This is a genomic window from Paenibacillus sp. MAH-35, from assembly GCF_058135425.1.
The window spans coordinates 57,672-110,625 of the sequence record NZ_JBYUPU010000022.1 but is presented as its reverse complement, the minus strand read 5'-3'; the positions used below and the strand labels follow the sequence as shown (position 1 = coordinate 110,625).

At 54.6% G+C, this 52,954-nt stretch carries 48 protein-coding genes, 2 pseudogenes and 1 riboswitch (1 of these 51 running past the window's edge); of the genes and pseudogenes, 10 read left to right on the top strand and 40 right to left on the bottom strand.

Annotated features, from left to right (window positions below):
* Positions 1-673 precede the first annotated feature (673 nt).
* The gene (locus tag AC3Y2E_RS21750; protein WP_379214052.1) at positions 674-2,104 is read left to right on the top strand and encodes an extracellular solute-binding protein; all 1,431 of its coding nucleotides are present in this window, start codon (positions 674-676) and stop codon (positions 2,102-2,104) included.
* A 77-nt stretch (positions 2,105-2,181) separates the two neighbouring features.
* Here AC3Y2E_RS21750 and AC3Y2E_RS21745 read toward each other — a convergent pair whose 3' ends face one another.
* The 6 genes from AC3Y2E_RS21745 to AC3Y2E_RS21720 all read right to left on the bottom strand — a co-directional run bounded on the left by AC3Y2E_RS21745 (position 2,182) and on the right by AC3Y2E_RS21720 (position 10,817).
* Positions 2,182-4,623 carry a carbohydrate binding domain-containing protein gene (locus tag AC3Y2E_RS21745; RefSeq protein WP_379214049.1) on the bottom strand — a complete coding sequence of 814 codons (2,442 nt, stop codon included), beginning with the start codon at positions 4,621-4,623 and terminating at the stop codon, positions 2,182-2,184.
* A gap of 815 nt (positions 4,624-5,438) precedes the next feature.
* Positions 5,439-6,734, bottom strand: coding sequence for a group II intron reverse transcriptase/maturase (gene ltrA / locus AC3Y2E_RS21740; RefSeq protein ID WP_379214047.1), 1,296 nt, complete (start codon positions 6,732-6,734; stop codon positions 5,439-5,441).
* Positions 6,735-7,649: 915 nt separating this feature from the next.
* Positions 7,650-8,342: a 3'-5' exonuclease gene (locus AC3Y2E_RS21735; RefSeq protein ID WP_379214045.1), complete on the bottom strand. Its 693-nt coding sequence runs from the start codon at positions 8,340-8,342 to the stop codon at positions 7,650-7,652.
* Positions 8,339-9,130 (bottom strand): endonuclease/exonuclease/phosphatase family protein, encoded by a 792-nt coding sequence (locus tag AC3Y2E_RS21730; protein ID WP_379214043.1) that lies wholly within the window; start codon positions 9,128-9,130, stop codon positions 8,339-8,341. Before AC3Y2E_RS21730 ends, AC3Y2E_RS21735 begins: the two co-directional genes overlap by 4 nt.
* A 55-nt stretch (positions 9,131-9,185) precedes the next feature.
* Positions 9,186-9,926 (bottom strand): AAA family ATPase, encoded by a 741-nt coding sequence (locus tag AC3Y2E_RS21725; protein ID WP_379214041.1) that lies wholly within the window; start codon positions 9,924-9,926, stop codon positions 9,186-9,188.
* Positions 9,927-9,998: 72 nt separating this feature from the next.
* Positions 9,999-10,817, bottom strand: coding sequence for a hypothetical protein (locus tag AC3Y2E_RS21720; RefSeq protein WP_379214038.1), 819 nt, complete (start codon positions 10,815-10,817; stop codon positions 9,999-10,001).
* A 262-nt stretch (positions 10,818-11,079) separates the two neighbouring features.
* Between AC3Y2E_RS21720 and gluQRS the strand changes: the two genes are divergently transcribed.
* Positions 11,080-12,051: a tRNA glutamyl-Q(34) synthetase GluQRS gene (gluQRS, locus tag AC3Y2E_RS21715; RefSeq protein WP_379214036.1), complete on the top strand. Its 972-nt coding sequence runs from the start codon at positions 11,080-11,082 to the stop codon at positions 12,049-12,051.
* Between the two features lie 229 nt (positions 12,052-12,280).
* Here the strand turns inward: gluQRS and AC3Y2E_RS21710 are convergent, their stop codons facing one another.
* The 8 genes from AC3Y2E_RS21710 to AC3Y2E_RS21675 all read right to left on the bottom strand — a co-directional run bounded on the left by AC3Y2E_RS21710 (position 12,281) and on the right by AC3Y2E_RS21675 (position 20,801).
* Complete coding sequence (locus AC3Y2E_RS21710) at positions 12,281-13,819, bottom strand: N-acyl-D-amino-acid deacylase family protein (protein WP_379214034.1); 1,539 nt, start codon at positions 13,817-13,819, stop codon at positions 12,281-12,283.
* Positions 13,820-13,928: 109 nt separating this feature from the next.
* Positions 13,929-14,630, bottom strand: a complete 702-nt coding sequence (locus AC3Y2E_RS21705; RefSeq protein ID WP_379214032.1) for an HAD family hydrolase — start codon at positions 14,628-14,630, stop codon at positions 13,929-13,931.
* A 155-nt stretch (positions 14,631-14,785) separates the two neighbouring features.
* Complete coding sequence (gene nagA / locus AC3Y2E_RS21700) at positions 14,786-15,955, bottom strand: N-acetylglucosamine-6-phosphate deacetylase (RefSeq protein WP_379214030.1); 1,170 nt, start codon at positions 15,953-15,955, stop codon at positions 14,786-14,788.
* A gap of 2 nt (positions 15,956-15,957) precedes the next feature.
* A complete protein-coding gene (locus AC3Y2E_RS21695; RefSeq protein WP_379214027.1) occupies positions 15,958-16,737 on the bottom strand; it encodes a DeoR/GlpR family DNA-binding transcription regulator in 780 nt (259 codons plus the stop codon).
* Between the two features lie 62 nt (positions 16,738-16,799).
* Entirely contained in the window at positions 16,800-18,101 is a 1,302-nt protein-coding gene (locus AC3Y2E_RS21690; protein ID WP_379214025.1) for a carbohydrate kinase family protein, read from the bottom strand.
* Positions 18,001-19,188: a Gfo/Idh/MocA family protein gene (locus AC3Y2E_RS21685; RefSeq protein ID WP_379214023.1), complete on the bottom strand. Its 1,188-nt coding sequence runs from the start codon at positions 19,186-19,188 to the stop codon at positions 18,001-18,003. Before AC3Y2E_RS21685 ends, AC3Y2E_RS21690 begins: the two co-directional genes overlap by 101 nt.
* A 429-nt stretch (positions 19,189-19,617) precedes the next feature.
* Positions 19,618-20,391, bottom strand: coding sequence for a glutamate racemase (gene murI, locus AC3Y2E_RS21680; protein WP_332073770.1), 774 nt, complete (start codon positions 20,389-20,391; stop codon positions 19,618-19,620).
* A 35-nt stretch (positions 20,392-20,426) separates the two neighbouring features.
* Entirely contained in the window at positions 20,427-20,801 is a 375-nt protein-coding gene (locus AC3Y2E_RS21675; RefSeq protein ID WP_379214021.1) for a hypothetical protein, read from the bottom strand.
* A 350-nt stretch (positions 20,802-21,151) separates the two neighbouring features.
* Here AC3Y2E_RS21675 and AC3Y2E_RS21670 point away from each other — a divergent pair, with 350 nt between their 5' ends.
* Positions 21,152-21,745, top strand: coding sequence for a hypothetical protein (locus tag AC3Y2E_RS21670; RefSeq protein WP_332073768.1), 594 nt, complete (start codon positions 21,152-21,154; stop codon positions 21,743-21,745).
* 212 nt (positions 21,746-21,957) lie between these two features.
* Here the strand turns inward: AC3Y2E_RS21670 and hrpB are convergent, their stop codons facing one another.
* On the bottom strand, positions 21,958-24,486 hold the full coding sequence (hrpB, locus tag AC3Y2E_RS21665; RefSeq protein ID WP_379214018.1) for an ATP-dependent helicase HrpB: 2,529 nt from the start codon (positions 24,484-24,486) through the stop codon (positions 21,958-21,960).
* A 187-nt stretch (positions 24,487-24,673) separates the two neighbouring features.
* Entirely contained in the window at positions 24,674-25,477 is an 804-nt protein-coding gene (locus AC3Y2E_RS21660) for a phosphotransferase family protein (RefSeq protein WP_379214016.1), read from the bottom strand.
* A 339-nt stretch (positions 25,478-25,816) separates the two neighbouring features.
* On the opposite strand from AC3Y2E_RS21660, the gene AC3Y2E_RS21655 reads away from it, so the two are divergent.
* Together AC3Y2E_RS21655 and AC3Y2E_RS21650 are read left to right on the top strand one after the other, a co-directional pair.
* Positions 25,817-26,179, top strand: a complete 363-nt coding sequence (locus AC3Y2E_RS21655) for a VOC family protein (protein ID WP_190932384.1) — start codon at positions 25,817-25,819, stop codon at positions 26,177-26,179.
* Positions 26,176-26,736 (top strand): winged helix-turn-helix transcriptional regulator, encoded by a 561-nt coding sequence (locus tag AC3Y2E_RS21650; protein WP_332073764.1) that lies wholly within the window; start codon positions 26,176-26,178, stop codon positions 26,734-26,736. The genes AC3Y2E_RS21655 and AC3Y2E_RS21650 overlap by 4 nt, the downstream gene beginning before the upstream one ends.
* Positions 26,737-26,809: 73 nt before the next feature.
* Here the strand turns inward: AC3Y2E_RS21650 and AC3Y2E_RS21645 are convergent, their stop codons facing one another.
* On the bottom strand, positions 26,810-28,075 hold the full coding sequence (locus tag AC3Y2E_RS21645) for an MFS transporter (protein WP_379214012.1): 1,266 nt from the start codon (positions 28,073-28,075) through the stop codon (positions 26,810-26,812).
* A 295-nt stretch (positions 28,076-28,370) separates the two neighbouring features.
* Positions 28,371-29,270: pseudogene (locus AC3Y2E_RS21640) on the bottom strand (alpha/beta fold hydrolase).
* Positions 29,271-29,423: 153 nt separating this feature from the next.
* Between AC3Y2E_RS21640 and AC3Y2E_RS21635 the strand changes: the two are divergent.
* Positions 29,424-30,149: a MerR family DNA-binding transcriptional regulator gene (locus tag AC3Y2E_RS21635; protein WP_379214010.1), complete on the top strand. Its 726-nt coding sequence runs from the start codon at positions 29,424-29,426 to the stop codon at positions 30,147-30,149.
* Positions 30,150-30,154: 5 nt separating this feature from the next.
* Here AC3Y2E_RS21635 and AC3Y2E_RS21630 read toward each other — a convergent pair whose 3' ends face one another.
* The 10 genes from AC3Y2E_RS21630 to AC3Y2E_RS21585 all read right to left on the bottom strand — a co-directional run bounded on the left by AC3Y2E_RS21630 (position 30,155) and on the right by AC3Y2E_RS21585 (position 40,000).
* Entirely contained in the window at positions 30,155-30,670 is a 516-nt protein-coding gene (locus tag AC3Y2E_RS21630; RefSeq protein ID WP_379214007.1) for a GNAT family N-acetyltransferase, read from the bottom strand.
* Between the two features lie 69 nt (positions 30,671-30,739).
* Positions 30,740-31,336, bottom strand: a complete 597-nt coding sequence (locus AC3Y2E_RS21625) for a class I SAM-dependent methyltransferase (protein ID WP_379214005.1) — start codon at positions 31,334-31,336, stop codon at positions 30,740-30,742.
* A gap of 194 nt (positions 31,337-31,530) precedes the next feature.
* Positions 31,531-31,770: a GrpB family protein gene (locus AC3Y2E_RS21620; RefSeq protein ID WP_379214003.1), complete on the bottom strand. Its 240-nt coding sequence runs from the start codon at positions 31,768-31,770 to the stop codon at positions 31,531-31,533.
* Positions 31,771-31,801: 31 nt separating this feature from the next.
* Positions 31,802-32,290, bottom strand: a complete 489-nt coding sequence (locus AC3Y2E_RS21615) for a GNAT family N-acetyltransferase (protein WP_379214001.1) — start codon at positions 32,288-32,290, stop codon at positions 31,802-31,804.
* A 1,110-nt stretch (positions 32,291-33,400) separates the two neighbouring features.
* Positions 33,401-34,612 carry an aminotransferase-like domain-containing protein gene (locus tag AC3Y2E_RS21610; RefSeq protein ID WP_379213999.1) on the bottom strand — a complete coding sequence of 404 codons (1,212 nt, stop codon included), beginning with the start codon at positions 34,610-34,612 and terminating at the stop codon, positions 33,401-33,403.
* Positions 34,613-34,844: 232 nt separating this feature from the next.
* The gene (pdxR, locus tag AC3Y2E_RS21605; protein WP_379213997.1) at positions 34,845-36,380 is read right to left on the bottom strand and encodes a MocR-like pyridoxine biosynthesis transcription factor PdxR; all 1,536 of its coding nucleotides are present in this window, start codon (positions 36,378-36,380) and stop codon (positions 34,845-34,847) included.
* Positions 36,381-36,702: 322 nt separating this feature from the next.
* A complete protein-coding gene (locus AC3Y2E_RS21600; protein ID WP_379213995.1) occupies positions 36,703-37,011 on the bottom strand; it encodes a hypothetical protein in 309 nt (102 codons plus the stop codon).
* Between the two features lie 118 nt (positions 37,012-37,129).
* Positions 37,130-38,044, bottom strand: coding sequence for a sugar phosphate isomerase/epimerase family protein (locus tag AC3Y2E_RS21595; RefSeq protein ID WP_379214062.1), 915 nt, complete (start codon positions 38,042-38,044; stop codon positions 37,130-37,132).
* 153 nt (positions 38,045-38,197) lie between these two features.
* Positions 38,198-39,412, bottom strand: coding sequence for a DegT/DnrJ/EryC1/StrS family aminotransferase (locus AC3Y2E_RS21590; RefSeq protein ID WP_379213993.1), 1,215 nt, complete (start codon positions 39,410-39,412; stop codon positions 38,198-38,200).
* Positions 39,413-39,718: 306 nt separating this feature from the next.
* Positions 39,719-40,000 (bottom strand): alpha/beta-type small acid-soluble spore protein, encoded by a 282-nt coding sequence (locus tag AC3Y2E_RS21585; protein WP_332073752.1) that lies wholly within the window; start codon positions 39,998-40,000, stop codon positions 39,719-39,721.
* Positions 40,001-40,171: 171 nt separating this feature from the next.
* Between AC3Y2E_RS21585 and AC3Y2E_RS21580 the strand changes: the two genes are divergently transcribed.
* The 3 genes from AC3Y2E_RS21580 to AC3Y2E_RS21570 all read left to right on the top strand — a co-directional run bounded on the left by AC3Y2E_RS21580 (position 40,172) and on the right by AC3Y2E_RS21570 (position 41,830).
* Positions 40,172-40,603: a CBS domain-containing protein gene (locus tag AC3Y2E_RS21580; RefSeq protein ID WP_379213991.1), complete on the top strand. Its 432-nt coding sequence runs from the start codon at positions 40,172-40,174 to the stop codon at positions 40,601-40,603.
* Between the two features lie 274 nt (positions 40,604-40,877).
* Positions 40,878-41,474, top strand: a complete 597-nt coding sequence (locus AC3Y2E_RS21575; protein WP_379213989.1) for a TetR/AcrR family transcriptional regulator — start codon at positions 40,878-40,880, stop codon at positions 41,472-41,474.
* Positions 41,471-41,830 carry a DoxX family protein gene (locus tag AC3Y2E_RS21570; RefSeq protein ID WP_379213987.1) on the top strand — a complete coding sequence of 120 codons (360 nt, stop codon included), beginning with the start codon at positions 41,471-41,473 and terminating at the stop codon, positions 41,828-41,830. The genes AC3Y2E_RS21575 and AC3Y2E_RS21570 overlap by 4 nt, the downstream gene beginning before the upstream one ends.
* 61 nt (positions 41,831-41,891) lie before the next feature.
* On the opposite strand, the gene AC3Y2E_RS21565 is transcribed toward AC3Y2E_RS21570, so the two are convergent.
* The 11 genes and pseudogenes from AC3Y2E_RS21565 to AC3Y2E_RS21515 all read right to left on the bottom strand — a co-directional run bounded on the left by AC3Y2E_RS21565 (position 41,892) and on the right by AC3Y2E_RS21515 (position 52,540).
* Positions 41,892-42,494 (bottom strand): YdcF family protein, encoded by a 603-nt coding sequence (locus AC3Y2E_RS21565; RefSeq protein ID WP_379213985.1) that lies wholly within the window; start codon positions 42,492-42,494, stop codon positions 41,892-41,894.
* Positions 42,495-42,523: 29 nt separating this feature from the next.
* Entirely contained in the window at positions 42,524-43,045 is a 522-nt protein-coding gene (locus AC3Y2E_RS21560; protein ID WP_379213983.1) for a hypothetical protein, read from the bottom strand.
* Positions 43,046-43,101: 56 nt separating this feature from the next.
* On the bottom strand, positions 43,102-43,953 hold the full coding sequence (locus tag AC3Y2E_RS21555; RefSeq protein ID WP_379213981.1) for an alpha/beta fold hydrolase: 852 nt from the start codon (positions 43,951-43,953) through the stop codon (positions 43,102-43,104).
* A complete protein-coding gene (locus AC3Y2E_RS21550; RefSeq protein WP_379213978.1) occupies positions 43,947-45,170 on the bottom strand; it encodes a histidine phosphatase family protein in 1,224 nt (407 codons plus the stop codon). Before AC3Y2E_RS21550 ends, AC3Y2E_RS21555 begins: the two co-directional genes overlap by 7 nt.
* 128 nt (positions 45,171-45,298) lie before the next feature.
* The gene (gene nrdF / locus AC3Y2E_RS21545; RefSeq protein WP_379213976.1) at positions 45,299-46,267 is read right to left on the bottom strand and encodes a class 1b ribonucleoside-diphosphate reductase subunit beta; all 969 of its coding nucleotides are present in this window, start codon (positions 46,265-46,267) and stop codon (positions 45,299-45,301) included.
* Between the two features lie 37 nt (positions 46,268-46,304).
* Positions 46,305-48,388: pseudogene (gene nrdE, locus AC3Y2E_RS21540) on the bottom strand (class 1b ribonucleoside-diphosphate reductase subunit alpha).
* Positions 48,375-48,734 carry a class Ib ribonucleoside-diphosphate reductase assembly flavoprotein NrdI gene (nrdI, locus tag AC3Y2E_RS21535; protein ID WP_379213974.1) on the bottom strand — a complete coding sequence of 120 codons (360 nt, stop codon included), beginning with the start codon at positions 48,732-48,734 and terminating at the stop codon, positions 48,375-48,377. The pseudogene nrdE and the gene nrdI overlap by 14 nt, the downstream one beginning before the upstream one ends.
* 207 nt (positions 48,735-48,941) lie before the next feature.
* A riboswitch (cobalamin riboswitch) is annotated at positions 48,942-49,140 on the bottom strand.
* 290 nt (positions 49,141-49,430) lie between these two features.
* Positions 49,431-49,928 carry a cysteine dioxygenase gene (locus tag AC3Y2E_RS21530; protein WP_379213972.1) on the bottom strand — a complete coding sequence of 166 codons (498 nt, stop codon included), beginning with the start codon at positions 49,926-49,928 and terminating at the stop codon, positions 49,431-49,433.
* Between the two features lie 175 nt (positions 49,929-50,103).
* Positions 50,104-50,892 carry an SDR family oxidoreductase gene (locus AC3Y2E_RS21525; RefSeq protein ID WP_379213970.1) on the bottom strand — a complete coding sequence of 263 codons (789 nt, stop codon included), beginning with the start codon at positions 50,890-50,892 and terminating at the stop codon, positions 50,104-50,106.
* A gap of 41 nt (positions 50,893-50,933) precedes the next feature.
* Positions 50,934-51,665 carry a phosphonate ABC transporter ATP-binding protein gene (locus AC3Y2E_RS21520; protein WP_379213967.1) on the bottom strand — a complete coding sequence of 244 codons (732 nt, stop codon included), beginning with the start codon at positions 51,663-51,665 and terminating at the stop codon, positions 50,934-50,936.
* A 191-nt stretch (positions 51,666-51,856) separates the two neighbouring features.
* Positions 51,857-52,540 (bottom strand): metal-dependent hydrolase, encoded by a 684-nt coding sequence (locus AC3Y2E_RS21515; protein WP_379213965.1) that lies wholly within the window; start codon positions 52,538-52,540, stop codon positions 51,857-51,859.
* Positions 52,541-52,637: 97 nt separating this feature from the next.
* Here AC3Y2E_RS21515 and AC3Y2E_RS21510 point away from each other — a divergent pair, with 97 nt between their 5' ends.
* Positions 52,638-52,766 (top strand): DUF6254 family protein, encoded by a 129-nt coding sequence (locus AC3Y2E_RS21510; protein ID WP_332073743.1) that lies wholly within the window; start codon positions 52,638-52,640, stop codon positions 52,764-52,766.
* Between the two features lie 92 nt (positions 52,767-52,858).
* Here the strand turns inward: AC3Y2E_RS21510 and AC3Y2E_RS21505 are convergent, their stop codons facing one another.
* Positions 52,859-52,954, bottom strand: the 3' portion of a protein-coding gene (locus AC3Y2E_RS21505; protein WP_332073742.1) for a hypothetical protein. The gene runs 42 nt beyond the window's last position; the window shows 96 of its 138 coding nt (coding positions 43-138); the start codon falls outside the window, past its right edge; it ends in the stop codon at positions 52,859-52,861.

Below are 52,954 nucleotides of genomic sequence, written 5' to 3'. Positions count from 1 at the left end.
TGCGATGGACCAACCCTACGGCTTCTCTTACACGGTAGCCGTGTGGGCTTGCTGGATATTGAATTTGAGCTTGGCGGAAGCGGTCATTCGAAGAAAATCGCTAGCCGGTTAGTATGCGAGCTGGTTTTCACCCGTACCACCGCGACGCGCAAGAACCGTTGACTCTAACAGAGAACCCGCCATTTCTGAAACAAGGAAATGGCGGGTTCTCTGTTAGACTACTGCGGAATGCCGATGAACACGTTCGTGTCACGAGGTCGTTCCGGTCAAGTCCGTGCCGTCCGGCACGGTGCACGATCCATCCTTCTTCGAGACGAGCGCTGCGTCGTTCTGTCCTTTGTTCGAAAGCACCTTCGCTGCAGAGCCGGCCAGCGATGTATCGGACTGGCACAGCAGAAACGTGTTGTCGTTAATATAAATCTGTTCTTTGCAGATGCGTTCTGATTACAGATTCCGGCCTGGTTGGCAGCAGTTCGAACGTGCCGCAACGGGAGCGGGATTTTATCATCCACGGCAATAGCGGAAGGGTCGCGCCCCAATTCTCACCCCGATTATGGAAATACAAGGTTCCTTCTCAAAAATCTCCGCAGAGTCTTCCGCGTTTGCGGCCGGTTGATATCTTCTCGCGGTCCAAGGTGGTATACTGGGTAAAAAAGCTTGGGAGCGAAGCAACTTGCTGAAAAAACGAAACGAATTCGAGGAACGCATAGGCCGGCTGCGGAGCGACTTGTGGGCGGAAATTCGGGAGGACCGCCTTGCTCCAGGCGACTTCCTGCTGTCCGAACGGATGCTCAGTCAGAAGTACAACTTAAGCCATATTTCGGTTCGGAAGGTGTTAGCCGAGCTCGAGGAAGCGGGCCTCGTTGAGAAAATGCCGGGAAAAGGCACGAAAGTAAAAGCCCGTTTGCCCGAAAAGGTTCAGAAGACGCTGCGTGCAGCCAGTTACGGCGATTCGCACGAAAATCCGATCATCAGGAGCCTACTGAAATCATATACGGAGCTACATCCGGAAGTTGCAATCGACTTTACAGCTATACCGGCTGGTGCCTATTTGGACACCGTTTTCGACGCACTGGAGAAAAACTGTTCCTCCTTCGATGTGCTGTTTTTGTCCGATCTGCACTTTCGGACGCTTGTGGAGCGGGGATTGGAGGGATCGCTCCAGTCTTGGGAGTCGTCGAAGGAGGAGCTCTTCGACCACTTATATCCGCAAACGTTACGCATGTTCCGAAACACGGAACAGAAAGCGATTCCTTTTGCGTTTTCCCCGGTAGTGTATTGCTACAATAAGAAGCTGGTGTGCGAAGACGAGCTGAACGCGCTGTCGACTTGGCCGGGCCTATTGGAGGTGGCCAAACGCCATACGATCAAAGACGAGGCCGGCAACATACAGCAATACGGCTTCGGTTTCTCAATTTCGAACCACCGTTGGCCATTGTATCTGCTTCAGAACGAAGGCGGCTTCGTGTCCGGGGACGGACGGCGTTCCCGACTTTCGGACCCGAAGACTGTGGAGGCGTTCCAATTTTGTCTCGACTTGATGTACGAGGTCCAAGCGTCTCCGATTTTTGTGCAGGGCAGTACCCGATTTGCGGAAAGCTTGTTTCTTAAAGAGAAGGTCGCTTTTTTGCTGACGACCTACTACTTTATGAACGAATTTGCGTCCAGCGAACTGGTGTGGGATATCGTACCCGTCATCCCTTCCGGCGTTCAAGCCGCCACGCTTATGATCGGCACAGGAATCGCCGTCCCTTCCGACTCCGAGCACAAGGAGGAAGCCGCGAGACTGATCCGCTACTTGACGAGTAAACCCGCGCAAGAAACGTTGAAGCTCCGCGGGAACACCATTCCCGCGAACCGCGATGCAGCCGAGGACCAGTCGCTGCTTCAATCTTCTGTGCATCCGTCAAGGTATCCGTTATTCGAGAAGTTGCTACCCTACGTCCATTCCCTCTTGGAGCTGGAGATGAGCCCCAGCGAGATGGGAAGACTGCAAGAGGAGCTTTTTCTGATGTGGATGAATATGGAGAAGCCGCACGATGCTTGCAGGCGCATCGAGCGGGACTGGCTGATTGAAGCGAAAGGACTGACGGTGCAGGACTAAACTTCGTGTTAAGAAACATACAACCGCCGCCTCCCGAAATAATCGCGCGGGAACCGGTGGTTGTTGTTCATTCGACATCAGTTGACGTATCGCTTCAAATTCGTGCCGGTAATGTAATACAAATTGCCGAAATCGTCCTCCGTCAATCGAGCTGCTCCCGTGCTTAAAATGGTGACGACATTTTTAGACGAGTCGATCCGGAACAAGTATTTGTTCTTGATAGTACCGAATACGATGCCGGACTTCGTCAGTAGCAGCTTTGCGTCCCGCCATACATGCCCGGAGCCGTAGTTGACATCCGAAAACTTTTGTTGGAAGTACTCGAAGGTGTTCGTAGCCGGATTAAAGACGAACAAATACCCTTCCGCCATCCCCCAAAGCTTGTTGTCAGGTCCGACGATCAAGGAGGAGATTGCATCCAACCCGCTAACAGGCAGGTTGTAAGACACCGTCGTCTCGGATGCGACATCATACACGAAAAACTTGGCAGCTATTTCCGTCGGAGTGGAGCCCAAACCTCCCCATATAGAGGTTCCGCCGTATACTTTCCCGTTCAAGTAAGAAAGCGCAGTCACGCTCTGATTGTTGATTATGTTTTTCTTTACGGTCTTGGCGCCTGTAGTCAGATCGTAAACGATCAGCGCCCCTTGAAGCTGGCCGTAGTTGGCTACGGAACCAACGAATATTTTATTCCCGCCAGCTGTCAGAGCGACCGGACGGCTTTGCTGATCGTCTTTCGAATCCAACAGTTTAACCGGATTGCCTAAGCTTGTGTTCCAGGGGACTAACGGATCGTATTCGTACAATCTGGCGTCAGGATAAACCGCGAAATACATTTTTCCGTTCAGACTCAACATATTTTCCGTTTGCATGACCCCATCGTACTGAACGTCCAGATCGTCCCGCAGGGGTGAATAGACGCCGGTTCCCCCTGTGAGATACCCACTGCTATAAATTTTGCTGTCGGGTCCCGTGCCGATCTCTTCCAGCGTGACTGGGGTTTCGGGCGTATTGAGACTAATCTTTTTTAAATTTCCATTATGGATATTGTATTTGAACATTTGCGTCTGCCCAGAAACCGTTCCGATGCCGATCAAGGTAGAGCCAGGCCAATTAGTCTGATCCGACAAGACAGCAAACCCGAGTCGCACCGGCGTGAGGTTCGTGCTTTTATTCAGCGACGCATACGTTTTGGCGGCCAAATCGTAGACATGGATCACCCCGGCGCTTGTGTAATAAATTTTGCCGTTCAGCTCCGGGGAAATGCCCAAAGTTCCGACGTTAGGCACGACGGCGTCGACGGCAAGCGTCGCCTTATCGAGGACAAGCATTTGATTGCTCGGGGTCAACCTTGCGAATATTTTGCCTCCCTCGACATTTACGTTGTTTACGAACTCCTCGTTTGCATAAGCCGCCGGCAATATATCCGTCTTAGTACCGGTAGCGTTGTCGAATTTCACTAGATGCGCATGCGATCCGATACCGAGATAAGTTACATCGTCGACTTCGTCGTAATCCAAACCTTGAAGATACTCCTCGTTCCCCCAGATCGGCTTGCTGCCAAGCTGCATAAAGCCTCCCCCCGTCGTACCGGGGTAATACCGAAAAAAGCCCGCATCCGGAAAGGTTCCACCGTACACCCGGCCTCCGATGCCTGCGGTCAAGCTGCGGATATGCGAGGCACCGGCGAAAGGTGGCCCGATTTCGACTGCCGCCGAAGCTCCGGGCGAGTAAGAGTAAAGTTTTCCTCCGTAAAACGTGCCTGCGTATATTTTCCCATCGGTCGCCGTCGCTGCCGCCCATCCGCCAGACGCTCCCTGCAGTGCATAGGATGCGATTACCGTTTCCGCATTCATATCGATTTTGGCCAGCTTCGCATCCATGACCCCGTTCGCGCCGTCCATCACGGCATAGAGATGATGCGCATCGGCGCCAATTCCGAACGTCGCCGCATGAGCCACCGAATTCGTTACTTGTTCACCGAGATCGCTGAATTCCGGGGATACGAATACATCGTCCCAATATACAGTACCGGTATTTCCCTCGTTGGAATACAGCAGTGCGCTAACATAAGCGGTATTGGCGGGAGCGGTCGCTTTTACTTTGATCGTCGTCCAGTCGTTTTGAGGGCTGCTTTTGCCTACGAATGCAGAGGACAGCACCGCTTTGGAGCTGTTGTGGAAACGAATATATAAGTTTGCGCTTCCGCTTTTCACATAAACTCTGGCCATGGCGGCATAGTTTTGACCGGCGGTCGCCGCCAAGTAGCCGCTCTGAATACCAACCTGCTGGGTGCTGCTGGCATCCGTCAGTTTCGCGCTCTTCGTTCCCGTATAAGAATGGTCGGTACTTGCCGTAATACCCGTCGTTCCATATACCTGCGTCCAGCCGTTCAAATCGTTCTCGAAGCTGTAGTTCGTCACCAGTAGGTCGGCAGCCGAGGTCCGAGTGCCGGGAATCATCACAGCCAGCAGAGCGAGGATCAACGCCATGGCTTTCCAACTTGCACGTACTCTCATCTTGTCATCACCTTCCGATAAGGAATAAGGATATTCTTGCTTCCTCTATCTCTCGAGCGAGTATCGCAGCATCACCTCTCTTAAATAATTTATACAGATATATAGCAGTAATTTATAGGTATTTAAAAAGATCATATCTGTTCTCGTCCAGGGTGTCAAGACACCCGTTTCAAATAATAAGAACCCTCCACCGGGATGGTTCAAGGAGGTTTTTCCGAATAGGCCTCCAACCTTGCAATAATGATTTTTCACCTGAACTTGCTCGCATTCCTTGATTGCACGTTATTTCCCGTAAAATAAAAGGTCCCCGTTACGCCCTGCATATAAAGGCAGTGCGGGGTCGCAAGATGGAGGTCAAGGACGCCGAATGGATTGCCAAGTTGGCGGTATCGCTGGTTCTTGTGCCGGCAGGCCGTTTGTTCCGCATGACGCCAAGCAGAAATGGCCTGTCTTTCGGTTACGAAAGCAGGAGCGATTTCGTTGGCCGATTTCCACGCCACTTCGTAAATGAGTCCGTCCGTGCGGCCCGAAAACATCTTGCTTGAGAGCAGGTTGTGTGTTCGCACAAAATAGGGTACAAACCGCTCCTATTCGGTTCCTTCCCCGTTTGAAGCAGGGCAAAATATCCAAACGGTCACGAAAAACTTCTTGCAGCATTTGCCGACTCGATAAGCAAGGGGAGTCCTTTTCACTTTACCACGGTAAAGAGCTTACATTATCTGCTTTTTAAACGTAATCGAGTAGGCCCATGAATAAATTCATGGGCCTCTCACAGAACCAGGACGTGCGGGTCAACGCATCCGGTTCCTCCACGGTTATCCCCGCTGGGGATGTTGAATATTGTAGATATCCACCAAGCTACATAGGCCGATTTCTTCAAACCACTGGTTTGGCATAGCGTAGTGCGCATGTTTGCATTTCGAGTTTCGCCAGGCAGTCATTCGGATGTTTGTAAGTTCACCCTTCCAGCCCCGCCTGCGCATCTCTCGTAACAGCTTTCGCCCTGTTCTCCAGCTCCGCATCTGTACCATCCTGAGCCTTCGCCTTATCCACGCGTCCAGTTGTTCGAACAGCGTTTTGCTGTCTCCGCCGCTGTAGTAATTTCCCCATCCCCTGACATACGGATTGAGTACTCTCTTTATCAGTTTACTCACTTGGATCGTCTGGTTCCTCCGCGTAATCTCCTTTGTCCGTTCCTTGAATTTCTTGATGGCTTTTGAGGATGGTGTTACCCAACCACCCGGCTTGAACGCATGACCCAAGAATATAAACGTCTCTTCACGGGCATTCACGATCTTCGTTTTCTCCGGATGTACTTTTAACCCCAGTTCTTCCTCCAAGTATCGGACAATGGATTTGAGTACTCGCTCCGCTCCCTTTCGCGTTCTGCAGCATACGACGAAATCGTCGGCGTAGCGCGTCATGCGGTGACCTCTTTCCTCCATGAGCTTATCCAGCGGATGCAAATATATGTTCGCCAATAGCGGACTACACACACCCCCTTGAGGGCTCCCGACGTCGCTCTCATGTACAACGCCATTTTCCAACACGCCTGCCTTCAGGAAGCTTTCGAGCATTTTAAGCACACTGCCATCCACGACTTCTTCCCTCACTTCCTTCAGCAGTCGTTCGTGCGGGATCGTGTCGAAATACGATTTGAGATCGGCATCAATCACATAGCTATACCCCTCCAGCAAGTCCTTGCGGATGGTGTTTATCGCCATGTGCGCACTGCGCCCCGGGCGGAATCCATAGCTACGTTCCCTGAACTTCGCTTCGAAGATCGGCTCCAGTATGCGTTTTACTGCTGCTTGCGCGATACGGTCAACCACTGTGGGTATGCCTAATGGTCTCTGGCTGCCATCGTTCTTTTCGATGTATACGCGCCGTACCGGCTTCGGGATGTAACACTTGGTTTGCAGGGCGGTTTGAAGGACTCTTAAGTTGTCCTCCAACTTCGACTCGTATGCCTTTATGGTCACTTTGTCCACGCCCGGCGCCCCCTTGTTCGCCTTGACCTCTTTAAAGGCAGCGTTCAGGTTCGACATCGCCCAGATTTTGTCCATCAGGCTGTACCACTTGCGTCGCTTGGTTCCTTCTACTTCTTCCACACGTAAGCTCCTCTGCGCTGGCTTCTCTCCAAGTGCTCGGTTCTCTTCCGTTCCGCTTCTTCGCTTTCATTAGCCTGACTTACCGGCATTTCCGCGTTCGCGGTTCGTACTCCGCCTCAGACGGCCTACTCTTCTGTTCGGCCCCGGTTCTTCGCGCTTCTTGGCTCCCCGGCTTCTGTCTGATCACTTGTCTCTTCTCCACGTTCGCTAGCTTCTCTTCCACGGTTCCAGGCTTCGCGTCAAGTCCCCGCCTTTTGAGTCGAGGCTTGCACCGACAACTCAAGTGCCGGTTCACCCGCCATTGCGGCTTTTCCTGCGGGCTTTCTCACTACTATCCCTTCTTATGACTGCTCGCCATCCATAGCCTCGGTCTTGGCCTTCGCGGCCTTGATCATGGTTTACTGCTTACGCAGGGACGGCAGGGCTCTCCTTGGGTCACGTCAATCGACTTTCTCCCGAATCCAGTCCTCTTAACTTCCGAGAACAGGGGTGGTATCGGATGTTCTCTTCTTTTGCAGAGTTATCCGTTCTCGTCAGCCATTCTGGTTTCAGCCGCCTGTTCCGGGGTTTGCCTTCAGGCCCTCCGCACGCTTCCTTTCGGACAACGCACTGCCTGTCAGCTATGCACTTCCGCCACCTCGCGGTATGCTCGGGACTTTCACCCTTTAGTCGATGCGCTGCCAAGCGCACAAAAGCCTTTACCCGTTTTTCAGGTAAAGGCCGATCCGCCCGACAATTCGAGCGATAAAGTGAAGATCAACACCGGAATGTCCGTCCTGGTTCGGAACAACGAACCGCTTCCCGCGAAATCGTGTCCCTTAGGAGTCACACCTTAGGGAAATACCCACCCGGCCAAGGCCAGAGGCTGCCGATCCGCCGCCGAACCGACAGCCGTTATCCGATAGCCTGTGGCTGTTAGCCGTTGCCGGATCCATTCATATCTGTCGTATAGAGAGGCGGAAGCCGGAACCTTCTGACCGTTAGCCCCCGGGTCAGGTCGAGCTCGTCCAGGCCGCGTTCCCGGTACTCGTCAAGAATCCGGAGCAGAATCCGGCCGATCAGGACGCTGTCGCCCAACGCGTCATGCCGGGGAACGTCATCGGCGTCGATACGGTAATAGTTCAGCAGGAAATCCGTAGAGACGACGGCATCGATCTCGGGATGAATATGGGTAAACATCGCTTTCGTATCAATAACCGGATTACCGGCCATGGACAAGCCGCTCATGCCGCACTGTTTTTGCAGCAGATTCATATCGTATTCATAACCCGCCTGGGTGACAAGAACGGCGTCCTCCGCAAAACGAACAAAATCCGCATACACTTCCGGAAACCCGGGCGCACGAGCCATATCGGCGTTCGTTATACCGGTAAGACGTTCGATTGCGGGAGGAATCGGCTTCGGCGAGCGGACGAGCGAAGAGAAGCGGCCTCCTTCCGGTATCGTCCCCCGTTCGATTCGAATCGCGCCGATCTGTGTAATATATTCCTTCGTATAATCGATGCCCGTTCCTTCCAGATCAAAAACGCAATAGGTCCGGTCTTTCAGCCCGCTGATCCGAAGTCCGTCCACCCGGTATAAGTCGGAAGAAAGAAACGTCACATTCATCGGCCCTTCACCTCTTCGGTCTCTTCAGATTCTTCGTCCGCCCTGTCCGCAAACTCCAGATCCGCGACAATCGGCAAATGATCGGAAGCCGTTCCCGGGATCGTGTACGTCCGTATCGTCCGCATATGGCCGCTGGCCAGAATATAATCGATCTTCCGGTCCGGCTGATCCGCAGGGAACGTATGTGCCGCATCCGCCCGGACCGCCGTCCAGCTGTCTGGGAACGCCGAGAATAGCGGGGCAAGCTCCGGCGCATCCGGTCGCGCGTTAAAATCGCCAAGCACCAGCACAGGGTCCGTGTGGACGCCGGCGAGCTGGAGCATTTCCCGGATCTGCATCCAGCGGATCGCCGGATCAGTGCGATAATCCAGGTGGGTGACGTACACGCGCAGCTGCCTTTCGGCCGCGCCGAGCACCGCCTCAAGCAGCCCCGGCTTCGGCTCCGGCAGAGCGGTCACTTCCTGGGTCGACAGACGCGTCAGCTGATGATTGGCCGTCTTCCGGATCGGCAGCCGGCTGAGCAGAGCGACTCCGAACTGGCGCTCCTCCTTCCGGCCTTCAGAAGGCGGCAATACGTAGATCGGGGCAAAATAAACCGACATGCCCAGCCGATCTGCGAGACGGTCCGCCATATGCTCGAACCGGCTCCGCTGGCCAAAGTGAACGTCAACCTCCTGCAGTCCGACGATATCCGCATCCGCCTGCGCGATCGTCCTAACGATCCGCTCCAGGTCGTATAGACCGTCCATCCCGATTCCGCCGTGCACATTATAGCTCATGACCCGCATGTGATCCCGCACTCTCCTTTTCCCTAATCTCGATCTGCTTGTATCGCCAACGGTTCTATTCTTCGAACAGAAGGCGAAAGTATCTCTCCCGGTTGTTCAAAAAGTCGCGCGTCAGCCGGTAATGTTCGGTTTGTTCGTAATCGATGTCGGCAACCGAACGATCCGTAAAATGCAGTAGCCTCGCTCCCGGAAACGACAACAAAATCGGAGAATGCGTAGCGATAATAAACTGTCCCCGGTCTACGCTGGCCAGCTCCCATATAATCCTCATAAAAGCGAGCTGGTTTTGCGGCGACAAGGCCGACTCCGGCTCGTCCAGCACATAAAGTCCCCTGCCGGTCATCCGGTTTTCGAAAAAGGTGAGAAAACCTTGACCGTGCGATCGTTCGTTGAGCGATTTCCCTCCATACGGTTCGTACGCTCTGGAGCCGAACGGCTCCTTGGACAATTCGTCGATATAAGCCGCAAACGTATCAAACGTCTCTGCGCGGAAATAAAAGCCGCTAGTCACCTTCGGCTGCCAGATCAGCTTCAGGATCGACGACAGCGACAAATCGTCCTTCTCCTTGCCGATAACCAGGTCCTTCCCGCCAACTACGCTGAAGCCGCAAGCGGCGCCGATCGCCTCCAGCAGCGTCGACTTGCCGGAACCGTTGTCCCCGACAAAAAACGTAACATTAGACGGAAAGTCCAACTCGCTCAAGGATCGGATCGCAGGCAGGTCGAAAGGAAATCCGCGTTTCTCGCTTTCTTCCAGCCGGTCCCAGTCTAAGACGATACGTTTCAAAAAAGGCATGACGAACCTCCATTCCACAAGCTTCCAGTTGTTTTGTATCTACCGAGAGGAGTAGACGGCGTTCCGATTCCTTCAGCGGTTTCCGTCTGATCGGCTCGATTTTCTATCTTGTATCCGGCTTTCCACCGTTTTGTCATTCTGGTTAGAAATTATCGTTCCGTGCTTGGACTCCAAGGCGGCAATGTCCCGGTATGCCATTTCTTTCGTATTTCCCCACTTCGTCCATGGAGTTTTATCCAGTGTATAGTGCCGGTAATACTTCACCGGGTGTATGGAACCGGGCGCATAGTTGTAGGTCCCCATATTAACCGGATCTGTGACGATTTCTCCGCTCTCCGCATTATACACGGCCTCGAACCGGCCGTCCGCCGAGACGAACTTCACGTTATAGGCACCGTTTAAGCCGCCAAAATCGTACTTGTGGTACTTCGCGCTAAAGAGCCTCCATTCCCCTTCGGCGGCAAGCGTAATCATATCTTCCAGTTTGACCGGTGCATTGCTGTATGCGTTCAGCGTATTTCTAAAATAGTGCAGCTCTTCCGAAATTCGGCCTATTTTTCTAACCATACGGTCGAAGGTTTCAAAGTAACGTTTGAAGTTTTTATGTTGACGCAAAGCGTCGGGGTCGTTTTTCAAGTCGTCCATCATTTGGGCGGCAACGGCCTGTGCGGCCATTTTCCCGGAACGATCGAACAAGTACCATTCGCGGTGTTCCTCTTTGATTTGTTCGAACCTGACATCGAGTTCATCAAAATACCAGTCCGACAAAAATTCCGTTTGACCGCCGATTGCAGCAGGGGTTATCTCGAAATTCCGGATCGTCGCGCCGCAGCTGATCGTTACCAGGATCAGCAATACCGCCAAAGTCCTAAGCGAGCTTTTTTTAATCATCGTTCCCTCTCGTTACTCGTTATCGTGAACCGGTTATGCTCAGGTACAGTCGTGCCGGACCCTGGAGCAAATGAGTGCGGAGCTGAGCTTGACTGCACATATGACGCGAGGTATGCTCAAACTATTATATCAAACTAGCGTATCTCTCGATCTGTGTATAAACTTTCAAGCGTTCTGATTCGTATATCTGGGCCGACTGAAGATCGGGCAGCAGCAGCGATCCGGCCGATTATTCCTATCGATGAATGAAGGTGACGAGACATTGAGACGTGGACGCTTCGCCCCGACTCCATCCGGCCTTATGCATATCGGGAATGCCCGCACCGCGCTGCTGGCCTGGCTGCAGATGCGGGCCGCAGGCGGACAATTCGTGCTGCGGATGGAGGATATCGACAAACCGCGTTCCCGGCCCGAGCTGGCCAGCGCCATCCTGAGCGACCTGCGCTGGCTTGGCCTCGATTGGGATGAAGGACCGGGCAACGGCGGACCGCACGGACCGTACGAGCAAAGCCTTCGCGAGGAGCTGTACGAGCAGGCGGTGGAGCGGCTGGAGCGCGGCGGCTGGTTGTACCCGTGCACGTGCAGCCGCGCGGAGCTGGCGGCGATCGCCAGCGCGCCGCACGGTCTGGACTCGGAAGGCCCGGCCTACCCGGGCATATGCCGCCAGCGGACTGGGGAAGAACGCGAAGCGAGAGCCGCGCTCAAACCGCCCTCTCTCCGCTTCGCCCTGCCGGACGAACCGGTCGATTTCGCCGATGCGATCGCCGGGCCTCGCTTCTATCCGCCCGGCGCCGGAGGCGATTTCGTCGTGAAGCGGGCTGACGGCATATTCAGTTACCAGCTCGCCGTCGTCGTAGACGACGCGGCTATGGGCATCACCGATGTGCTGCGGGGAGACGATCTGCTCGATTCCACGCCTCGACAATTGTTGTTATACGAGGCATTGGGCTGGACCGCGCCGAATTTCGCCCATGTTCCCTTGCTGTTCGGACCGGACGGCCGCAGGCTGGCCAAGCGGGACGATACGATGGTGATCGCACGCATGCGATCGGCCGGCATTCCGCCCGAGCGGCTCGTCGGTTGGCTGGCCTTCTGGAGCGGACTTGTCGACCGGCCGGAACCGGTCAAACCGGCCGAGTTAATACCCGGCTTCGATCTCGCCAAAGTGCCTAGCGAGCCGGTTACCGTAATGGACCATGCGATCCTGAAGCTATGGGATGCGTCGAGGTGCTGACGGTCCGTATGAACCTGCAGCTGCACCAGAAGGCATGAAGACGAAGACAACGGCACGGACGAATTAGGCATCCTGTTGTGCCATTATACGGATTGCCCGTAAAGCGGGCAACCGTCAGAAGCTCCGAATACCGGACCCGCCGGCATTCGGAGCTTTTTTGAAGGATTGACCGATCGGGGCTATCCCAGCAGATGACGGTAACTCCATACTTATTGGCGTTCCTCCCGAATCAGCTGCCGATCACTTGCCCCGGCAACGCTCCGGTCACCGCTCCGTTCCGGACGACAAATGTTCCGGCCACCAGCACATGAGCGATGCCTTCCGGAGCCACACGCGGGTTCTCGAACGTAGCGTCGCTGCGAATGACGGCCGGGTCGAAGACGACCAGGTCGGCGGCTTTGCCGGTCGCCAGTCTCCCCCGGTCATGCAAGCCGAATCGTTCCGCGGGATACCCGGACATTTTCCGGACCGCCTCTTCCATAGTGAGCCAGCCTTTCTCCCTGACGAACGAGCCGAGAATGCGCGGATACGTGCCGTACCCCCGCGGGTGAGGCGAGCCGCTGACAAAGATCCCGTCGGTCGACACCATATGGCGGGGATGCTTGTAAGTGTGCTCCAGAAACGGCTCGCGGACCGGGTCCCAGTGATAAATGAACAACGCCTGCAAATCCGATTCCAGCAGCATGTCGCAGATCAGCTCCGGCAGCGGCATACCGGTCTGTTTAACTATATCCGCCAGCATCATGCCGATATACGGCTTATACCGTTCTGCCTTTACAGTAGCGCAGCGAAGCCGCTCGGGAGGGAACGCTTCGCTTAAATAGCCGGACATCCGCTCGCGGTCCCGGCCGCTGGCCAGCCGTTCCTTGACCTGCGACGGCGAACCGGCCTGCGCCCACGGCGGCAAATAATAGAGCAGGTGCGTACAACCCGCAGGATACGGGTACATATCGAAAGAAAGATCGACCCCTTCGGCTTCCGCCCGCCGGACGTTTCTCGCTTGGACGTCGTCCACCGTAAAGTGCGAGATATGAACCGGAATGCCCGCCCGCTTGCCGATCTCGATCGTTTCGTCCGTTCCGAACGGGGTATGGCCGGAATTGCCGCGCTGATGGGCAACATACACGCCACCGTACTCTGCCGTCACCTTGGACAGCTCCACCAGCTCCCGCAGATCCGCATGGACTGTCGGCTCATATTCAAGTCCGGTGCAAAACGACTTGGCGCCCGCTTCCATCCATTCTTTCACCAGCTTTTTCATTTCGGCCAGCTGACCGTCGTCCGCCGTCGCGGTCGACCAGCCCATGACCGACGCCCGGATCGCCCCGTGCGGCACTTGCAGCGCCAGATGGCTCGGAAGCTTCCCGGCGAACAGCGACAAAAACTCGGAAACCGTCGCCCCGCCCCATTCGGCCGGCGTATCGCCGTAAAACACTTCCAAATATTGACGCATCTCTTCCCGAAGCGATCCGTCCAAATGGCTCCAGGAGAAGCCGTCGGGGGCGATCAACTGCGTCGTTACCCCTTGACGGATGCCTGCCCACCGGTCCGGTCCGCCTACGAGCTCCTTCTCGGAATGAACATGTACGTCGATAAACCCCGGCGCTATCGCACAACCTCGCGCATCGAGCCGCTCCGCCGCCTGAATCCCTGCCGTATCCCCTACCGCGACAATTTTCCCCTGATCTACAGCTATGCCGCCCGCATATTGACGGCTGCCGGTTCCGTCGATAAGAATCCCGTTTTCAATCAGCAATTCACACTCCACAACCCATTCCTCCCCGTTACTGAAACTGTAGATCGGGATGTCTTCTCATGCTGCTTGATATGCTGGCCGGCTGAAAGCCGGCGTCACGCCTGAACTGCTGTTGCCCGGCTTACTCCAGTTGTCCGGCAACCGCTTGCATAACCTGCATCGGCCGTACCAGCTGCGGGCAGTCATAAGTTTTCTCCCGCATCGACTCCGGCAAGTACCATACGGCCTGACAAGCTCTCATTCCGGTACGGCTCGCTCCGTTTAATTCGTCGGACCCCCCGTCGCCGATAAATAGACACTGCTCCGGCTTGACGTTCAGCCGCTCACACGCCAGCCGGTAAATCGCCGGATCGGGCTTGGCGTATCCAACCTCGTAAGAGAACAGAACGGTGTCGAAATAGGGGGCCAGTCCGCTCGTCTGCCAACCGCGTACTTCCTCCTCCGTACAGTTGCTGACGAGTCCGGTCGCGATCCCTTCGCGCTTCAGCTTGTCCAGCAGGGCGATCACATCAGGATCGATACCGGTGAAAGCGGCCTTCTTCTCCGCAACTCGCTGCTCGTACATCTCCTGCATAACTTGCTCGTTAATCGCTACGTGCTGCCCCTCCAGAATATGTCTCATCACAGCCTTGTAATCGGCGAACTCACCCGTCATTCTCCCGCGGTGCCTGGCGCCCCATTCCCTTCGGTAAACGTCGTGCTCCAGCCCGAGCCGGGCCGCGTCGTTCCGGCCTGTCCGGTCGATCTTCCGGACGCCTCCTTCATACTCGGAGATGAGTGTTTCGAACAGATCGAACAACACCGCTACTGTATTCCCTATCACGCCCGTCACCGCCTATTCCGGAATTTGTCAGCTTCATTATCTCAAACCGGTCTGCGGAATGCACCAATTATTTCAAAAAAAACGCCAGGGAACCGTGTCCCCTGACGCTTATCGTGAGCATATCTATATCGGACAATGGAGGCTCGCAGATCGGATTACCTCGCCCCAGACTCGTAAACGAACCGGCCGCCGACCATCGTCCAGACGACGCCAAACCGCTCGTCCAGCAGCGCGAGATCGGCATCGGCCCCTGGCGCTATGATGCCTTTGTTAGTCAGACCAAGGATGACGGCCGGTGTCCGGGACGCCATCGCGACGGCGTCGTGCAGCGGGATGCCGAGCTGTACCGTGTTGCGCAGCGCCTCGTTCATCGTCACCGTGCTGGAGGCGAGCGTTCCGTCCTGCAGCGTAGCGACGCCGCCGGCAACCGTCACTTCATGACCGCCGAACGTATAGGTGCCGTCTCCCAATCCCATCGCCTGCAAGGCGTCGGTGATCAGCACGACTCCTTCCGGGCCTTTGACCCGGTGCATGAGCCGTACGACCGCCGGATGCAGATGAACGTTGTCCACGATCGCCTGCAAACTGACGTGCGGCTGATCGAACGCTGCGGCGACAAGCCCCGGATCGCGGTGATGAATCGGCCGCATCCCGTTGAAACAGTGGGTTACGTGGCTCGCCCCGCGGCGAAACGCCTCGCTCGCTTCGTCATAGGTGGCGTCGGAGTGGGCGAGCGCCACGACGATGCCGCGGCGGTGAAGCTCCGCTACCATCTCCATGCCGCCCGGCAGCTCCGGCGCGACGGTCACCATTTTCATCATACCGTCCGCATGGCCGATTATCCGCTCCATTTCCGCCATATCGGGGTGGCGCAGAAACGCTTCGTTTTGCATGCCTTTGCGCTTAACGTTTAAGTAAGGTCCTTCCGCATGGATGCCGGCAATCCGGGCTCCCGGCTCATGACCGGTTACCTCCTTGACCTTATCGATCATGTTCAGCAAATCTTCGAGGCTCGAACTGACCGAGGTCGCCAAAAAGGAAGTGCAGCCCGCAGCCGCGCAAGCCGAGGACACCTCCTCGACGCTGCGTTTCGTGCCATCCATCATGTCGTAACCGGACGCTCCGTGAATATGCACATCAATCATGCCCGGAATGAGGAGCAGCCCGTTGCCGTCTGTCCGTTCCGTCCCGTCCTCCCCGTTGAATGAATCCGAGGGACCCTCCACCACGGAAACGATATGCCCGTTCTCGATAAGAACGGACCCGCATTCCAGGATGGCGGACTCCATAGCGATCCGCACGTTCGTAATCCATCGTCTGTTCATCGTCACTTGGCCCCTCCCCCTTCCGGAGCAGCCACGACCAGTTCTACCCCGCCGGATACGGCTGCTTCTGCAATATGCGGCGGAGGAGCTTGATCCGTAACGATGCGGTGCACGTCAAGGAGAGCGGCGAACGAATGCAGGTACCGTTCTCCGAACTTGCTCGCATCGGTTACGATGTTAATACACGACGACCTTCGCATCGCATGACGCTTCAGCTCGGCCTCGAACGAATTGGAATTGCTGAATCCGTGCTCCACCGTAATGCCCGTCGTGCCGAGAAACACTTGATCGAACGCCATCGAGCCGAGCGTACCGATCGCGATCGGTCCGACCATCGAGCCGGTCTTCTCGAGCAGCATGCCTCCGGCTACGATCGTATGAATGCCTTTGTCCAGCAGGACGGACGCCACGTTCAGCGCATTCGTCACTACCGTTACCGAGCTGTCCGGCCGCATATGCCTCGCGATCTGCAGCGTTGTCGTGCCGGCGTCGATAAATACCGCCTGCCCCGGCAGGATCAGCTCCGCAGACGTTTGGCCGACGCGGATCTTCTCGTCGGTGTGCACCGTATCGCGCTCCTTCAGCGATACGTCAAGCGTCAGCGGAATCGCTCCACCGAACGTTCGGCGCACAAGGCCGATCTGCTCAAGCTTCTCCAGATCGCGGCGGATCGTCATCTCGGTGACGGCATACTTTTCTTTCAGATCGCTTATTTTTACTTCGCCATCCCTTTGGATCGCGTTCCAAATTTCGTTTTGCCGTTCGTTTAAGTTCGGACGCATGGATGCTGCTTCACTCCGTCAGGCCGGTCCGCCAAGAACCGGTTATTGTCGCTTCACCCTTATTATAGCGAACTTTCACGGCGTCTGTCATTCGGTCCAGCCCACAGCCCGTGCGCCGGCTCGATCGCCCACCCGTCGAGCGTCAGCTCCACAGGCCGCCGCTGCCAGCCGGCGTCGATCCGCGCCTTCACTTCCGGCCACGGCACGATGCCGCCGCATGCGTCCAAAGCTTCCACGCTGCAAGCTCCTACGGCTGTCGCCGCCGTCATCGCCGATTCGATCGGCAGCCCGTTCAGCAGGCCGCAGATCATACCGGCAATCGTACAGTCTCCCGCTCCGGTCGTACCGACCACGGTCGCCTGGAAGCACGGGGACAACAGTTCCCTTCCCGCCCATGCGGCAGGATCGCTCAAGCGGCACGCTCCGAATTGCTGCAATCGTTCGGCGCTGCCGGATGTCCGGACATAGAGCCCTTCCTCGCCCAGCTTAATCCCGACGACTGCGGCCCCCATGCCAAGCAGTCGCTCCGAAATGGACGACAGCGACGCCGCGTTCATCTCCAGCTCCCCGCCGCCGCTATCCGCTCCTTCTACCATAAACACGATCTCTTCCCAGCTCGGCATGAACAAGTCCACATGAGGAAGAATCCGCCGCAGGATCGAGCTCCAGTCCACCTTGCCGGCCGGTGAATCCGGGTCGGGGCGGGACATATCCAGCGATATGGTCAATCCTGTCGCCCTTACCTTCGCAAGCAGCTTCTCCAGTTCTCTTCCGTCGTCCTCATACATTCTCTTCATCAGCGGTGGATAGCCAAAATGGAACAGTCGGGCACCCTCCAGCTTATCCGGCGGCACATCTTCCGCAGTAAACGTATCGTTGGTTCCCGGACAATGGAGGAAGATCCGGTCCGAGCCCCGCGGGCTGATTACCACGCTGTAAGAGCTCTGCTCGCCAACGCTGACGATCATCCCATCGGTAACGCTCTCCCCATGCTCCCGCAACGTCTCCAGAATGAGGCGGCCAAACGGGTCGTCGCCCACCTTGCCCATCAGACCGGTCCGGATGCCGAGCCGGTTCAAGGCGAGCCCGGAGTTGGCTACCGTCCCTCCTGTCGAGATAACCGCTTCCCCTACATTAACAAGAGCTCCGGGTATGCTGATTGAGGCCAGCCCGGCATTGCCCATGTCGGGAATCATATCGAGGCATATGTGCCCGGCTACGATCGCTTCGAAGGATGAAGCCCCGTTTGGAGCTGCAAACCCTTTATCCCGCTGATTGTCCGGCTGCTTCAAGTGAATCCCTCCCGCCGATGTACACCGTCTGACCGGTGCGATCCGATTCCAGCGCGGCTGTGAACAACTCATGGCTTTCCGCCGCCTCCTCCGGGGTGGCGCAATAGAGCGGCTGCTTCATCCCGCCGCGGTTAACGAGCTCATCGCAAAACGCCGACCACATCTGCAAAATCGAGTCCGAGAATCCGAATTCGAAAATCCCTCCGGTAATCGTCGGGTATGCCGATTGGTAAGGAACGTCCAGTTCGTGCCAAGCCTGCTCGCCGCCCGGTTGATAAGGAAGAGAACGGATCTGCTTCGGATTTTTCGTCGAATACTCGGCGGACAGCTCGGTTCCGTTAATGCGGATGAACCACGTATTTGCGTGGCCAGGCGCGATCCGTTTCATCGACAATACCATCGGAAAACGCTGGTCTTCCGTTTTTACATCGCATGCCAGAATCGCATTATCCCACGTTTCGCAAGGCGCAGACCCGCCCTTGCCGTCGGGACGCGTCTCGACCACTTTTTGCAGAAGGGCACGGACGCTGTTCGGACGCCAGCCGAAGCGCAAGGGCAAGTGCAGGACGTGCATGCCCAGGTCGCCCATACAGCCGTATTCTCCGTTGGTCGCGATGCGGCGCTTCCAGTTGATCACCTTTAACGGATCGAGATCGCTGCTGTGCCAGAAGCCCGCTTCCACCTCGATGATTTTGCCGAACCGGCCCTCCCTTACCCATTGTCCGATCCGGTATGCTCCCGGGAAGAAAGGAAACTCCGAGGAACAGCGGACGAGGACGTCCGGTCGCGCCGCCATCTCGGCTACAATTCTCCGGTTCGCTTCGCGGTCGATTCCGAACGGCTTCTCTCCAAGCAGATGTTTGCCTGAACGAATAATATCGATGTAGAGATCGGCATGCAGGTTATGCGGAACGGCACAATATACGGCATCGACATCCGGATCGGCGAGCAGTTCCCGGTAATCCGAATATGCTTTCGTGACGCTCGGAACGAGCTCCCGGAACCACTTCGTCGCTTCCGGATTGGCGTCGCAGACGGCCGTAATCCGCGGCTCGTACTCGACGCCCGTCAGATGGCACCAGCGGGCGGCCGCGCTTGCAAACTCTTTGCCCATCAAACCGCAGCCGATAACCCCGAAACGTATAATCGTCTTCGTCATATCCGGCACGCTCCCTTCCACTCGCTCGAATCCCGGGCCGCGGTGCAGCATAAACCTTCCCGGACAAATAAACCATTCTTTTTCAATTGTATAGACATAGTAACCTCCTGGAAGAAGAATCCACAAATAAAAAACGGCTTCCTTCTTTAATGTTCGTTATTAACATATATAATGTTATATTCAAACATTAATTTTGTCTAGATTAAATTCAATAAACCCGAAAAGCCGCCCGGAGAAGACAGGCGGCTTTAAACTGAATAAGCGAATAATAAACGGATTCATCCATATAACGATATAGAAGCAGCCCTTATTGGTTTATAGCCGCCATGTACAAAAAACCCCCGCATTCCACCTCGGAGATGCGGGGGTAAGGCTGCCGGCTGCCGGTTAAAACCTGCGCGGATACGGATGGGAACCGCAGGCCGCCAGTCAGGTCAGCCTTCTGAAGCAGCGCTCCAGGCGGTTTCGTTCTTCTTCCGTTCCTTTGGAAGACAGGAAGACGATGTCCTGCGACTCTCCGTTCGTCCGGTCCGGCAGAACGTCCAGCCCCAGCACACGGATTAATTGATTAACGGTCCCGGCATTGCCGTCCATCAGCGTTACATGACTCGGAACGAGCGCTTCGATCGCTTGCCGAAAAAAGACGAAATGCGTACACCCGAGCACGATCGCTCCATACTGCTCCATATCGAAACCGGACAGCTGCTGCTGCAAATAACGGCGAACTTCCGGCCCGTCGAAAACACCATCTTCGGCAAACTGGACCAGTCCGGGCAGCCCGAGCGGATCGACCCGGCCCTGCGCCTCCAAAGTTCCCAGCAGCTTTTGAAATTTGTCCTCTTTCAAGGTCAAAGGCGTCGCCGTCACCAAAACTTTTGCTCCGGAATCGCGTACAAGCTGCAAAGCCGGTTTTACGGCCGGCTCCATCCCTATAACCGGAAACGCGTAACGTTTGCGCAGGTCGTCGACTGCCGCGCTCGTCGCCGTGTTGCAGGCGATCACGATCGCCCGGACGTCGTCCGTCCGTAAAATGTCGTCGATGCACGCTCTTACGAAACCGAACACTTCTTCTTTCGTATGAATCCCATAAGGGACGTTTTTCGTGTCCGCATAGTACAAATAAGATTCCGCAGGAAGCTTGCGCCGTGCTTCGTGGAGTACGGTAAGCCCTCCAACGCCGGAATCGAAAAAAACGATTTTCATGACGGTTCCTCGCTTTTAAACTAAAGGTAAGACGTTTACCGGTCGCCGCGATCTTCCCGGTTCTTCCAGCCTCCGTCGGGAAATATGTCGGAGCCCAGCGTCGGCTCGTAGACGCTCTCTGTGCGCCACGGCTTGCGGGCGGTTTTTTTCGGACGCTCCTGCCGGATCGTGACCGCTTGCGCGTAGGCCAGACTCTCGAGCAGCGATTTGCCCGCTCCCGCTTCCGCTGCCCGGTGATGCCCGGCGTCCGGACGATCGCCCGCCCTATTGGACGGCGCCGATGCGGCCGCTCTGCGAATCTCCTTGAGACGGGCTTGCAGCAGTTCGATTTCTTTCGTCCAATCGGAGGGCTGGGAAGCTTCTCTGGACGCAGCATGCTCTGAGCCGACCGGGTTGATTCGATCGTTCATATGGACCACCGCCCGTTTTCAATTGGAGTGCAAGTCTACCTTAGCTTATGAGTTTACTCGATGATGCAGACTACCCTTTACTATATCATGAAATCGTCGTTCATGGCCTTACATTTCGCAAGCCGCTTGTTCCGTCATCTTAGAAGACAACCCGCTTTTTCCAGCCTGTAAGCGCATCCTTATACAGTTTCTTACTTGATTTTCATGCTCCGGCTACGAGTCGACCGCAGACAGCAGGCCGAGTCCGTCCCCGACCTGAGTCCAGATGGATTTCCGTCAATAGTCCGTTTTGCAAAACCGGTCACTCTCATACAATGAATACAACAAAGAATTAAGAGGTGCGATAATCGATGCAGGACAAGAAGAGATTGTACATTCTTCTGAGCGATACCGGAACTTGGTTTTCCCGGCTGATCAAATCCTATACCAAGGAGCCGTTTAATCACGCTTCGCTGGCGTTTGACGCCGAGCTCCGGGATGTATTCAGCTTTGGCCGGAAATATGAATCGAATCCGTTTCTCGGCGGGTTCGTCAAAGAGAACATACGCAGCCCGCTATTCCTCGACGAACAGCGCAATACGACGTGTGCCGTGTACGTATGCGAAGTAAGTCCAGAAGCGTACGAACGGATCCGCGAGTCCGTCCTCGAGCTGGAGAAGCGTGGAGATGATTATAAATATAACGCCTTGGGACTGCTCGGGGTCGTATTCAACATCAAGCTTAACCGGGACAACGCTTACTTCTGCTCCCAGTTCGTATCCGAGATGTTTCGCGCCGGCGGGGTGTCGCTGGTACCGAAATGCCCGGAGTTCACCACGCCGGGGGATCTGGGCAGCTCCGAACACGTCCGGCTGATTTACACCGGAAGCTTGCGGGATTACGCTTCCCTGAAAGACTGGGGAGAAGTTGCCGCAGACAGCCCTGAATGGATTCCGGCAGGATGAATGCGATGAATGCATCCTCGCGGTTCCGTTTGACGATTCGCTGCTCGCCGCATCCGGACATGCGAACCGGCATTATGGAAGCTCTTGTATTCCCGTACGACCCAAAAAATCGGCCCTCTCTGCCGGGAGAGCCGATTCGTTATGTTCGAATAAATATCCGTTGCCACGGGCATAACAGGAAAACCGGGCTTTCCCGGCGCTGCGCCGCGTTTCTACGTTTTGGGACGCACACGGTTCGTCGGAACGGCCGACATCGGATCGTCTGGCCAATAATGTTTCGGATAGCGGCCCTTTAAATCTTTTTTCACCTCAAAATATGTTTCCCTCCAAAAGCTGGACAAATCCCGCGTCACCTGCACGGGCCGCTGGGCGGGCGACAGCAGATGAATCGTCACCGCTACTCTCCCGCCCGCGATACGGGGCGTATCGGTCAGGCCGAACATCTCCTGAAGCCGCGCGGACAAAAAAGGCGCTTCCGGATCTCCGTAATCGATCGGCAGACGCGAGCCGCTCGGGACGATCAAGTGAGTCGGTGCCAGCTCGTCCATTTTCCTCCGCTTCTCCCAAGGCAGCACCGCTTCGAACACGGCGGCCAAGTTCAGCCGCTGCAATTCGCTGCGGCTCCGGATTCCTTCCAGGTGAGGCGCCAGCCATTCCGGCAGCGACTCCGCCAGCGCTTCGTCCGACAAGTCCGGCCAAGCTTCGTCGTGCCGTCTGAGGAACAGAATTCGCTGCTGCAAAGCTCTTGCCGTCTTCGTCCAAGGCAAAATGCCTAATCCCTCGATCCGGACCCCTTCGAGCATCGCGCGAACCGTTTCTTCCGAATCGGGTCCGGACTGAGGAGCATCGCTCAGCACGAGCGCCCCGAGCCGTTTCCTGACGCGGGATCGCACCGCTTGTACGGTCTGGTCCCATGCTACGACAGACTCATCGGCGATATCCTCTCCGAACCGCTGCAGCAGCTCGGTTAGCTGTACGGGCGCCGCCAGTTGAATCCGGCTCTCCGGTCCTTTATCGTCCAGCTCGGCCGCCACGATGTACGAAGCATTCGATAGTTCCTGAACTTCGGCAAAAGCGGCGCCTCTACCGCTGCTGAGCACATATTTCCCCCCTCCCCGGCTTTGGCCGATCCGGTCGGGATAAGCGAGCGCGAGCAGCAGACCGCACGCGTCGCTGTCGATTCGTCCGCGTCCGGTTATGCCAAGCGCCCGGCTCCAGTTGTCCGCCTCTGCAAGCGCTCGTTTGACGGCCGCATAATCGGCCTGCAGACCGAACAGGGCCATCGCCTCATCCGGCTTGCCGCCGTTTCTCGCCCGCTCCAGAGCGTCCAGCCGGAGCCGGAGATCGGCCGACGCCGTGCCGCTTGCCCCTCTGCGGAACAAGTCCCGTTCGTGCAAAAGCGCGGCAAGGGCGCACGCGGTAGACCCGAGGCCGAGCGACATCGCGCGGATCGTCATATGGGCGAGACGGGGATGCAGACCGGCTTCCGACATTCTTCTGCCATGAGCGGTAATCGCCCCGTTGCGGTCCAGCGCGCCGAATTGGGCGAGCAGCTCGCAAGCTTGCCGGTAAGCGGCCGCCGGCGGTTCGCTCAGCCAGCTCAGTTCCCGGGGGTCAATCGTCCCCCATTCGGCGAGATCCAGCGCCAGCTGGGCGAGGTCGGCCTGTTCGATTTCCGGAACGCGATGCGGGTCGAAGTATAGTTCCTCCTGCTCCGTCCACAGCCGGTAACAGACGCCCGGACTAAGCCGCCCCGCTCTTCCCCGCCTCTGGTCGGCCGAATCTTTCGATACGCGTACCGTTTCCAGCCTGGACATTCCCGTTTGCGGCGAAAACCTCGGAACCCGCATTAGACCACCGTCAATGACGAGACGCGTCCCTTCGATCGTCAAGCTCGTTTCGGCGATGGAGGTGGACAGCACGATTTTACGAACGCCGGGCTTCCCCGGAGCAATCGCCCGATCCTGGGCTTCCTGCGGCAAATTGCCGTGAAGCGGCAGTACCGTCACAGCCGAATCCAGACGCTGCTGCCCGAGCAGCTGCTCGACTCTGCGGATTTCTCCGGCTCCCGGCAAAAAGACCAGCAGATCACCGGACTCCTCCGCCATCGCGCGCAATACCGTGCGTACTACAAGCTCCTCCAGTCTGCCTTCCGGTTTACGGTTCAAATATTCGGTTCGTACCGGGTAGACGCGCCCTTCGCTTGCGAGGACCGGCGCATCGCCGAGCAGCGTCGCGACCGGCCGGGCGTCGATCGTCGCAGACATGACGAGCAGCCGCAGATCTTCCCGAAACAAAGCGCGGGTCTGCAAGCATAAGGCGAGTCCAAGGTCCGCCTGCAGGCTCCGTTCATGAAATTCATCGAAAATAACGAGCCCGACCCCGGCAAGCGACGGGTCCGACTGCAGCATCCGGGTTAATACCCCTTCGGTAATGACCTCGATCCGCGTCCCGGGTCCGACGCGGGTATCCATTCTCACCCGGTAGCCTACCGTGCGCCCGACCGGCTCGCCCAATGAGGCGGCCATGTAAGCCGCCGCCGATCTGGCCGCGATTCGTCTCGGCTCCAGCATAAGAATCCGCTTGCCCTTCAGCCACGCCGGACCGGCTTCCAGCAAAGCTAACGGCACGCGGGTCGTCTTGCCCGCTCCCGGCAAAGCGACCAGCACGGCGCTTGCTCGTTCATTCAATTGTGTTATAACGTCCGGCAGTACCGATTCGATTGGCAGTCGTGCGGTCAACGTGTTCTCCCCCATCTATGTGCAAGCGGCAGCTACGTATTCCTCTTCTTAACTTCCATCAGTATACGGGAGCGGATCGTTCGGCGGCAAGCCGGCTATCGTGCTGGCCATGCCTCTCGGGCGGGTACCCCTTCCCGGTGCTCGTTCTTTCCTTGTTATCTCGAATCAATCAGGATCTTCCCGCATCTTATCGATAGCCGGCAAGTCCGCTGTGAAACGCTTCGGAATCTTCATGCTCCAGTCCGAACAACGCTTCCTGCAAAGCAAAAGTGCCGCGATAAAACGTGATACGATCCATCATCCCGTCGATTTCCGGATATACGGCCGCCGCAAATTGGAGAAATTGTTCTCCATAGGAGGCCAGCAGCGCCGCACAGTCTACAGCCGGATCGCCGATCCCTGCCGAACCGAAATCGATAATGCCGCTGATCCGCCGTTTATCGGAATCGTATAATATATTCGAAGTGCCGAAATCGCCATGCACGGCCGCCAGGCGAATCTCGAAGTTCTTCTTCTCGCCAAGATATCCCGTAAAGTGACGGTCCGTCCATAGCCTCGCCTCCGGCTTCATATACCGATACAGCTTCGTTCGAATGCGATCATAAAGCTCCGACCATTCCGAATAGAGGTTATCGTCACTTCTCCCATCGTTCATTTCTTCCGTTTCTATCCCATGCAACGCTTTTAAAAACCCGCCCAATTGACCCGCTAATTGCCGCCATCCCCGCTCATCCAAATCCGACATCAAAACCTCCGCTTCAAGCGGCTTGCCGGACAGTTTCCGGTATCCGATAAAGGCGCGTCCCGGTTCTAGCGAAGCAAAGCTGGAATAGATCGGACGTGGCACTTCGATCGGCACCCGGCCCGCGATCCGGTTCAAAAATGCCGCTTCCCGCTTCAGCTGTCGAATTCCTTCCGCATATTTCGGAAAGCGGAATATCATCTGTGAATTGACCAGCACAATGTCGCTGTTTTGCCCGGAACCGAACACTTCTACGGACTCCAGGCTCAGTCCGGGACAATGGTTTCGGATCGCTTCCGAGTATAGTTTCGTCTCTATCTTTATACACCTCTTACCATAATTAACGTTAAACAGTCCGGCTCAAGCCGGAATCTCCGAAAAAAAGCCAGTTTTTCTTCCGGTTCTTCCAGCCGTCACGGCGTTCATAGCTTTATTGTAGCATAACCTTTTCCACGTCTACAGAACGCCGTATGGGCAGTGTTCCTTCTAAACCTCTGATGAACGTTCCACCTAAAAAACTTCTATAAAATTCCTTTACTATCGAAAATATACTTGATATACTATCGATATGAAAAGGAGGATGATTTCATGTTTGTTCCAGGATTTACGGTCTGGTATAACGTCAGAGACATTGAGCAAAGCTTGGCGTTTTATACCGGGAAGCTTGGTTTTGAACTGCTTTTCCACGATCCCGATTCCGGCATGGCTATGGTCAAGACGAACACCGACCAATGCGTAATCGGATTTTCCCAGGCGGAGGAAGTCGTTCCTTCCACCTCGTCGACGGTGTTTGACGTCAGCAACATGGAAGACGCCGTACATACCTTGAAGCAACAAGGCGTGACGTTTATCGGGGATATCGAGACGATTCCGGACTTCGTCAAGCTGGCGACGTTTACCGATCCGGACGGACATTCACTGATGCTTTCGGAGCAGCTCGTCGAGCTTTGAGCAAGGAACGGAAAGTAATCGAATTGTCGCAGGAGCTGTCGGGGCGATGGGTCATCCCGATCCTGCTCTCCCTCGAAAGCAGCGGAGGGCGGTTCACGCCGCTTCAGAACAAGCTGCAAATAACACCTGCGCGGCTCAGCGACAATTTGAAGCAGATGAGCGAAGCGAGCCTCATCGATCATTTATCCCCCTATGAGCGACGCCATCCTTTACTGCCGGAATACCGGTTGACGGAAAAAGGCAAGCTGTACCGGGAAGCGGCCCAAGCGATCCGGATGGCCGATAGGCAGATCGGGCACGATTTGTCCGCCAAAGCGTGGAACGTGCCGGTGCTGATCGCGCTCCATTACCAGCACGACCGGTTTCAGGATATCCGCCGCGCCCTGCAAGCCGTCACGCCCCGCATGTTGTCCGCTCGACTGGACGAGCTGCACGGCGCCGAGCTGATCCGCAGACATGTTACCGAACAGCCCCGGCCATCGTTTATGTACGAGCTGTCCCCTCTGACCGGCAAGCCGATCGACCGGATGACTTCCGAGCTATGCTCTCTCGTATGACTATGCGTTAAATCATAAAAAACCAGGCCATTGCTGGCATTCGCCAGCGTTACGACCTGGTTTTTGTTAAAGTTTAGGCACCGCTGGAAGCCGTGTCGAGCGATTCCGCGGAGGACTCGGAGGACTTGTATTTCATAATCGGAATCATCGCCAATGCGCCGATCAGAAACAAGATCCCGGCAACTGTAAAAATCGAGACGAGCGGGTACGCGTTTTTCAAAGCGCCGGCAAACGACATCGACAGTACCATCATCCCCATGAACAGCGGGTTAAGCACCCCGTTCACCCGGCCGACGATCGAGGCGTGAGACCATTTGAGGATCATTGTACTAATCCCGATATGGATACACGGGAACACGAGCCCGTTCACGAATTGGGTAGTCAGCGTTACCGGCACGCTGGTCGAAAATCCGACGATCACCGTACACAGCGCACTGGCCGTCATACCGATCGCCAGCAAGACTTGCGGCTGGACGCGTTTGGAGACCGCCGCGATGACCCCGCCTCCGATCAGCATCGCTCCGCCGTTTACCATCAGCATGTACTGCAGAAATTTCTCCGGCTTGCCCAGCCGCTCCGTTACGATGAACAGGTTGAGCGCCTGAGCGAGACCGACGGCAAGCCCTGCGAGCAGAAACGATACTCCGAGCATCCGCAGCACCCGGCTTTTCCACACATAGCTGAACCCTTCCACAAACTCTTTGCGAAACTGTCCTTTGCCCGCTTCCGCCGCAGGCTTGACCTTGTCTTTAGGCAACCGAACGAGCACCAGCGCCGACAGCAAAAATACGAAACCCATCACCGCGACGGATACTTCCAGTCCGAAGCTGCTGTAAAAAAACGTTCCCAGCATCGGCCCAAGCACGAGAAATATCGCCATCAGCGATTGGAACAGCGCCATTCCCTGCTGCAGCTGCTGCTCGGGGACATGCTCCTTGAACAGACGCATGCCCGACGGCTGGGAGAATTGCGACAAAATCGCCGAAATGAATGTCACGAAGTACACCGACTGCCAAGAGCCGAAATGGATCGCAAACAGGACGACGAACACGGATACGGCCGACAGCAAGTCGCACCAAATCATCGTCCTTCTCGGCAGCCAGCGGTCTGCGAACGTTCCGCCAATGAAGGAAAAGACGAAAATCGGCGCAAATTCCGCCACGCTGATCAGCGATATCGCGTACGGATCGTTGTTCGTTCGCTCCGCAACGTACAGCAATATGGCGAAGTTCCGCACCCATATGCCAATCTGCAGAAGCACATTCGATAAAATAATAGTTTGTATAAACCGGTTGCTAAGCAACCCCGGCGCTTTTCCGGCACCTTGTTCCGAAACCAAACGTTCCACACTCCTCTAAAGCCGCCGATCCGGCAGCCCGTAATTGATCATGAATTTGATACTCCTTTAAGGCAAAAAAGGCAACCCGCAATAGGGCACCGGCCGCCGGCCTTGCCTCTTTCCCTCATACGCTCATCGGACAAGCGCTGAAATTGCCTATTTAAGATGAACTCGGACTTTCGACTCTTCCCATTAAACTTCAATTATCGATCATTTTCATCCGCAAGTTTTTCCCAGCCACGCTTCCGGCATTTTTCCGCCTTTTATCATAACCCGATTCCTGCTCGTCCGTTTCTTACGGATTGCTGAATTTGCTTACTTTTTCGATTAACCATGGCTTGATCAAAGGCAAAACGGCAGCCGGCTGCATCGCTTTGGAATGATCCATGCCGCTTCCCTCGATCCTCTCGATCTCCCAGCCCAGCTCTACCAGACGCTCTTTGTTTTTGGCCAGCCGTCCGGCGATATCCACCGTCACATTACCGAATCGGCTCCCGTATACGATCGTATCCTGTTCTCCCGCGAAGGCCAGCCTTGGAATGGTCAGCTTGTGCTGAACGGTCCGATCGTCAAAATCAGCCAAGCTTTGGTACAAAGTCATAAATTGCTTCAAAACATTCGGATCGATCGTAATGGGGACGTTATCCCAGTCGATATGGTCCGGATCCCAGGACTCGTTTGCCGGTTCGTCAGGCCGACTCCCGGCATGTTGCCGCTCGCTACTCAGCGCCTGTTCTTACGTTTTGACAGTTACCGTCGTCATTTCGCGGTACGGACCTTCATACGGCGGGAAACCGCCCATGATGAAACTATCGAGCCGATCGGTCCGGAGGGCTAGCTGCAAGCCAACAAGCGCGAGCCAGGAATAACCATAGTAGCTGAAGCGGTCGACCTTCATGCTGTCGGCGATGCGCAATAAATCTTTGACGATAAGTTCCGCGGTCAAAGCATCCGGATTCGGATGGGAGAACAAATGACCTTCGTAATCAAAATATAACACGCGAAAGGAATCGTTTAGCCCTTCGACAAAGTGCTGCCCGAACTCCGGATCGATCCCCCACATGGTCAAATGCTCGGCTTCCGGGCCGGTCACCGTTTTTTTAGCGACAGGCAGCATCACCGTCCTGCCCGCAGCATTACCCGTCAGGCCGACTTCAATCTCTGAACCGTCCGTCAGCTGTACCCGCTTGATCACCTTCACCACTCCCTCTGCTACTTCTCACCCCTATCATATAACATTGACGCAATCTTTCGGTTTAGCTCGACCGGCCACTTGATTTGCCTGCAATGTTCCCGTTTAATATTGTTGTAGGAGTTGAAGGTTATACTTGAAGGATGTGAGCCGCGAATGGAACCGGTCTGTACGCCGAAGCAACTTGCCGATCAATTAAAGGTAAGCACGACAACTTTACGAAGGTATGAGGATCAAGACTTGATCCCCGACGTCCCGAGAACGGACAGCAACCGTAGAGGGTATCGGGCTGTTCACGTTCAAGCTTTCGTCGCCATTCGGGCGCTGCTGAAAGGGTTTGGCATTCCTGTCGTTTATGAAGTGATGAGAAAGGTGAAGTCAGGCTGCGAAGTGGAAGGTCTGTGGTTACTGAACCAGCAGCTGCATGACAGCCATGTCGAGAAACAAAGAGTGGAATCGACCTTGACCCTGTTCAGGAAAACCGACTTTTCCGAGTATCGGAATAAACCGCTAACCGATGCGATGACGATCGGGGAAGTGGCGGAGTTCTGCGGAGTCCGGCCGTCCGCGATCCGGCATTGGGAAAAGGAGGGCTTGATCCGGTCGGAGAGAAACTTGCAAAACGGATATCGGGTGTTCTCCTCCCGCGAATTAAGGAAGCTGATTGTAATCAGCAGCTTGAGAAAAACCGTCTTTTTTATCGACAGCATGAAACAGCTGCTCCACGAACTGGATACGCAAAACTTGGCGAGCGTAGAAAAATCGTTCCAGCTGGCTCTAGACAAGCTGAATGTCCGGTTAACCTCACAATATCAAGGAATCGCCGAACTGATGAACTACATACAAAGGTTGACCCTGTACCGGCAACAAGGTCCAACTTGAGGAAGTTAGGTGCGGCTTATGTATTCGTTTTCGAGAATTCCCATAATAACTAGCGACTCATAAGTACCTTGAACCTGAATACAATCTCGCAGCACTCCCTCGACCACGAATCCCGTTTTCTCGTAGAGCAGCCTTGCTATGCGGTTATGTGCTTTGACGTCCAGCCATAACCGATGTACGCGCAAAGTCTCAAACACATACGTTTGAAAGAGGCGGATCGCTTCTTTACCATACCCGTTCCCTTTTTCAGTTATTGCGATTCGCGTCAGTTCTACACAGTTATTCGGGTTGGTTATTCCTGCAGCTATGATATAACCGACCGCCCGGCCTTCCGGGTCCGTAATCACCATATGAAGATGGTCCTCGCTATTAATCGCTTCAAGATGTTTCTCCCGCGGCCAGGTAATAACGTAGGGGCGGTTCTCCGGATGTTGTTCGGCTTGTTGAACAAAGACCAAATCGTCCTCGTTTGTTTTTCTAAATCGTATTCTGCCGGATTCCGCTACAATGACATGGAACATCAGTCAAAACACCTCGTTTCGGTCATTGATAGTACAAGTTCGCTTAAATGAGTCATCTGATCATCTTCCTTACTCCAATCTCGCAAGCTTCATACAGTAAAAGCGGATACTCGGATAACGATCGTATTCCTCGATCGTCTCCAGTCTGCATTTCAACTCGCCGAGGATATCGAGCAACTCTTCTTTCCGGTGATACTTCACCATATCCATATACATCAAATGTCCGCCCGGCTTCAACATAGCGGAAATGGCAGTGAACGTTTTCCGGTATGCTCCGATCTCGTTAAGGGCCGATCCGATCATCGTTACCAGGTCATACTCCATACTTGGCAGCGGGCAAGTTAAAAAGTCATCACACCGAACGGCCGACGGATTCGGATGCCCCTCCCGCTTTTGCCTGTACGAAAAGCTCTCGCATATGCCCGGATCGATATCGATGCTCGTCAACTGCCCGTTGCCTTGTAGGAAGTATCCTAAATAATCGTCCCATTCGCCAACTCCGATTCCGATATTGCAAGCTTTCATACCTGGAGCCGCCTCAAACTGTCTCAACAAAAAATCCCGCGTCTCCAGCTCCAAATACAGACTCTTCGGCGACATGTTCCATTGGTACGCCTCCGGTTCCCGCATGTTCAAATAATATTTCAGCAGTTTTTGATCGTCCATGGGATCTCCTTCCTCGTATGGGATAGACGGGTTATACTTGTTCCAGTTGATACGGTTCGCCAGTTTATGGAGACAGCTTCTCGTCTGCACGTTCAGTCTCCTGGCCGGAAGACTGGAGGTCTTTCTCCAATATCCGATTCCCCCGGTTTCCAGCCCGTTGCTTGCGACCAGAGATGAGCCCTCTGCAGAATCTCCTACACGGCCGGCCCTTTCCCTTCCACATACTTCGACCGCTCATGCTTATAGAGCTGCATTAACCTGACAATGGAGATTTGAATTTCGAGGATGGGCTTTGCATCCAAACCCGGTATCGAGGTAGAGCCTACACGATCGATTCGAAGCGCGATCTGTTGCAAATCGTATCTCAACCTTGTGCCGATCTCTATAAATTGATAAACCGGGTTGTGCTTGGCGATTGTCCATTGGTTCTCCATTCTCAAGTCAACGCTCCTTTTGCATGAAACTTTATAATTCCATTTTCATTGTGACGGCTGTCCCTTCCACTGCCACTTCTTGAAATCCATGCCGTTTGTATAATTGGATTGCCGGATTAAAGGCGTCTACACTTAAAGATATCGCTCTAACCCCTTTGATCTTTGCTTCTTTCAGCAACATCCGGATCAGTAACGTTCCAACACCTCTCCCCCTGTGCTCTGGCTGTACAGCCATCCCCATTTCAGGTGTCTCATCATCAACATATCCGTAACCTTTATTAATGGCATTAAATTTCCGGGCAGTTATAGAACCTACAGGCTCATTCAGGTGAGTAACCGCTATAAAGCCGAAGTCCTCGGCTTTTCCCCATCCTTCCAGGTACCTCGATATACTAGGGAGAGCTATTATACTCCTATCCGGTCGCTTTTTCCCTTCAGGAACAAAAATCGATTCATATAACATATCCCACAAGAATGGGACATCCGACTCAAGGATCGGTCTGATGGAATATGGGGACATGAAGATCCCTCCTTTAGTGTGGTGTCTCATACGAACCAAGCCTATCCTGAAGCACATAACACTCCTCCAACAATCGGTCTTCAATATGAATTCGGCAGCCGGCGAATGCGGCGAGAAGCTGTTCGGCCGCCAGAAGCGTATACGGAATCGACCATACGGTTTCTTCCGGGTGCCATCGTCTTCCAGGGATAGATCTGATCCGGCCGATCCCTTCCTTGTCAAAAACAAGGAACTTCACAGCGAGCGTTGCATCATTTCGGATGAATACGGAAATTTCCAAGAGGCTCACCCCTCCATTGTAACATTATTCCAGCTAATCGGTTAAGGAAAAACGTCCGGCCGCTCTCTGGAGGACGACCCGTTGGCGTACCCAACTACACGTTTGAGCGTGGGGAAGGATGGTTCCTGTACTCCAACTGCTCTATGAATGAGATTGGGTGACATCCCCCTCCAGGTTTTGGCCCGAAAACCTCTATGTTGCGAGCAGGTTGTTATGTTCGCCTTCTCCAAATCGTCTGCGTGTGCGCGGGCTCAAAACAAAATAAGAGCCTTTGGCACCCTTTACTTCCGGCATACGGGGATGTCCGGGACGAATAGAAGCGGTTTGCACCCCTTATTTCAGCCAACAGGTGGGGTATGCGGTCTTCTCGCGCATATTAACAGCCCCAAACCGCTCCTATTCCATGTCCAAACGGGTTTTCGGACAAAATAATGCGTACAAACCGCTCATATTTGTGTTCCTACCCAAGCCATACGCCAGGGATACGGGGTCGAGCGGCCACAATGAACGGTTTGCCGCACTTGCTGGCACGATAACAAATCAAGTCGATCCATCGAAGCTAACTCCCCAATGCAGGGGCAGTTTTCTTAGTTCAGAATGCTTCGGTAAGCCGTAGCGAGCGAACTTAGCCTAATAAATGGCAACCAAAAAGGGAGGCATCCCAAGTCTAAAAAGACTTGGAATCCTCCCGATGCTTTCGGCTTTTTTCCTATAACTATCATACGCTACTCTAAGCTGCTCGTAAACAATCATCGGTCCCGCACACTGCGTTAGCGTCCAACGTCTGGCCAGACGGCCGCTCGGCGTCCGCACCCGCATTCCCATCTCGCTTATAACCGGCCGACCCCGACCGCCAGCGTATCCCTGATCACTTGGCCCAGTCTCCGTACCCCTTCACGGATCCGTACCTCGTCCATATTGGAGAAGTTGAGCCTCATCGTATTTTCGTGACCGCCGTTCGGGAAGCAGGACCCGCCCGGTACGAATGCGACCATCTGCTTCAAGCTGCGCTCCAGCAAATCCCTCGCGTTAAGATGATCCGGCAGTTGGACCCAGGCGAACAACCCTCCGGCCGGCTTCGAGAACCGGACTTCCTCCGGCATTTCGTCGCGTAACGTTTCGATCATAACGTCCCTGCGTTTTCTATAGACGTCCACGATCCCTTCGATATCCTTATCAAGATCGTATTCGTTCAAATACAGATCGAGCTCGCGCTGAACGACGGTGGAGGTTTGCAAATCCGTCGCCTGCTTTAGCAGCACATATTTGGTTATCACCTCTTGTTCTCCCGCAACCCAGCCGATCCGGTACCCCGGGCAGAACGTTTTGGAAAATGTGCCGAGATGAATCACCCGGCCTTCGCGATCGAGCGACAACACGGTGGGCACAGGGTCGCCTTCGAACCGTAGATCGCCGTAAGGATGATCCTCGACCACAGCCACCCCGAACTCGTCGGCAAGCCGCACGAGCTGTTCTCTCCGTTCCAGCGACCAGCAACGGCCGGTCGGATTTTGAAAATCGGGCACGACATAAATCAGCTTGATCTTCGGTACCGTCTGCAGCAGCTGGCGCAGATGATCCGGGTCCATCCCGAACTCGTCCGTCTGCACCTCCACAAACTTGGGGCGATACGTCGTAAACGCTTGAATCGCTCCCAAATATGTAGGACTTTCGCACAAGACGACGTCCCCTTCGTCCAGAAACAGTTTCCCTGTCAAATCCAGTCCCTGCTGCGATCCGCCTGTAATCAGAATATTTGCGGCTGTCATGGAAACGCCGAACTTGCCGTTCATCCGGCAGGCGATCTTCTCGCGCAGCGGCGTATATCCTTCGGTCGTGGAATATTGCAGAGCCTGCATCCCTTGCTCGCGGATGACACGGGCGGCGATTTTCTCGATTCGTTGGAGCGGGAACAATTCGGGAGCAGGCAGTCCGCCCGCAAACGAGATCATCTCCGGTTGTTCCGTCACTTTCAGTAGCTCGCGAATGTCGGATGCTTTGATCGAAGCCATCCGGGTTGCATATCGTAAAGACGTAGTCATAAGAAGTGCCTCCTGCCATCTATGAAAATTCAATTCCGGTATAGAGGTTGTTCAAAAAGTCCGCTTTTGATCACGAAGCCGATCATGAAGATTACTCGACATCGAATATGGAATTCACCCGGAACTTCCGGTGCTCACGTAGCTGCCACTACGCTCCGCTCCTCATTTCCTAGCTTCATCCCATCTTCTCGGTGCTGAAAACCGGACTTTTTGAACTCGCACGCATAGTGAATCAAACGATCGGTATTGTTCCTTCCTGTTCGCGCTCTCCGGTAACTTCCGGACCTTCCATCGCGTCTTCCACCGCGGCGCATAACCGCCGGATGCCTTCGCCGATCCGTTCAATATCCGCACGTGCGAAGTTTAACCGGATATAGGACCCTTTAGGTTGTTCGGCAAAAAATGGCGCGCCCGGGATATAGTCGACCCCGCGATCCGCAGCCCGCACCGCCAGCTCCTGAACGTTAACACCGCCCGGCAGCCGCAGCCACAAAAACAAACCGCCCATCGGAACATCCCACTGCATCCCCGGTACCGCATAACGCTTCAGTGCGGCGCACATCTCGTCGCGTCTTGCCTGATACAGCGTCCGGATTCGGGCGAGATGACGATCGACCGCGCCTTCGCGGAGTGCCGCCTCCAGCAGCTTTTGAGCAACCGAGTTCGTATGAAGGTCGTTCAGCTGCTTCATTCGTCCCATCACTTTCAGGATCGGCTTCGGCGCCGCGATCCATCCGATCCTTATGCCCGGCCCCAGCAGCTTGGAGAACGTGCCGATATACAACACGTGCGCATGCTCATCCATCGCTTTGATCGGCAGCGGGCTTTTCTCCCCGTAAGCAAGCTCGCCATACGGATCTTCCTCCACGATCGGCGTACGGTATCTATATGCGAGGTGCAGAAGCGATTCCCGGACGGATGCATCCATGAGCCGACCGGACGGATTCTGATACGAGGGGATGACGTAAATAAATTTCGGCCTGTAGCTTCTAAGCAGTGATTCCATCGCATCCAGTCGCAATCTTCCGTCCTCTTCGACAGGTACGCCGATCACGGTCGCTCCAGCGGCGCGAAACGTCTGAAGCGCGCTGAAGTAGGTCGGCTCCTCCGCCAGCACGCAATCGCCCGGCGAGAGCAGCGTTCGCGCGATCAGATCCAGTCCCTGCTGGGCGCCTGATAAGACGATCACTTCCTCCTTCGAGCATCGGATGCCGCGATCCCGCATTCGGTCGCATAACGCCTGGCGCAGCGACGCCCTTCCCTCGACGGGACTATGCAGCATAACCTCCCCGCCGTCCTCGGTGAACAGCCGGCCCGCCATCTGCTGCAGCTCCTCCAGCAATTCGGGTTCGGGCAAAGGAACGCCGACGCCGAACGATACTGCGTCCTGTCTCTTCGGGAGCGCCAGCAAGTCGCGAATGAGCGATGAACTTTCGGCAGCCGCCTTGGCGGTCAGCATCGGTTTCCAGTACAGCGGAGCCGGAGCCGAGGCGGAGTCCGTTACTTCACCGGCCCCTTCGTCCGTTTCCTCGGTATCCAGGACGATCGTGCCGCGCCCGACAAACGATTCAACCAGTCCGGCCGCCTTTAATTCGTGATACGCATTCAATACCGTGCTGCGATTGAGGTCCAGCCGCTCCGCAAGCTTCCGTTCAGGAGGGAGCCGATATCCCGGGGGCAGCAGCCCGGTCACGATCCGGTCGCGGATCTGCTGCTTGATCTGCAAATAAATAGGAATCGGGCTAGCCCGGTCAATGATAATATTCATGGAATACGGGCACCCCCTCGAAATATTCCGATAATGGTTCGCTCCAATTTAGTTTATCACAGTAAAATGCTTTGAAAAGAGCCAATTGGACCGTTATATCAACCATCCAATTATGCAAGGTTATCCATTCGCTAGAACAACATCCTATTCATTCAGTCCAGTTCGGACGCACACTGTTGCACGGAGCCCGCCATTTCCCAAACAACAAAAAAGAACCGCCTCGAAGACGGTTCGTCATTTCATTAATTGCATTAATGTTTAATGTTATTAAGAATCGATTACCAAACCGGCATCCTCATCCCGCTCGGCGGACAAGCCCGGTTCAGATCAATATTTTCATAAATTTATCGGCAGACGCGCCGGGTTCCATCGCAAACGAAACATGTACCGATTTCCCTGACGGATGCTCGAAATATTGCCCGTTCAGCTCAAACCCTTTCTGCCTGGCCGTCCGGTACAGCTTCGGAAACGTTTGGGCAGCCGCGATCGCCACCTCTTTGGCGGAGTAGGCGTGGAGGACGACCGGTTGTTCCTCGGCATACACTTTCATGACTACATGATAGCTCCGGGCTGACGTCTCTTCAACGTAAAGTTCATAATCCAGGTCAAACGCGTGGTATACATTCCCCATATGAAACCATCCTTTCTCTGTACGTCTACTAGGTTCGACAACCGGGACGGTTTGTCCTTCTGCCGAAAACGAAAAGAAGCTGCATCCCGGCTTGACCCGGAACCAGCTTCTTCGTTGTTTATTTAAAACGTTTGATAAAGTCTACCGCTTTGCGGATATCCACTTCCGGCTGGTCGCCGACTTCGCGCTCAATCGTCAGGTATCCGGTGTAGCCAATATCAACAAGCGCTTTGAAATAAGCGTCGAAATCGACTTTGCCTTCTCCGAGCGGAACTTCCTTAAAGATTTCCCCGGAGCGGACCATCTCGGCGATTTTGCCGTGATCCATTGGCTCGTAGCCGATTGCCCCATAGATTTCGCGAGGGTCGACTTCTTTATAGCGGACGCCGTCTTTCACGTGCGTATGAACGATATAATCTTTCAGCGTATATACTCCTTGCACCGGATCGTCGCCGGTAACCATGACCATGTTCGCCGGGTCGAAGTTGACGGATACGCCTTTGCTCGACAGCGTGTCCAGGAAGCTTTTCAGATGAGCCGACGTCTCCGGTCCGGTTTCGATCGCGAAATAACCGCTCATGCTGCTCGCATATTGGCTGAGTTCTTCGCAAGCCGCTTGCATCGTGTCGAATATTTCTCCGCTATGATCGTGAGGCACGATGCCGATATGCGTGGTGACGATGTTCGTGCCAAGATCTTGAGCCAGATCCAAGATCCGTTTCGATTTTTCCACCTTGGCCGGGTTGGCCTCTTTATCCTGAAAGCCGTGTCCGCCCAAGTCGCCGCACAGCGCGGATATTTCAAGTCCGAGCGAATCGATGTAGCTTTTCAGCTCGCGTCTGTCCGCCGGAGACAAATTCTCCGGGTCCATTTCACCTTTAACCGCGTAAATTTGGACGCCTTCCGCGCCAACCTCTTTCGCCTTTTTCAAGCCTTCGCGGACGCCAATGCCGAAGCTGTCAACGATTACGCCGATTTTGTTCGTCAGTTTCAACCGAAATCTCTCCCTTAATCGTAATTCTTTCTCTCTCATAAGGCGGCATACCGGCACGGAGCCGATATCCGGCAAAAGTCTCCTAATTGTATCATATCAAAAGGAGCTTTCCTTCATTGTACTAGATTTCGGCCTACAAACACCAGTCCCATTTACTCGGCGCATCCGCTTTCGGCAATCTTCCCGGCAGGATTAAAACGAACGGACCACTTTTTCAATCGCAGCCGCTACTTCATGCATCGCTTTCTCGTCCGACAGCAGCACGTTTTGACCCAGCCACAGCGCTTCCTTGGCGCAGAGGCGTTCGCAGACCGGGCAGTCGTATTCGCGTTTTTGTCCGGTCCACATCTCCGTCATCTCCAAAATGGAAATATTGCGGTTCAGCGGAATGTAGCCGGCGGCGAGCGGAATGCCTTCTGCGTTGACCCGCCTGATAAACTCGTTTTTGTCCGCCTGCTCGGCGAACGCCGAATCCAGCTTGAACATATAGAGATGATAGGCGTGCCGGGTAATTCGGGCATCCTGCTTGAGCAGCCGCAAACCCGGAATTTGCGAGAGCAGGCCGTTTAACAGCGAAGCATTTTTCTCGCGCGTACGCATCTGCTCCTCGAGACGGGTCATTTGGGCCAGCACCACAGCCGCTTGAAACTCGGTCATCCGGTAATTTTGCCCAAACCGGTCGTGTTGATACCAGCCTCCGTTCGGCACGCGTCCGACGTTGCAGATCGACCACGCGTTTTCCCACAGCTCCGCGCTGTTGGTTGTAAGAATTCCGCCTTCGCCGGCGTTTAAGTTTTTACTCGACTGCAGGCTGAACGTCCCGGCATCGCCGATCGCGCCGACGCCTTGCCCTTCCCACGTCGCGCCTACCGCTTGAGCGGCGTCTTCGATCAATGCAAGGCCATGCTTGGTTGCGATCTCCTTCAGCCGGGTCATATTAGCCGGAGCGCCGGCGATATGAACGGCGATAATCGCTTTCGTCTTCGGCGTAATTAACGGCTCGATCCGTTCCGGGTCGATGAGCAGCGTATCCTCCTCGATATCCGCGAACACCGGGATGATCCCATACGCAAGCGCAGCCGATGCGGTAGCAATGAACGTATACGGCGGGACGATCACTTCGTCTCCCGGCTTAAGGCCGGCCGCTTGCAGCGCTACCGTAATCGCTACGGTACCGTTTACGACGCTGACGGCGTATCGGGAGCCTTGCAGCTCGGCAAATTTGCGCTCCATCTCGGGCAGCTTCGGCGAGTAATTCGGCTTGCCCGCGCCGCCGGCTCCTCCCCATTTGCCGGACTCCAGCACTTCCTTCAGCAGCTGCAGCTCCAAATCTCCATAAATCGGCCACGAAGCGAACGGTTCCTTCCGAACCCGCTCGCCTCCATCGATAGCAAGCTTATTATTCATATCCAATCCCCTTTCCATTGCGGTGTCGATCCTCTGCAACACCAGTGTAAGAGGTTTCGGGAACGGACGTATGCCATTTCAAAGAGCCTGCTGGACATTTTTTGATTCCTCTGCACGGAAAATGAAGGCATGACGGTCCTGTCATCGCAAAGGCGCAAAAACAAATTCCTGCTCAGCTGCAGAAATTTTCCTCTGCACGGGCCGGAAACGAGCGCGTAGGCTGGAATGTTACCTTCCGGAGCGTCAATCATTTCCTGCACAACAACAAAAACCCGCCGGTTGGCGGGGAACGTTATATTGATGCGGCTATTGCTTCTTCAATTGCTCCCGCGCCATCTTGATCATCTCGCGAACCATCGCGCCGCCGATTTGTCCGCCGATCTTGCCGGCATCCTCGGTCGTTAATTGTCCGTTGTCTCCGGACGTAAGCGGAATTCCTAACGTTCGGGCTACCTCAAATTTCACATGATCCGGCTGCTCCGGGCTGACCGCATACCCTTCCTTCTTCATTACCGCTACTTTGAATGCGTCCAGGCTCTTCCCGGCCTCGGGCACGATCGGCGTCCGTCTGGATCTTCTTCGGGCCATACTGATCACCTCAGGTAGTAGGTTGTCCAGCCGACTTCCCGGTTATTCGAAAGCCGAACCTTGGGATTTGGTCGATCGTCTTATATAATAGAACATGGAAGACTATTAATCCGCCATTATTGCACGCTGTTTTTCGTGCATACATCGGCATTTCAAATGAGGGATATCCGAATGAATATTGCATTTTTTCTCGTGCCGAAGCTCGAAGTCATTTGTTTGACCGCCCAATCTACACTCCGGCAGGCGCTGGAGCGAATGGAGTATCACAGGTATACTGCGGTGCCGGTTTTGTCCGAGGAAGGCCGTTATATAGGGACGATTACAGAAGGGGACCTGCTCTGGTTTCTTAAGAACACCGAGGGTGTCACGTTCGATAACGCGCACCGCCACCTGATCTCGTCCATTCCGATGCGGATGCATAACCAGCCGGTGTATATCGGGGCTAACATGGAAGATTTGATATCGAAGGCAAAAGCGCAAAACTTCGTACCGGTGATTGACGACCGGGAGCACTTTATCGGAATTGTCCGCCGGAGCGATATTATCGAATACTGCGCGCAGCAATTGTTTACTGCCGCTGCAAGCTCGAAACGAACCGTATAACCTATAAAAACTTAGGGCTGCGCCGGCGTTCTGCCGTTCACGCGGCCCTTCGTCGTTCATAAACCCGCCTCCCCGCTTGATCTGCATAAAAAACGGTTCCAGCTCCTGCTTTCCTTCTTCCCTACGTTTCTTTCCGGATTAAACGGCACTTCCTTGCCTATTGTCTTGACAGGGACTGCCGCTTTTTGGTAAATTACTCTTTAGTAACATTACTTAAAAGTAACTTTCTTAAAAAACGATCAATACGAGCATTGAGAAGGGAGCGAATGACTACATGCCGCGAGAAAAAGGCCAAAAAGGGAAAGAAAGCCGGAGCCGGCTGCTAAATGCGGCTGCGGAGGAATTTGCGGTGAACGGATTTCATGAGACCAAGGTGAGTTCGATCGTAGCCGCCGCCGGGATGACTCAGCCGGCTTTTTACCTCTATTTCCAAAGCAAAGAGGCCGTATTCGAACAATTGGTCGGCGAGTTCCGTTCCGGCGTTCGGCAGCTCCTTACAGATATCCGGATGGAATCCGGCCTCGAAAAGCGGGAAATCCCGGAGCGGGCCGTTGCGGCTGTTGAAGCGGTTTTTCGCTACATGGGGGAAAACGCTTCGCTTACCCGGATCGGACTTATACTAGCCCCCGAAGCCGAGTCGATCAAGCGCGAGTTCATAACCTGGTTGGCGGAGAATTTACTTGTGGAGCAGCAAGCCGGTTATTTTCGTTCGGATCTGGAGATGGATTTTGTCGCGGAATGTCTGTACGGCATGATTGAACGGCTCGCTTTTACTCAATTGATACCGGGTATTCAAACTCCGCAGACGCTGGCCCGGCAAATGGCGTGTTTTATCCTGCCCGGCATGGCGGTAAAGGAGGACGTGCGATGAATATGATCGCGGCGGGAATACAGATTGTTCTGGGAATCTACGTGTTGCTCGGCGGGGTTATCAAACTGCTGCGGGTACCGTTTCAAGTCGGACATTGGCAGTTGTACCAATACCCGATATGGACGATGACAGTGGTAGGAATAGCGGAAATCCTTATAGCCGCCGGGCTAATTGGAGGTTTGGGAGACCACCGGTTGTCCGTCATGGCGGGCGCTGTGCTCGTCCTGATTATGTTCGGCGCAATTTATACGCATTTACTCAAAGCGAGACAACCCGCCGTTACGATTGTACCGGCATCCCTCTGTTTGATTCTTTCACTGATCGTAATTTCCCGCAACTGGCATTGGATGTCTTGATGGATCAAGCCGCCGCTTGCGGCATACGCTGATGAAAAATTTCAGCTTCCCTAGGTTTCTTCTAAAAGTCCAGCTCGTAATCCGTTATTATTCCTTGCTTCGCATACCCGATCAATGCTTTCGCCTCCTGTAAGACACGCTTGGTTCCTTCCTCATTCGTCCACCAGTTGTCTACCCGGGTGGTCAAATCGTTTGCAGGGCAAAAGGAATACTCGATAAAAGCAGGCATATGGGTTTTCAGCGTCAACCAGCATCTTCGCATATGATAATGCGTTGTTACGACCAAAATCCGCTTCAGTTGAACCAGTCCGATCTGTTGATCCAGCAGCTTCATCGACAACGTAACGTTTTCCGTCGTATTGTCGGCGTTTGTCTCCAAATATATATGTTCGGCCGGTACGCCGAGTTCGATCGCCCGGTCGGCCATCTGCCGGGCTTCCGGGATGTCCAGCTTGCCGCCGGTCATCAACAGCTTGCCCGTCCGTTTGGACTGATAGAGCTGAACGGCTACGGGAACGCGATAGCGGGCCGCTTTTTTGCTCCCGAACACAAGAGCGAGGTCCCCGTTCGCTCCGTCGTCCGCCATCCCTTCGAACAAGATCCGATGGATGAGCGCCCGGTTGTTTGCATTCACCTGTTCGAGCTGCACCTCGGATAGTTTCATTTGCCGGAATCGCTCCTTTCTTGATCCGTTTAATGCCGCTGTCCGCCTATATTCCGGAACAGCTGCTCCCACTCGTCCTTTAATTGTTCTTCATTCAAAAACTGCAGTCCTTCGACGCCAAAACTCCCGTCCGATTTCTTATACAGGTAGAAGCCCGTCCAATGCTCGGTCTCTTGTCCATTATGCGATATCGTGACGAATGCATTTGTCAAAACGGCCGTGTCATCGACACTCGACTTCAAATCCCGGTACGATACGATAAAGGTGCCGTTTTCTTTCCACCTTTTGATTTTAGCCGCCCATGCCGATCGTTCCGTTGCATATTCACTGCCAGATGTCGGTTGTACCGCTTTTCGGTCATAGACGGCGTCGAAAGCTTTTTCGTATTGGCCTGCAACCATCTGCTTCATAAACGACTTGGAGCTGCTAGTTCTCTGAAACGTTTCGATCGGCTTCGTATGGAACCATATAACGGCCAGCAAATAAACGATCAATAAGAAAAGCAGCCCCCATAGTACTCGGTCGATGATTTTCCGGACTTTCGGATCCAAACGTCTCAGCTCCTATCGTCACCCTTTGCAGGTATATAGCCCCGCTTGTCTTATTCTCAGCCTGTATAACATTTGGCGTAAAATCGATCGATGGCTTCGACAAATGCAGCCGGCTCCTCAATGTGAGGGCTGTGGTTGCTCTCTTCAAACAGTTGCAGCTCTGCCTCGGGAACGAGCGCGCTTATCTCCTGCGAGCATTCGAGCGGACATTGGGCGTCATATTTGCCGCAGAGTACGAATGTTGGCGTCCGAATCCGCCCGAGTTGGCCGGTCAGATCGTAATCGGGCAGCTGCTTGTTATAATAGTTCAGCCTTGCTTGCACCGTTCTCCCGCTGCTTGGTTTTGCAAAATAGGCATCCCACCGCTCCGGATGGCGCAGCGACATTTCGGTCCACTCTTTTGCCGCAGCGCGAATCTCTTCCGGTGAGGAGGAAGTTCGAAGGATCCGAAACAGCTCCAACAGCCTCGGATTGCGGGGATTGTCTTTACAGTATATACTGTCCTTCATCCGCATGTAACGGTGAGAAGCCGCCGCTCCCGCTACAATCAACGAATTCAACGACCCGCCTTCTTGGATGCCGTATACGAGCCCCAGCATACCTCCGGTGGAATGACCGGCAAACGACCAGGTGCCTAACCGAAGCTGCTTGCGGATTGCCTCCAGGTCGCGGACCGACTCGGTCATGCTGTATTCCGACTCGTCGTTCACATCGTCGGAACGGCCGGCGCCCTTTAAATTCACTAAATAAACCCGGTAGCGCCCTGCAAAAAGATCCGCGAAAAAGTTTCCTTTGTTTGTAAATGCCGAATAGAAATGAGTGACACACAAAGGTTTCCCCTGCCCGGCGGAAAATAATTCAAACGTTCCCCGCTCCGTTTGCACCATCATCGGTTCCCACTTCAACATTCTGGCTTCAGCTCCTCCCGACTTGGCCTGCAAAGGGGGCTTATTGCAGCTTTAGCAACCTTCAGGAAGTAGTCTTTCGTCTCCACATGGGACAACCGGTTCTCCACATCCGATAAGTTTATCATCGCTATATCGTCTATTTCGCCATCGATGGACATCCAATCGTAACCATTCCCGAAATATTCTACAAGAAACATCTTTGTTTCTTGGCGCACGTAACCTATTTTAGCGCGAATTTCTTCCCCGAACGTAATCGTTAGAGGCTCAGGAAGCCGCTGAATAATCCTAAAGCAGTCCAATCCGGTTTCCTCACGCAGCTCCCTTATTATCGCCTGCTCCGGATTCGAATCGGTATCCTCGATTCCACCTTTGGGAAAATCCCATACCCCATCCATTTTCCCGTAGCTGCTTGCTACTTTATGGACGAGCATCACTTGATTCCCTTGAAAAACAATCGCGCCGACCGCTCTACGGACTGCCCTGTAATGAGACGTATCCCCTACCAGTTCGATAGTTGCATCACCTCGATCCGAATCCAGGATTACCTTGTTAAGGGCAGTCGGGTGGAGCATGGGAGGCTGCCACAGCTTCTCCAGCGGATTGTCTCGAAAGTAGGCCATAATCAGCTTTAATGTGACGGCATGCGTCACGATCAATAGAGTCCCACCCCGATGGGCAGCTATAAGTTCTGTCAGCGCTGGAATAACCCTTTCAGACAATTGAATAAACGATTCTCCGCCGTTTACAGGCACATAAGTATGCGGCTTGTTCCAAAACGCAAAATGCCGGTCGGAATCCGTATGCTCCACATCGACGCGTTTCCGTCCTTCCCAAGTTCCTAAATGGATTTCTCTCATCGAATCCATCGGGATAAGGGGAATATCGCGGGTACCTTTTATTAGGTCCGACGTATCCAAAGCTCTTTTGCTCGAGCTGCTATAAATCGCATCGAACCGTACATCTTTCAGCTTCGCTCCCAGCCATCTGGCCTGCTGCTTTCCTAACGGTGTAAGCTCAGAATCCCGATGTCCCTGCAGCCTTCCTTCAACATTCCATTCCGTTTCTCCATGGCGGGTTAAATAGACGGTTGTTTTCATCGTATCTGTTGCAGAGCCTCCTAATAACACTCTCTTGGTAACATTATACATCAGAAAAAGGAACCCTCTACCCTTAAACGACTGAATCGGAACAATCGTTTCCATTATTTCACGATACATCAGCACTACCCTCAAAGCCCTCAAGCACGACCGCTCAAACAAAAAGGCTGCCCGGCATCAAAATCGATGCAGACAGCCCTTGTATGGCAACATAAAGTAATATTACGGATCCCCCGGCGACTCCCGGATTAGAACTTAAAATCGTCGTCCGTCAGCGGCTCGACGTGAATGGTGCGCACATAACCGTTGCCCTTCTTGGAGAAGAAATCATGCTGCTTCGTACGCGTACTGATCCCGTTAAAGACGATCGGATTCACTTCCTCCTCGGGGAAGGCCGGCTCCTGTCCCAAGTTCATCAGCGCTTTGTTCGCGTTGTACCGGACAAACTTCTTCACTTCCTCAGTTAGTCCGACCGCATCGTACAGCTGCTCCGTATACAGCTCCTCGTTGCGGTGCAAGTAGTGAAGCAGCCCTTGGAACGTCTCCAGCGCGTCCTTCTGTTCGTCTTCATCCAGCTCTGCGAACACCTCTTGAGCCAGTACGCCTACGTACAACCCGTGAATGCTCTCGTCGCGCAAAATCAGGTCGATCACTTCGCCGCTGCTCGTCATTTTGCCTTGTCCGGCCAAATACAACGGGTAGAAAAATCCGCTGTAGAACAAGTAGCTCTCGAGCAGCACCGAAGCCGCCATCGCCAAGTACAAATCTTTGCGCGTCTCGATCGAGCGGTAATATTGCGAGATCGTCTCCGCTTTCGTTTGCAGGAAGCGATTGTTCTCCACCCAGCGGAACACCCCGTCGATCTCTTCGGTCGTCGCCAGCGTCGTGAAGATGCTGCTGTATGACTTGGCGTGGATCTGCTCCATCATGCCCATAAATCCGAGCACCGCTTTGCGCTGCAGGCCGTCCACATGCTCCATAATCTTCGGCATGCCGACTCCGCCCTGCACCGTATCGAGCAGCGTCAGTCCGCCAAGCACCTTCATATACAGCTCGCGTTCGTCTTCATTCAGCGTAATCCACGACATTTTGTCGTCGGAAAGCGGAATTTCCTCGTCCGTCCAAAACTGCATAATGTTCTGATTCCAAAAGGTATTGGTAAAATCGTCGTCCGGACGGTTCCAGTTGACGGCTTTATGCGTCTTTGCCTCTTTCATGAGTCCATGATCTCCTTCCGTCCATCCACACCGTTCCTTACACGGAGCAACTGACGCATTCTTCGACGGACAAACGGTTCGTCCGGGTGTAGTACAGCGACTTCAGCCCTTTTTTGGCGGCATATATATAGTAACGGGCAAGCTGTCTCGTCGTCACGTCGCTGTTTACATGCAGAACCGTGGAGATGCCCTGGTCGACATGAGTCTGAATTTCGGCGATCAGATCGATGACCTTAAACTGGTCCATGTTGTAAGCCGATTTGTAGTAGAAGAAATTGTCCCGGTTCAAATACGGCATCGGATAATACGTAGTCGAGTTGGCATACGTGCGCGTCTCGATCGGCTCGACGATCGGCATAACGCTCGATGTCGCGTTTTGGATATACGAGATGCTTTGCGTCGGCGCAATCGCCAGACGGTAGGCGTGGTACAAACCGTTCTTCCTTACGTCTTCCTTCAGCTTGTGCCAATCTTGAGGCGACGGAAGGGCGATCCCTTCGAACAGCTGCTTGATCTTATCCGATACGGGACGGAAGTCGTTCTCCACATAACGGTCGAAGTAAGTGCCTTTCGCATATTCGGACCGTTCAAAGCCCTCGAACACGATTCCTTTCTCGCGGGCGATATCCATGCTTTTCTCGATGGAATAAAAGTTCATCGCCATGAAGAACGTCCGGGCAAATTCAATCGCCTCGACGCTGTCGTACGCAATGCTGTTCTTGGCCAGGAAACCGTGCAGATTCATCGCTCCGAGCCCGACCGAATGCAGCTCGCGGTTCGCCTTCGCGACGCCAGGCGCATTCGAAATAAAAGTCATATCGCTAACCGCGGTGAGTGCGATCATCCCTTCATGCACCGACTCGCGGATCTTTTTCCGTTCCATCACATTGGCGATATTGAGAGACGCCAGGTTGCAGCTGATGTCGCGGCGGATGATATCGGCTTGACCGTAGTCGCCGATCTCCGACGTTTCCTGCAATTGGAATATTTCCGTGCACAGGTTCGACATTTTGATCGATCCGATATCTTTAAGCGCGTGAGCGCGGTTGGCGTTGCTGCGGTTCATCATGTAGGGATATCCCGATTCGAGCTGGATCGTGGCTATTTTGACGAGCATGTCTCTGGCTCCCATAACCGCTTTTTTACGAATGCGGCCGTCGGCCATCAGCACGTCGTACATATCGTCCATATCCATATCGTCCAAATGGGTGCCGTAAGCCCGGTATACCGAGTATGGCGCGAATACGTGAAGCGGCTCATTTTGCTCGGCCAGCTTATAAAATTTATTCGGCACGATCAAGCCGATCGATAACGTCTTCAGGCGGGATTTCTCGTCCGCGTTAATTTTTTTGCTGTCCAGAAATTCGATGACGTCCCAGCCGAAAATGTTGTAGTACCCGCTCCGGAGCCTTTGCGCTGCCCCATCTGGTCGGCATAGGAGAACGCGTCCTCCATCAGCTTGAGCACCGGCATGATGCCTTTGGCGGCGCCTTCGACGCCCTTGATCGGCTCGCCGCGGCCGCGCAGCTTCGACAAGTTGACGGCTACGCCGCCGCCGATCTTGGACAGCTGCATGCACGTACCAATGCCGTAATTGATCGAATTCAGCGAATCGTCGAGCTCGAGCAGGAAGCACGATACCATCTCGCCGCGCCTGCTCTTGCCTGCGTTCAGGAAGGTAGGCGTAGCCGGCTGCAGCCTGCGCTCCATCATCGATTCGGTCAGTGAGCGGGCCGCATCCATATCGCCGCGCGCCAGATGGAGCGCAACGATCGCCACGCGGTCCGGGAAATGCTCCATATATAGGGAACGGTCGTCGCTTTTCAAAGCGTAATCCGTGTAAAACTTCGATGCCGCCATGTAGGACGGGAATTCGAACCGGTATTGATGCGCGATGTTATAGATCTCTTCAACCTGCTCCATCGTGTATGTATCCAGTACATTTTCGTAAAAGTCGTTGTCGATCATATGACGGATCTTCTCAGCCGTCGAAGCAAAACGAACGCTTTTGCGGCCGACTTCCTCCATAAACGCCTCGACCGCTTCCCGGTCTTTATCCAGGCTGAAAAAGCCGTCCTGATCGCGCTGCATCAGCATGTTGTTCAACTCAATATGCCGCAACTGCGTTCACCTCCCTTACGAACTTCTCTACATCTTGCGACGTTCCGGCCAGTTCGAACTTGGCCAGCACCGGCACCCCGTACAAGTCGGAGATCCGGTCCGCGCTCCGCGCGAAGCCTTCTCCCCAATTGCGGTTGCCGCTCGCGCATACGCCGATCATCCTGGCCGAGTTCCGTTTCAGGAAGCTCAGCGTTTTCTCCGGAGCCTGCCCGAATCCGGTTGTATAGGTAACGAGTACGAACGGCTCGTCGACAGTCATTTCTTCGTCAATCTTGACTGCCGGCAAGTTCAGCTTGTTGACGAACCGTTTCACATTTCCCGTTCTGGAGTCGTAAGCGATCAACATCTGGATTCTCCTCTCTATGTACCCTAGACCCGTGAGCGTCTCTTCGGATGGGAAGATCCGCTTGCCGAAGGCAGCGGCTCCCGCACCGATTCCGTTAAAAAAGACGCATCTGCGGCAGCCAAGTGCCGGATGCGCCTTTTGCGCGCATGCTAAAGAACGCCTGCAAGCACAAGGACGATGCGGACACTTTCCTATCCACCGTAGGTAACGTGTCTAAGATATCGGGCAGGTCTCCTGACTCGGGGATCATCACTTCGAGTCCGCCTTCCCGGCACTAGATGTGCCAGTGGCCAAGGACTGAAGCTACTCCCTTACAGTGGCGGGACCGTGCCGGCTTCTCACCGGACTTCCCTATTAAGCTATCGCGCCCAGTTGGGCGATCAGCACCCGAACGAACAATATGTAGTTCATGGAATTTAATTTATATCAAGATATTGTGTTTGTCAATCGGTTCAGCCGCCTATTTAAGTATGAAAATATGAAAACGGAGAGAGGAAAAACGCCAATCTCGCATGGGGATTGAGATTCCCGACTTCAAAAAATTTTCGTCACATCTCCTCGTTTGCCCTGCCTCGCACTTTTGCAAAAAACTAGTGAAAATGGATCTTCTCAGGACAAATTAATCAAGAATGGGAAAGGCAGGAGCCGCTTCCGCGACATCTGCGGAAAAGCTCCTGCCTGTAATAATTAACGCCATTAAATAACATAATCCAGGACGTATTCCTCAGCGGCGCGATACGTTTTCGTCCCCGACAGCGGCGGAGCATACACATGTAAGGATACGGTTCGTCCGGACGCCGGATTGGCCATCTGATGGATTTGACCGAACGGAGCATCCATCAGTTGACCTTCGCGCAGAATCGCCTCGGAGGACGCGTAGACTGCCTCTCCCCGCCCCTCTTTTCGGTAGATCGTATTCCGCAGCGTACCTTCGATCACCAACGCGCAGCCGGCGGAACAGCCGTGATCGTGTATGCGCGTTTCGGTGCGGGTCGGAATATGGATCACGATCACTTCCGCCTCTTCCGTCCGGCCTATGACATGACGGCCGTAGGGGAGCTGGGCCGGTTCCGTCACATAGGGGGCGAGCTCCTCCTTCGTACACGCCAGGGACGACAGCATTTCCCGCAAGTCGCGGACAGTCGGCTGCCGCAGAACGGCCAGCGCCTTTTCCACTCGCTGCAAAACCTTCATGGGGATAACGACCTCCTGTATGTCGATCACAATCGTATACCCCATCTATATGCGGCGCACCCGCTTCGGGCAAGTTGTCATAAGCGTCTTCTCCTCTAAAAAAGCTGTTCCACGCAAAAAAATCCGCAAATCGTGCGGATTTCTGCTTGAACTGTATTCAAGACGCCTTTCGCGATCACAACGCGCGAATCATACCGCCGTCGACAAGCACGGCTTGACCGGTCACATACGTATTGGCGAACGATCCCAAAAATACGATCGCTTTCGCAAATTCTTCCGGCGTTCCGTAACGGCCCAGCGGAATTTGGCCCATCAGCAACGCGCGAACCTGTTCCTCGGACGTCCCTTTTTTCTGTGCGGCCAGACGGTCCAGCTCCACGATCCGGTCCGTCTCGATCCGTCCGGGGCCTACCGTATTGACGAGAATCGAATCCGGACCGAGCTCGGCCGACAAACTTTTCGTCAAGGCGTACACGCCTGCGCGAAAGACGTTGGACAAGATCAGATCCGGGATCGGCTGCTTGACGGACACCGAAGTCAGGTTGACGATCCGTCCGCTCCCTTGCCGTCTCATATGCGGCAGCGCTTCGCGGATCAGCCTGACGACGCTCATCAGGTTTTGCTGGAATGCCGCTTCCCACGCTTCGTCCGCGAACTGGTCGAAGCCGCCTCCCGGAGGCCCGCCTGCGTTCGTCACGAGCACATCCAGCCGCCCCGTCCAATCGATAGCAGCCTGAACCGTCTTCGCTATATCTTCCTTCCGGTTAACGTCGGCAGTTACCGTCAGCACTACACGGCCAGTCTCCCGTTCAATCTCTTCCTTGGCTTGCCGCAAATGGTCGGAGCTGCGGCTCGAGATGACGACGTTCGCCCCTTCCCGGGCGAATTCAAGCGCGCTCGCTTTGCCAAGTCCTTTGCTGCCCGCCGTAACGAGCGCCGTTTTTCCATCCAGCAGCATATTCATCTTGATCTGGTCGCTTCCTTTCCGATGTCTGTTTTTGGAGGTTACAGGATCATGTCCTTTTCTCTTTGCGTCAATTTGCGGGCCGGGATGTCCAGCACGAGCCGGCCGCCCGACAAGCCCCACAGCCGGGTGGCGTTTCTCTCCGCCATCTCCAGATTCTGCATGGCGCAGATAACGATCAAGTCCTGATCCTTGCACAGCGCGCGCAGATCCTGCAGCACTTTACCCGCCGATTCCGGGTCCAGCCCCTTGGTCGGCTCGTCAGCCAGGATGACTTTCGCGCCTTGCGCCAGCGCCCGTGCGATTGCCACACGCTGCTGTTCGCCCCCGCTAAGCTTCTCGGCGGGAAGCATCTTCGCTTTATCGATCAGTCCGACCCGCTCCAGGTAGTCCATCGCCCGGATATGCTCCTCGGTAGACACCGTACCGGTTAGTTTGCGCCATAACGGCAGTTGGAAAAACCGCCCGCTGAATACGTTTTTGAGCGCGTTCTTTTTGAGATTGAGGGCAGGACGCTCCTCGAGGTACGCCCAGTCCTTGCGCAGCTTGAGCTTGTCCATCACATTTTTGTCGGACAGCTCCGTTCCATCCAAGATCAACTGCCCTTCCGTCCATCTTTGCTGGAGGGCGATACAGCTGAGCAGCGTCGATTTGCCGCTTCCGCTCGCTCCGATCAAGCCGACGAATTCGCCTTTGTCGACCTGAAAGCTCACTTTGGACAAAATCGCCTGGCCTTCGGGTAAAGTTCGGGTTAGATTGCGTACAATGATCATTGAAATATCAGGACTCCTTTGCCTCGGCGGCTGCCGTTCCAGTAGCGGTTGCTCAGGCATTTACGCTTCATTATATCACAGGCGCCCAGCGGTTGCGGAACCGTTTTCCCGCCCCGGTACATGGAAGCGAAAAGGCCTTTCGTCAAAGGGATGACAAAAGACCTTCCATCCACAGCAATCATCAAGCTAACTTACAGCGAAATGCTTTCCTTGCTCTTCAGCGGATAACATTCGATCCCGTGCTCTTTGAGCATCACGGCGAACCGTCCCGCATCCTGCTCGATCACCGGAAACGTATTGTAATGCAGCGGAATAACCCGCTTCGTATTCAGCCAGCGCGCCGCATATACGGCATCGTCCGGTCCCATCGTATAATTGTCCCCGATCGGCAGCGCCGCAAGCGAGATCCGGTTCATTTCCCCGATCAGCTTCATGTCCCCGAACAGCGAAGTATCCCCGGCATGGTACAAGGTTTTGTCACCCATCGTCAGAAGAATGCCCGCCGGCTGGCCGGCGTACAAATAGTCGTCGCCTTCGCGAAGCGAGGAACCGTGAAACGCCTGCGTATACTTGACCCTGAAGCCGTCGAACGTATACGACCCGCCGATGTTCATCGCATGGGCCTTCGCCCCGAGCCGCGTACAGTGCATCGCCAGCTCAAAAACGGCTACAATCGGACAGTCGTTGCGCTTAGCGATCTCGATACTGTCTCCGAAATGGTCGTCGTGCGCATGGGTGAGCAGTACGGCATCCACCTCGATCTCCCTGGGCGAGACTCCGGAAGACGGATTACCCGACAAAAACGGATCGATAATAACCTTTTTCCCGCCGTTCTCCACGTACAGGCAGGAATGTCCCAAGTATGTAATGTTCACGCGAATTCACCATCCTTCGTCCAATTGTTGGCTTCCACCCCATTGTACATAAAATCGCCCGGAGAAGCCAACGATACGGGTGGAGGTGCATATTCCGATGTCTACATCCAAACGGCGCAAAGAAAATGCATGGAAAATGCGCAAGCAGAACCAGCAGCCTCACGGCAAAATTACGTCGCTAAAGGAATTGGCTGATCAGACTTCTCCTTCTTCTATCGATCAGTAAGCATCGCCGCCAACAAAACCCCGTACTTGCGAGCGGACTTGCGTCGCTCGTCAAATACGGGGTTGATCTCGTTTGCCGGTCTGTTCCGGTTCCTAGGACTCCTGCTTGCCGATTCCGTTCGCGGATGGCGGGAAAGCTTTCGCCTTATCGGCATGAAGCGTGCGGGCTTCTTCCTTCATACTCGACAT

Excerpts from the sequence above, each read along its gene's own strand:
- AC3Y2E_RS21745 (WP_379214049.1), bottom strand. The coding sequence starts at position 4,623 with ATGAGAGTACGTGCAAGTTGGAAAGCCATGGCGTTGATCCTCGCTCTG.
- AC3Y2E_RS21735 (WP_379214045.1), bottom strand. The coding sequence starts at position 8,342 with ATGAATGTGACGTTTCTTTCTTCCGACTTATACCGGGTGGACGGACTT.
- AC3Y2E_RS21730 (WP_379214043.1), bottom strand. The coding sequence starts at position 9,130 with ATGCGGGTCATGAGCTATAATGTGCACGGCGGAATCGGGATGGACGGT.
- AC3Y2E_RS21725 (WP_379214041.1), bottom strand. The coding sequence starts at position 9,926 with ATGCCTTTTTTGAAACGTATCGTCTTAGACTGGGACCGGCTGGAAGAA.
- AC3Y2E_RS21720 (WP_379214038.1), bottom strand. The coding sequence starts at position 10,817 with ATGATTAAAAAAAGCTCGCTTAGGACTTTGGCGGTATTGCTGATCCTG.
- nagA (WP_379214030.1), bottom strand. The coding sequence starts at position 15,955 with ATGAACAGACGATGGATTACGAACGTGCGGATCGCTATGGAGTCCGCC.
- AC3Y2E_RS21695 (WP_379214027.1), bottom strand. The coding sequence starts at position 16,737 with ATGCGTCCGAACTTAAACGAACGGCAAAACGAAATTTGGAACGCGATC.
- AC3Y2E_RS21690 (WP_379214025.1), bottom strand. The coding sequence starts at position 18,101 with ATGAGTTGTTCACAGCCGCGCTGGAATCGGATCGCACCGGTCAGACGG.
- AC3Y2E_RS21685 (WP_379214023.1), bottom strand. The coding sequence starts at position 19,188 with ATGACGAAGACGATTATACGTTTCGGGGTTATCGGCTGCGGTTTGATG.
- murI (WP_332073770.1), bottom strand. The coding sequence starts at position 20,391 with ATGAAAATCGTTTTTTTCGATTCCGGCGTTGGAGGGCTTACCGTACTC.
- AC3Y2E_RS21675 (WP_379214021.1), bottom strand. The coding sequence starts at position 20,801 with ATGAACGATCGAATCAACCCGGTCGGCTCAGAGCATGCTGCGTCCAGA.
- AC3Y2E_RS21670 (WP_332073768.1), top strand. The coding sequence starts at position 21,152 with ATGCAGGACAAGAAGAGATTGTACATTCTTCTGAGCGATACCGGAACT.
- AC3Y2E_RS21655 (WP_190932384.1), top strand. The coding sequence starts at position 25,817 with ATGTTTGTTCCAGGATTTACGGTCTGGTATAACGTCAGAGACATTGAG.
- AC3Y2E_RS21635 (WP_379214010.1), top strand. The coding sequence starts at position 29,424 with ATGGAACCGGTCTGTACGCCGAAGCAACTTGCCGATCAATTAAAGGTA.
- AC3Y2E_RS21630 (WP_379214007.1), bottom strand. The coding sequence starts at position 30,670 with ATGTTCCATGTCATTGTAGCGGAATCCGGCAGAATACGATTTAGAAAA.
- AC3Y2E_RS21625 (WP_379214005.1), bottom strand. The coding sequence starts at position 31,336 with ATGGACGATCAAAAACTGCTGAAATATTATTTGAACATGCGGGAACCG.
- AC3Y2E_RS21620 (WP_379214003.1), bottom strand. The coding sequence starts at position 31,770 with ATGGAGAACCAATGGACAATCGCCAAGCACAACCCGGTTTATCAATTT.
- AC3Y2E_RS21615 (WP_379214001.1), bottom strand. The coding sequence starts at position 32,290 with ATGTCCCCATATTCCATCAGACCGATCCTTGAGTCGGATGTCCCATTC.
- AC3Y2E_RS21610 (WP_379213999.1), bottom strand. The coding sequence starts at position 34,612 with ATGACTACGTCTTTACGATATGCAACCCGGATGGCTTCGATCAAAGCA.
- pdxR (WP_379213997.1), bottom strand. The coding sequence starts at position 36,380 with ATGAATATTATCATTGACCGGGCTAGCCCGATTCCTATTTATTTGCAG.
- AC3Y2E_RS21600 (WP_379213995.1), bottom strand. The coding sequence starts at position 37,011 with ATGGGGAATGTATACCACGCGTTTGACCTGGATTATGAACTTTACGTT.
- AC3Y2E_RS21595 (WP_379214062.1), bottom strand. The coding sequence starts at position 38,044 with ATGAGAGAGAAAGAATTACGATTAAGGGAGAGATTTCGGTTGAAACTG.
- AC3Y2E_RS21590 (WP_379213993.1), bottom strand. The coding sequence starts at position 39,412 with ATGAATAATAAGCTTGCTATCGATGGAGGCGAGCGGGTTCGGAAGGAA.
- AC3Y2E_RS21585 (WP_332073752.1), bottom strand. The coding sequence starts at position 40,000 with ATGGCCCGAAGAAGATCCAGACGGACGCCGATCGTGCCCGAGGCCGGG.
- AC3Y2E_RS21580 (WP_379213991.1), top strand. The coding sequence starts at position 40,172 with ATGAATATTGCATTTTTTCTCGTGCCGAAGCTCGAAGTCATTTGTTTG.
- AC3Y2E_RS21575 (WP_379213989.1), top strand. The coding sequence starts at position 40,878 with ATGCCGCGAGAAAAAGGCCAAAAAGGGAAAGAAAGCCGGAGCCGGCTG.
- AC3Y2E_RS21570 (WP_379213987.1), top strand. The coding sequence starts at position 41,471 with ATGAATATGATCGCGGCGGGAATACAGATTGTTCTGGGAATCTACGTG.
- AC3Y2E_RS21565 (WP_379213985.1), bottom strand. The coding sequence starts at position 42,494 with ATGAAACTATCCGAGGTGCAGCTCGAACAGGTGAATGCAAACAACCGG.
- AC3Y2E_RS21555 (WP_379213981.1), bottom strand. The coding sequence starts at position 43,953 with ATGTTGAAGTGGGAACCGATGATGGTGCAAACGGAGCGGGGAACGTTT.
- AC3Y2E_RS21550 (WP_379213978.1), bottom strand. The coding sequence starts at position 45,170 with ATGTATCGTGAAATAATGGAAACGATTGTTCCGATTCAGTCGTTTAAG.
- nrdF (WP_379213976.1), bottom strand. The coding sequence starts at position 46,267 with ATGAAAGAGGCAAAGACGCATAAAGCCGTCAACTGGAACCGTCCGGAC.
- nrdI (WP_379213974.1), bottom strand. The coding sequence starts at position 48,734 with ATGTTGATCGCTTACGACTCCAGAACGGGAAATGTGAAACGGTTCGTC.
- AC3Y2E_RS21530 (WP_379213972.1), bottom strand. The coding sequence starts at position 49,928 with ATGAAGGTTTTGCAGCGAGTGGAAAAGGCGCTGGCCGTTCTGCGGCAG.
- AC3Y2E_RS21525 (WP_379213970.1), bottom strand. The coding sequence starts at position 50,892 with ATGAATATGCTGCTGGATGGAAAAACGGCGCTCGTTACGGCGGGCAGC.
- AC3Y2E_RS21520 (WP_379213967.1), bottom strand. The coding sequence starts at position 51,665 with ATGATCATTGTACGCAATCTAACCCGAACTTTACCCGAAGGCCAGGCG.
- AC3Y2E_RS21510 (WP_332073743.1), top strand. The coding sequence starts at position 52,638 with ATGTCTACATCCAAACGGCGCAAAGAAAATGCATGGAAAATGCGCAAG.